We start from the raw sequence: 56,919 nt of genomic DNA, 5'->3' as shown, positions 1-56,919 counted from the left end.
CGAACGCGAGGACCGCCAGCAGCACGGCCATGATGAGCGGGCGGAGGACACCGCTGTCGATGCCGGAGGCGAGATACGCCCCCGTGAGCGAGCCGATGGCGGCGGCCACGCCGATACGGATGGCGATCCGCAGATCCAGGGGCGCCTTACGGGTGTAGGTGACGGCGGCGCCCGTGGTGCCGCAGATGGCGATCGCCTTGTTGGTGCCGAGGATGAACGTCGGCTGGAGATGCGGGAGTCCGACCAGCAGGGCGGGCAGCATCAGCAGGCCCCCGCCTCCCACGACGGCGTCGATCCAGCCGGCCGCCGCCGCGGCCAGACAGAGCAGGAGCAGCGTCGTCAGGGGTATGTCAGGCATGATCAGGAGCCTAGAACGGCCCCGACGGCGGGACGGCGAGGGCCCTGGGCGGCGGGATGGTGAGGGTCCCGGACGGCAGCGGCGAAGGCCCGGCGCGCGGTGCGCGCCGGGCCCGCGGCCGGAGCCCCCACTTCCGGCCGCTATCTCAGCGACGGGCGTCCATGATCTCCCCGGACGGCTTGGCCACCCGCTTCCCGTCCTTGATCACAACAGTGGTGCACACCGTGCCCGGCTTCGCGGGCTTGCCCGGCTTGACGATCTCGATGGGCTTGGCGGGCTTGACGATGATGGGCTTGCCGTCCTTCGCGTCCTTGATGCGCAGCGCACTCTCACCGTGCTTGCCGGGCAGAGCGGGGACCGCCTTGTCCCCGGCCTCCTTGCCCACGACGAGCGTCTCGCAGCCCTTGCCGGGCCCGGGGGCCGTGCCGATACCGGCCCCCTCAGTGACCTTGATGGGCTTGATGCCCTTGATGGCCTCGCTGGCCTCGATGACCTCGATGGCCTTGACCGCCTCACCGCACGCGAGCCGCGCGGGGACGCTCTTCTCGCCGTAGGCCTTGCCAGAAGCGCTGATCTCGCCCCGCGCGTCCGCTTCGACCTTCGTGCCCCGGGCGTCGCAGGTGATCGTGATGCGATCGCCGTGCTTCTTCACCGAGCGGGAGTCGGAGGAGGAAGCCGAGGCGGGCGCCGCGGCGCCCAGGGCCAGGGCGCCCGCGGCCACGGCGAACAGGATGGTGCGGCGCTTCGCGGTGGCGGAGCGGGTCGTCGTCGACATCGTCACATGTCTCCTTCTTGTCGGGACACCGAACTCCGTTTGCTGTCACGGAAGTTCGGCTGCGGTGGACCCCTGTCCACCGGCAGGTCCACGGTGTCGCACCGCCGCTGAGTCCCCGCTGAAGGAGCTGAGTCCCCGCTGAAGGGCCTGCTCCGCGCCGATGGCGCCCGGTCCGTTTCAGCGGGGACTCAGCTCGAGCGTGCCATTCTGAGCCGGTGCGCATACTCGTGGTGGAAGACGACGCCCGGCTCCGGGAACTCCTCCGGGAGGGGCTGGAAGAGGAGGGCTTCACCGTCGAGGAGGCCGGGGACGGGCGGAGCGGTCTGACCATGGCCCTGGCCGCCGCTGACACCGGCAACGCCACCGACACCGAGTACGCCGCCGTCGTGCTCGATGTGATGCTCCCCGGGATGTCCGGCTACCAGGTCTGCTCCCGGCTGCGCGAGGCGGGCGTCTGGACGCCGATCCTGATGCTGACCGCCAAGGACGGCGAGTACGACGAGGCCGACGGGCTCGATGTCGGGGCCGACGACTACCTCACCAAGCCGTTCTCCTACGTCGTCCTGATCGCCCGCGTCCGCGCCCTGGTCCGGCGCGGTGGGCTGGACCGCCCCGAGGTGCTGGAGCTGGGCGACCTCCGGCTGGAACCGGCCGCGCTGGCCTGCTCGCGCGGCGGCGAGAACGTGACGCTCACGGCCAAGGAGTTCGCCGTGCTGGAGTTCCTGGCCCGCCGCGCCGGACAGGTGGTGTCCAAGTCCGAGATCGTGCGGACGGTGTGGGACACCGCCTACGACGGGGGCGCCAACCTGGTCGAGGTGTACATCAGGGCCTTGCGCCGGAAGATCGATGTGCCGTACGGACGGACCGCGATCCGCACCATCCGGGGCGCGGGATATCTGCTGGCCCGCGACGGCGGCTGACGACGGACAGTGGTACGAGCGGAAGCGGAGAGGGTCGGCGCGGTATGAGGATCGCACGCGGGATGAGCGTCCGTGCCAAGGCCGTGGTGGCGGCGGCCGGGACCGTGACGTTCGCCATCGGGCTGTGTGTGCTCGCCCTGGTCCTGGCACTCCAGCAGAACCTGCGCGACAGCGCGCGGACCGATGCCCGGAAAGCCGCCGTCTCCCTCAAGGACCAGCTCACCGTGGCCGATCTGCACTCCGGCGAGCCGGTGGTCATCATGCCCGACCAGGTCTTCATCCAGGACGCGAAGGGGAAGAGGTTCCCCTCGAGGACTGTCGGCGCGGAGCGTCCTGCCCCGCCAGGCAACATCACCGACGGCCGTCCCACCAAGGTCACCCAAGCCACCGAGATCACCTCGCCCTACGAGGTGAAGGTCAACCCCTCGACGACCGCCGTCGACAACGCCAAACGGCTGCTGCTGCATGACGTCGCACCCGCGGCCGCCGGTCTGGTGCTCTTCGTGGCCGGTCTGACCTGGCTGCTCGTCGGACGGGCGCTGCGCCCGGTGGCGGCCATCCAGCGGGAGGTCACGGAGATCACCGAACGCGATCTGCACCGCCGGGTCCCGGTTCCGGGGGCACGGGACGAGATATCCCGGCTCGCACGGACCATGAACGACACCCTGGACCGGCTGCAACAGGCCATGACCCGGCAGCGCCAGTTCGTCGCGGACGCCTCGCACGAGCTGCGCAGCCCCATCGCCGCCGTCCGCGCACAGCTCGAACTCGCCATGGCCCGCCCGCATCGCACCGACTGGCCGTCCGCCGTGCACAAGGCGCTCCGGGACACCGAGCGGCTCCAGGCGGTCGCCTCCGATCTGCTGCTGCTCGCCCGGTTGGACGCGCAGGAGGCGCCGCCCCGGTCGCCGGTGGACCTCGCGGCGCTGACGGCCGAGGAGGCGCGGCGCCACCCCGAGACGGTCACGCTCGCCCCCATCGACCCCATCGACCCCGGCGCCGACAACACCGACCCCGACACCGCGGGCACCGCCGACACCGCCGGCACCGCCGTCGTCCACGGCAGCCGGGTCCAGCTCTCCCGGCTGCTGACCAACCTCACCGACAACGCCCGCCGGCACGCCCGCGCCACCGTCTCCGTCACTGTCGGCATTCACGACGGCATGGTCGAACTGACCGTGGACGACGACGGACCCGGCATTCCCGAGGCCGACCGCGAGCGGGTCTTCGAACGTTTCACCCGGCTGGATCACGCCCGGGCCCGCCAGGACGGCGGCACCGGTCTGGGGCTTGCCATCGCGAATGACATCGCTCACGCCCACGGCGGGACGCTCACCGTCCACAGCAGCCCCGAGGGCGGCGCTCGCCTGCTGTTGCGGCTGCCGCGGGCCTCTTCCCGGTAGCCGCGCGGCGTCAAGGGACGGTTGCCCCCTCCGTCCGTAACGGTGAGAGTTTGGCAACTACCTGACTCTTCTGATCGGTTGGTCAGTAGTATCTGCCCGTTCTTGGCCGTGTCCCGGATGGAGGTGTCATAGGTGCTGTCGGGGGCGGAGGCCGTCGCCGTGGCCGCATCCGCACTGCTGGCGCTGGTGTTGTTGCTGTGCCTGATATGGGTGTCCCGATTGCGCAGGGCCGTCCGCGAGGCACGGGCCGAGACCCACCGGGAACAAGCCGTTTCCGAACGAGAACGCGCCAACTCCGCGGAGCAGAGAGCCCTGGCCGCCGAGCGGGGCGAAGAGATGACGCGCCTGGCGGCCGTACAGGCCGATCGGGACGAGGCAGCGCGCCGGGAGCGGATCCTGCGGGACTCGGTGCAGGCGTCGTTCGAGTCGGTGGCCCGGAACATGCACGCCATGTCGATGGTGCAGCAGCAGGTGCTCGACGGCCTCGGGCAGTACGTCAGTGACGCCCGGCTGATGGCCGAGGTGATGAAGGCCGACCACGCCGCCGCCCAGATGACCCGCAAGGCGCAGACCCTGCTGGTGATGTGCGGGATCTGGCCGGCGCGGCGGGAGACCCGGCCGGTGACCCTCTTCGACTGTGTGCGCGGCGCGCAGTCGCGGATCCTGGAGTTCGGCCGGGTGGAGGTGCATGGCGGGCAGAGCCTCTATGTGGTGGCGCCCGCCGTCGAGGGCCTGATGCACACCGTCGCCGAACTGCTGGAGAACGCCACCGTCTTCTCCCCCTCCCGCACTCAGGTGGCCGTCTCGATCCGGGAGGTGGCCGCGGGCGCCGTCATCGAGATCGACGACGCGGGGCTCGGAATGCCGTCCGATGTCCTGGAACAGGCCCATGGGCAGTTGCGCGAAGGGCTGGATCTGGCACAGCTGGGCGCGGTGCCACGGCTGGGGCTCGCCTGTGTCGGGCGCTGGTCGCGGGAGCTGGGCTTCGGGGTCGAGCTGTCCACGGCCTCGGCGTACGGCGGGACCCGGGTGGTGGTCTTCGTTCCGCACCGGCTGCTGACGGAGTTCACGGTCGGCGCGCCGGTGCCGGAGGCGGAGCCGGTCGTCGTGGAGCCCGTCTCCCTGGCGGTCGATCCGCTCTCCGTGGACAGCGGGGCGGCGGACGCCACCGAGCCCGAAACGGCCAAGGACCCGGACCCGGATCCGGGCGCGGTACGACCAGGGGGCCCGGCCGCCACCGGGCTGCCCCAGCGCCGCAACCGCCGTCGTACGCCACCGCCGCGGACCACCGCACCGACCACCGGCGCACCGGCCGCCACCCCACCGGCCACCGTCACCGCCGCCTCCGCCGGGACCTCCGCGCCGAACGGCGACGGCTGGACGCCCGCGGCCGCCCGCGCCTCCGTCGCCAGTGTGGTCGCGGGCACCCGCCGCGGTCGGCACGAGGTGGCGCAGTCCCTGGGGGATCACGACCCGAGCCGGGACCGAGAAGACCAAGAGGATCGAGAAGGAGGCCGGTAGTGGCCGGAACCATATCCAGGCTGCCCGACGTTGGATGGATGCTGCGTCCCCTGACCCAGATACCCGGGGTGCGGCATGCCGTCGTCGTCTCGGAGGACGGTCTGCGCATGGGGCACGGCTCCGCCGAGGGGCTGACGGGCGAGGTGTCCCGACTCGGCGTCGCCGAGGCCGAGTCGCTGGCCGCCGCCTGTGCCGCGCTGACGGTGACCAGTCAGTCCACGGTGTCGCTGCTGTTCGGCGACGAGGCGGGGGTGCGACAGCTGATGATCGAGTCCGACAGCGGGTTCGTCCTGTTCACCTCGGCCGGTCAGGGCGCCTCCCTGGGGGTGGCCACCGACACCGAGGCGGATGTCGGTCTGGTGGCCCAGCAGATGCAGTTGCTGGTGGCGAAGATCGGCGCCCATCTGAGCAGTCAGCCGCGGGAGCCGATCAGCCCGGCGTCATGACCGGTCCCGCGGAGGAACGGACCACAGCCGCGGTGCGCCCCTATGTGATCACAGGGGGGCGCGCGGGTTCCTCACGGGATGCTCTGCCGCTGGAAACGCTCGTCATGGCTTCCGGAAGCACACTGCCTCCGACACTTCAGCCCGAATACCGGCGGATCGCCCATTTCTGCCGGGGGTTGCTGTCGGTGGCGGAGGTCGCGGCGCACCTGGGTCAGCCACCGGCCGTGGTGCAGGTGCTGCTCGCCGATCTCATCGACTGGGGGCACATCGTGGCGCGCCCGCCGATCAAGGCGGCCGAGCGTGCCGATATGGACTTGCTGAGGAAGGTGCTCAATGGGCTTGAGAGCAAGCTCTGAGATCTCGATGGCCGATACGGACGACACAACGGAGCCGGGCGATATGGACGGCATGGACGACACCCCCGTCATGTATGTGCAGCCCAGCGTGTCCGGCGCGGCCAAGATCCTGGTCGTCGGGCCGATGGGGGTCGGCAAGACCACGCTGATCGGCACGGTGTCGGAGATCACCCCGCTCTCCACCGAGGCGACGATGAGCCGGGCGGGAGCGCGGCTCGACACCGTCGTCCGGCCGTCGAAGACCACCACCACCGTGGCGCTGGACTTCGGACGGATCACGCTGGGCGGCGAGTTGGTGCTGTATCTCTTCGGCACCCCGGGCCAGCAGCGCTTTCTACCCGCGTGGAAGGACCTGGCGCGCGGTGCGCTGGGCGCGCTCGCGCTGGTGGACACCCGTGATCTGGAGGCGTCCTTCGATGCCATCGGCCATCTGGAGGACCTGGATGTGCCGTTCTCGGTGGCGGTCAACGCCTTCCCGGACAGTGCGCTGCACAGCGAGGAGGATCTGCGGTCCGCACTCGATCTGCTGCCGCACACCCCGCTGGTGATCTGTGACGCCCGGGAGCACAAGTCGTCGGTGCAGGCGCTGATCTCGCTGGTGTCCCATCTCATCGAGACCGTCGCGGAGGCGCCATGACGGCCGTGTCCCGCCGGGTGCCGCTGTACGGGGCGGCGCTGGAAGGGCCGATGACCGAGCTGTACGAGCGGATGCGGCGGGAACACGGCGCGGTGGTCCCGGTGGAGATCTCCGCGGGCATCGAGGCATGGCTGGTCATCGGCCACCGCGAACTGCTCCATCTCACCCGCGACGAACAGTACTTCTCCCACGATCCACGCCGCTGGACCCCGCTGCGCGACGGCCGGGTGCCGACCAACTCACCGCTGATGCCCCTGGTCGGCTGGCGTCCGGCGCTGCTGTTCGCCGACGGCCAGCAGCACCGCCGGATGCGTTCGGCGGTGGTCGACGCGCTGGGCCGGGTCAACGGCCATGAGCTGATCCGTACGGTGCGGGCCACGGCGGAGCGGCTGGTGGCCGGGTTCGCCGGGCGCTCCGAAGCCGATCTGGTGGCGGAGTACGCCCGGATCCTGCCGCTCCAGGTGGTCACCGAACTGCTCGGTCTCGACGAGGAGAACGGACCGCGTCTGGTCGAAGCCATCAGGGATGTCGCCAACTCCCCGACCGTGGCCGCCACCAGCGCCAACCGGACCATGGGCCGCATGCTGCTGGAGCTGATCGCGGAGAAGAAGCGGCGGCCGGGCCCGGATCTGACCTCCTGGCTGCTGGCGCACCCCATCGGGCTCGGCGACGAAGAGGTGCTGCACAACCTGGTCGTGATCATCGTCGCGGGGAATCAGACCACCGTGAACTGGATCGCCGAAACCACCCGGGTCCTGCTCACCGATCCGGCGTTCCGCTCCTCCCTCGCCCACGGCCAGATGACCGTGGACGACGCGCTCGACCTGGTGCTGTGGCGCAATCCGCCGACCGCCAACTTCCCCGGCCGCTACGCCACCCGCGATCTGCGCTTCGGCGGCCAGGACATCCGGGCCGGGGACATGCTCATCCTGGGTCTCGCGGGGGCCAACGCCGATCCCGGGGTGCTGCCCGCGGACGGCCGTCCGGTCGTCGGCAACCGCTCGCACCTGGCCTTCGGCGCGGGTCCGCACACCTGCCCGGCGCGGGACCCGGCCCGGCTGATCACCCGCACCGCGGTGGACACCCTCCGCCACCGGCTGCCCGATATGGAGATCGCGGTGCCGGAGGAGCAGTTGCCGTGGATCACCTCGCCCTGGTCCAAGGGGCTGGCCGCGCTGCCGGTGCGGTTCTCCGCGCCCCAGCTGGCCGCCGACGTCCCGGCCGCCCGGAGCACCCCCGAGAACCGTGTGTGACGCCCTCGCAGCCGCAGGAGGAATCCCGATGACCGACGGCCGATGCCCCGTGCCGCACGCCGCACCGCCGCACCGTCTGGACCCCACCGGGGCCGCCCAGCATGCGGTCAACGACCGGCTGCGCGCCCGTGGGGCCGCGGTCCCGATCCTGCTGCCCGGTGAGGTGTCCGCGTACGCCATCACCCGGCACGAGGAGCTGAAGGACTTCGTCACCCACCCCGACGTGGCCAAGAACGCCTGCCACTTCGCCGCCCTCCGGAACGGTGAGATCCCGCCGGGCTGGCCGCTGGCCACCTTCGCCACCGTCCAGGGCATGACCACCGCGGACGGCGCCGACCACCGGCGGCTGCGCTCCCTGGTGACCCGGGCGTTCACTCCGCGCCGGGTGGAGGCGATGCGCCCCGCGATCGAGGAGCTCACGGAAACGCTGCTGGACGGTCTTGAGCGGGCCGCCGCCGAGGCTCCCGACGGCGTGGCCGATCTGCGCCGCCATCTCGCGCTGCCGCTGCCCATGGGGGTGATCTGCCGGATGCTGGGGGTCGACGCGGAGTACCAGGACCGGCTGCACGAGGTGTCCAACGAGATCGTCTCCACCCGGACCGGGCCCGAGCGGGTGCTGGCCGCCAACCGCGAGATGGTCGCCATCCTGGGCCAGGTGGCCGCGGCTCGGCTGGCGTCCCCCGGTGACGACCTGACCAGCGCGCTGATCGCGGCGCGGGAGGAGAACGGCGACCGGCTGAGCGAGAGCGAGCTGATCGGCACCCTGCTGCTGATGGTCGTCGCCGGACACGAGACCACGCTCAGCCTGATCACCAACGCGGTGCGGGCGCTGTGCAACCACCGCGACCAGCTGGAGCTGGTCCGCGCACACGCCGCGGCCGGAGCCGGTGCGGACGGCCCGGCCTGGGCCGACGTGGTCGAGGAGACCCTGCGCTGGGACGCCCCCGTGAGCTACTTCCCGTTCCGCTACCCCACCCGCGACCTCGAGGTCGGCGACACCGTCATCCCGCGCGGGGCGCCCGTACTCGTCTCGTACACCTCCGCCGGGCGCGATCCGCGGGCGCACGGCGCGGACGCGGACCGCTTCGACATCACCCGGGCCGCCGCCACCCGCCATGTGTCCTTCGGCCACGGCGCGCACTACTGCCTGGGCGCCCCGCTGGCCCGGATGGAGGCCGCCATCGCGCTGGAGGCGCTGTTCACCCGCTTCCCCGGTCTGGAGGTGGCGGTGCCGGACGGGGAGCTGGTGCCGCATCCGAGCTTCGTCGGCAACAGCCCGCTGGAGCTGCCGGTCCGGCTGGGCTGACCACGGCGGAGCCCTAGTGCCGCGTCAGCCAGGGTTCGCCCCGCTCGCCGCCCTGGCACGGCCATCCGCGGCGTTGCCGAATCAGCCGAGTAGGCCCTCCCCCAGACTTCGTCCGGGGGTGCCCCCCACGAGGCCGATCCGGCGCCTTGCAGCTGACCGCACCAGGACGCCTCGCTACCGGGCAAACCCTGACTGACGCGGCACTGGCTCACAGCCACGGACCGGGCGCGCTGAGGGCAGCGTTGCCTACGGGAAACGACGGTGATGCCACCGGGTAACAGGCACCCCGCACGCTTCCTGCTATGACGTCGAACAGGGAGCCGGAGCGCCGCCACCACCACCGTGTGGTGATCGTCGGCGGCGGTATGGCGGGCACCCGGCTGGCACAGCAGCTCGCCGCCGCCCCGCCGGTGCGGGGCGCCGAGCCGGTCGAGGTGACGCTGATCGGCGAGGAGCCGCACCCCGCGTACAACCGGGTGCTGCTCGCCGAGGTGCTGGCCGGGCGGTACGCCCCGGAGGTCATCGCGCTCCCGGCCCCGGCCGCCGCGGTCCGCCGACTGAGCGGGGTGCGCGCGGTCCGTATCGACCGCGACACCGCGCGGGTGCTGTGCGACGACGGACGCGGTGTCCCCTACGACACGCTGGTACTGGCCACCGGCTCCAACCCGGTGCTGCCGCCGCTGCGCGGCCTGTTCGCGCCAGACGGCCATGAGCTGCCCGACGGGGTACACGCCTTCCGCACCATGGACGACTGCCTGGCCCTCGGCTCGGCCGTACGCCCGGGGGCGCGGGCCGTGGTCATCGGCGGCGGACTGCTGGGGGTGTCCGCCGCCCGGGCGCTGGCCGAGCGCGGCGCCCAAGTGGTGCTGGCACACCAGGGCGAGCACCTGATGGAACGGCAGCTCGACCCGGGCGCGTCACGGCTGCTGCGGGACCATGTGGCGGCGCTGGGGGTGGAGGTCCACACCGAGTGCCGGGTCCGTGGCCTGCGGACCCGCCCGTCGGCCGGCGGCGGACGCGTGGTGAGCGCCGTCGAACTGGCCGACGGCTATGCGCTGGAGGCCGAACTCACCGTGCTGGCCTGCGGAGTCCGCCCCCGAGTGGGCCTGGCCCGAGCGGCCGGTCTCGAGGTGGCACGCGGCATCGTGGTCGACGACGAGCTGCGGACGAGCGACCCCCGGATCCACGCCATCGGCGACTGCGCCGAACACGACGGAGTGGTCTACGGCCTGGCGCAGGCGGCCCAGGAACAGGCGGACGTGGCGGCGCGACTGCTCGGTCCCGGGGGCTCCGCCCCGGACCCCGCTCCTCAAACGCCGGAGGGGCTGGGTTCCTACACCGGCACCCGCACCCTGACCAGGCTGACCCTCGCCGCTCCCCGCCCCCTGGACCTGGCCTCCTTCGGCGAAACCACCCCGGCCCCCGGTGATGACGTCATCCACCTCACCGATGCCACCCGCAACGCGTACCGCAAGGTCGTCGTCCGGGGCGATCGCCTCGTCGGCGGCATCCTTCTCGGCGATCTCGGCACCGTCGGCGCGCTCGCCCGCACCTGGGAGGGCGATGAGCCGCTCCCCTCCACCCCGCTGCTCCACCTGCTCACCAACGATGGAGGCTCCTGCTCATGACGAAGCCGATGAAGCCGACGATTGTGCTGATCGGCCACGGGATGGTCGGCCAGCGGTTCCTGGAGGCACTCGTCGACCGGAACGTCACCGAGACCGCCCGCGTGGTGGTGTTCTGCGAGGAGCCCCGGGCCGCCTACGACCGCGTCCAGCTGACCTCGTACTTCTCCGGGCGCACCGCCGATGACCTCTCCCTCGTGGAAGACGGGTTCATGGCCCGGCACGGGATCGAACTGCACCTCGGCGACCCGGCCGAGTCCGTGGACCGCGCCGCGCGCACGGTGACCGCCCGCTCCGGGCTCACCGTCGGCTACGACACACTGGTGCTGGCCACCGGCTCGTACCCGTTCGTCCCGCCCGTCCCCGGCAAGGACAGCGAGGGCTGCTTCGTCTACCGCACCGTCGAGGATCTGCTCGCGATCGAGGCGTACGCCAAGAACTGCACCTCGGGCGCGGTGGTCGGCGGCGGGCTGCTCGGCCTGGAGGCGGCCGGGGCGCTCAAGGGGCTCGGACTCACCACCCACATCGTGGAGTTCAACCCGCGGCTGATGGCGATCCAGGTGGACGAGGGCGGTGGCGCCGCGCTGCGCCGCACCGTCGAGGACATGGGCCTGATCGTGCACACCGGTGTCGGCGGCAAGGAGATCACGGCCGACGCCGACGGCGCGGTCACCGGGATGGCGCTGTCCGACGGTTCGGCCATCGACACCGACCTCGTCATCTTCTCGGCCGGGGTGCGCCCCCGCGACCAGCTGGCCCGCGACTGCGGTCTTCAGATGGGCGAGCGCGGCGGGATCACGGTGGACGAGCGCTGCCGCACCAGCGACCCGGCGGTGTACGCGATCGGCGAATGCGCGCTGGCCGCCGACGGCCGGGTGTACGGACTGGTCGCACCCGGCTACGAGATGGCCGAGGTGGCCGCGCACGAAATCGCGGGCAGCGCCCACGACGGTTTCACCGGCGCGGACACCTCCACCAAACTCAAGCTGCTGGGCGTGGATGTGGCCAGCTTCGGCGACGCCCACGGCACCACCGACGGCTGTCTGGACGTGGTGTACTCCGACTCCCGCGCGGGCGTCTACAAGAAGCTGGTGGTCGGCGCGGACGGCACCCTGCTGGGCGGGGTGCTGGTCGGCGACGCCGAGTCGTACGGCATGCTGCGCCCGCTGACCGGCTCGGTGCCGCCGGTCGCCCCCGAGCAGTTGGTGCTCCCGGCGGGGGCCGGTGCGCCCGCCGCCCTCGGCCCGTCCGCGCTGCCGGACGAGGCGGTCATCTGCAACTGCCACAACGTCACCAAGGGCGCGATCCGTTCGGCCGTCACCGACCACCAGTGCACCACCGTCCCGGCGGTGAAGAAGTGCACCAAGGCGGGTACCGGCTGCGGCAGTTGCGTCAAGGCGCTCACCTCGCTGGTCAACGACGAGCTGGAGGCGAGCGGCGTCAGCGTCGACAAGGGGCTGTGCGGCTGCTTCGGCTACACCCGCGCCGAGCTGTACGAGATCGTGCGCACCCTGGGCATCACCACCTACGCACAGCTGCTGGACAGCCACGGCCGCGAGGAGGCCCGGCGCGGCGACGGCTGCGAGGTGTGCAAGCCCGCGGTCGGCTCGATCATCGCCTCGCTCGCCCCGACGCTGGGCGCCAGCGGCTATGTCCTGGACGGCGAGCAGGCCGCGCTCCAGGACACCAACGACCACTTCCTGGCCAACCTCCAGCGCAACGGCTCGTACTCGATCGTGCCGCGGATCCCCGGTGGGGAGATCACCCCCGAGAAGCTGATCGTGATCGGCGAGGTGGCCCGGGACTTCGGTCTCTACACCAAGATCACCGGCGGTCAGCGGATCGATCTGTTCGGCGCCCGGGTGGACCAGCTCCCGGTGATCTGGGCGCGGCTGGTGGACGCCGGGTTCGAGTCGGGCCACGCCTACGGCAAGGCGCTGCGCACCGTGAAGTCGTGTGTGGGGCAGACCTGGTGCCGCTACGGAGTGCAGGACTCGGTGCGGATGGCCATCGACCTGGAGCTGCGCTACCGGGGGCTGCGCTCCCCGCACAAGCTGAAGTCGGCCGTCTCGGGGTGCGCGCGCGAATGCGCGGAGGCGCGCGGCAAGGACTTCGGGGTCATCGCCACCTCCAACGGCTGGAACCTCTACGTCGGAGGCAACGGCGGCGCCGATCCACGCCATGCCGATCTGCTGGCCCAGGACCTGGACGACGAGGAGCTGATCCGGCTCATCGACCGGTTCCTGATGTTCTACATCCGCACCGCCGACCGGCTGGAGCGCACCTCGGCCTGGCTGGAACGGATCGACGGCGGTCTTGACCACGTCCGGGACGTCGTGGTGAACGACTCGCTGGGGCTGTGCGCCGAGCTCGAGGCGCTGATGGCCGACCATGTGGCGGGCTATCGCGACGAGTGGGCCGAAACCCTGGGCGACCCGGAGCGGCTCAGCCGTTTTGTGTCCTTCGTCAACGCGCCCGAGGCACCGGACCCCACCGTGCGGTTCGTTCCCGAGCGCGACCAGATGAAGCCGGATCTGACGATCCTGTCCGGCCCGTCCATCCCCGTCCGTGCACGCACTCTCGAAGGGACCTCCAGCCGATGACCATGGCTCCCGAGCGGACCGATGTCCGTGTGGAACTCCTCGTCGACCAGAAGTGGTTCGCGATCTGCGAGCTGACCGATCTCACCCCGGGGCGCGGGGTGGCGGCCCTGCTGCCGGACGGCACCCAGGTGGCGGTCTTCCTGGACCGCGCGGGACGCGCGTACGCCATCGGCAACCGCGATCCGTTCACCGGCGCCTACGTGCTCTCGCGCGGGCTGCTGGGCACCGCGGGCGGGCGGCCTTTCGTGGCCTCGCCGCTGCTGAAGCAGCGCTTCGACCTGGAGACGGGCCGGTGCCTGGACGACGAGACGGTGTCCGTCACGGCATACGCGACCCGCACCGGGAGCGGAGTGCCGGACCTGGTGTGACGCCCGCCGGCCGACTGCGTCACGTTCGCCGCTGCGGACAGCCGATCCCGGGGCGTAAGCGGTGCGGGCCGCAGGCGATCAGGCATACGGAGAGAAACCGCTGCCCGGTGAGGTACCAGCCTCCGGCGACATCCTCCCCGCCCGCGACCGCCTCGGCCGCGCCCTGAACCTTCGCGGACAGCGTTTCGGGGGCGCGGTCGTGGTCGGAGGCGAAGGAGTCGGCGTGCTCGCGGGCCCGGTTGCCGAACCAGTCGGCGGCCTGGGTGGGGTCGGTCCAGGTTCCCTGGACGAAGGAAGGCGGCTTGAGCAGCCAGTGGGCGAGTTCCAGGGGGACGACTTTGGACGACGCGAACTCCGGGTGGATGGGGCGTCTGGGCCCGTCCTTGAGGAGGTCGTGGCCCGAGCCGAGCCAGGTGTAGCCGTGGTGGTGGTGCACTGTGCCGCCTTCGCTGACCGAGGAGGGCAGCCCCGGCTCGGCCGGGACTGCCCCGCGTACCGGGGTTCTACCGGGGGTTATTGACGGCCGCAGCCGTCGCCGCCACCGCAGCCGCCGCCCGAAGGAGGTGACGGCGCGTCGGTGTCGGGCAGGGTGTCGCCGTCGTCCGGGTCCTGACGTAAGACGGCCTTGTGTCCAGCCAGCCGCATCGGGATGATCCCTTCTGTGCTGTCGGCACGAGGGCTCTCCTCGCGCCGTCGTGCACGTGCACCCGTTCCGGCTGGGCTCGACCTGCCAGGGCTCCGGTCCAGTCGGTACGGGGGTCTCAAGGCACCTACGCGGAGGCGGCCTTCTTCGTCTGCTCCTCCAGCGCAGCCCGCATCAGGACATCCGCGAGCCGGTTCGCACTGTCCAGAGGGATGCGGCCGAGAGCCACCAACGGATAGCCGGACACGGTGAGTTCGCCGCGCACGGTCGGCCAGTACAGCTCCCCGCCTTTGACGCCATGCGGGATGTCCGGATTGAAACCGAGGCGGTGCAGAGCCTGGCGCAGCAGTTCGGCCACGGCCTGGGCCTCGGCTCTGGGCGTTGCGTGGTCATCGGCACCCAGCGCCTCGATGTCTTGTTCGCGGATTCTCATCGCTCACCTCTCCCGCCGTTTCTGCGTGAACGGGACGTTAGGGACAGGAGGTCGGGGGATGCGATGCAATGTTCTCGAATGTTCTCACCCCTGAGGGGGATGTTCTTGATTGATCTCACGCAGGGTCAGCGAAGGCATACCGAGCGCACTCATGGGTACGGCAAGCTCGGGGTGTCCAGATCAACAAGGGAGGACGTGATCATGGCGCGACGACTGCGCTTCAACGGGACGGGCAGCGGCGATAACGGCTGCCCCGCCGTGCACGAGGACCTGGACACCGGGGAGATCGTCATTCACGGCACACCGCTCACCGACCCGGAGGATGTCGGCCAGCTTCAACACCTGGGCGAAGGCGAAGCACCGATCGTGGTGCCGCGCGAACTGCTCGTCGACTTCGGCCCCAAGGAGGTCACCCGCACGCCGCGCATCATCGACCTGGACGACTTCGGCAAGCTCTTCGAGAAGTTCGAGCACACCGCATGGCGACTGGAGACACGACGCAGGTTCGCCTCGGACGAAGCCACGGACACCTACGCGCAGTTCGTCGCGGGCGAGCCGGTGCAGTGGGACTACGACCACCCGTGGTGCACCAACGTCCGGACCCAGACGGAGCAAGGCAAGAGGATCGAGCGCGTCCGCATCGTCGACAACCCACCGACTACCGGGCAGCTCTACCTACTCAACAACGCCAAGCGCAACTGCGACGTGGGCGAGGACATCCGTAACCTGTGGCGCGCGGACGCCGACCGGCTGCGGCTGCCCGCCGAGGACTTCTGGCTCTTCGACTCCAAGTTCGCCGCGCTGCTCAACTTCGATGACGACGACAACTTGCTCAACGTGGAGCTGATCACGGAGCCGGTGGCGGTCAATCGCTATCTCCAGGTTCGTGACGCGGCATGGCACTACGCCGTTCGGTACGACACGTTCGCGGCGGGACTGACTACGTAGGTTGCAAGTAGCGTGTGACCGGTGAGCACTGACTTTCAGCAAGCACGGGTGGCCCTAGGAGCGCGGCTTCGGGAACTGCGTGCGTCATGTCCTGGAGGTCGGCTCACCGGTACACAACTCGCCGAACGCCTGGGCTGGCCGCACTCCAAGATCTACAAGCTGGAGAACGGACGCCAGACAGCGACTGCCGAGGATCTGCGCGCCTGGGCCACGGCAACCGACCAGCCGGAAGCCGCCGAGGAACTACTCTCCCGATTCAACGGACTGGAATCCCACATCCGATCGTGGCGCCGCCAACTGGCCGCCGGGCACAAGCCCGTTCAAGACAAGATCAACGCCGAGCACCAGCGCTCGGCCACACTGCGCGGCTGGGAAAACTGTCTCGTGGTGGGCATGCTCCAGACGGCCGACTACGCACGAGCTGTCTTTACCCGGAACGCAGACCTGCACAAGTCTCCACGTGACACCGAGGCTGCGGTCCGCGGTCGGCTACGGCGCCAGGAAGGGCTGTACGACTCGCGCAAGCGGTACCGGATCATCATGTGGGAAGGAGCACTCCGTGCTCGCGTCTGCCCACCGTCGGTGCTCGCCGCACAGCTCGACCGCCTGATGAGCGTCATCGGCCTGGACACGCTCGAGCTTGGCATCGTGCCCTTCGCCGCGCCTTTGAAGATCCAGCCCGCCAACGGATTCTGGATCCACGATGAGCGGCTGGTGCTCGTCGAGGACTGGCACGCGGAACTCTGGATCAACGACGCCGACAGCATCGCCCTCTACCTGCGCGCCTGGAACACCCTCCGCGAATCCGCCGTCTTCGGCGCCGACGCCCACCGCCTGATCCACGAGGCCCGACGGACGCTGATCGGGTAATGTGGCCGTCACCCGTACGCACCGAGGAGGTGAGACCCATCAACGCCAGTTCAGGCTGGGTGCTCTCGCCTCAGGGATACACGGGATAGCTGACCGCCGGGAGCGCCCTCAGGGATTCCGAAAGGCTTCCAGGCTTCCATGTCGGCTTCACCTTCTTCACCTTCACTCATCAGCTTTTCCGCCGTCGCCGCCACGCTTCGCACCGCCGGGTGTGTGTTCGCCGAGGACGAGGCGCGGCTGATCCTCGCCACCGCCCGTAACCCGGCCGAGATCGACACCATGGTGGACCGGCGCGCCGCCGGGCTTCCGCTGGAACATGTCCTGGGCTGGGCGGAGTTCCGGGGGCTGCGGATATCCGTGGACCCCGGCGTATTCGTACCGCGCCGGCGTACCGAGTTCCTGGTCGAGCGGGCGGCCGCGCTGGCTCGGCCGGGGGCCGTCGTGGTCGATCTGTGCTGCGGCTCGGGCGCCCTGGGCGCGGCGTTGGCGGTGGCGCTGGAGGGGGTCGAGCTGTACGCCACGGATATCGACCCCGCCGCCGTCCGCTGTGCCCGCCGCAATGTGGCGGCGGTCGGCGGACGGGTCCACGAGGGCGATCTGTACGAGCCACTGCCCGCCACGTTGCGCGGGCGCGTCGATGTGCTGCTGGCCAATGTGCCGTACGTACCCACCGAGGAGGTCGGGCTGCTGCCGCCGGAGGCCCGGGTGCATGAGGCGCGGGTGGCGCTGGACGGCGGGGCGGACGGGCTCGATGTGCTGCGCCGGGTGACCGCCGCGGCAGCCGGGTGGCTGGCGCCCGGCGGCTGTCTGCTGTTCGAGACCAGCGAACGGCAGGCACCCGCGGCCGTGGAGATCGTCACCCGGGACGGGCTGCTGCCCACGGTGGCCGAGTGTGAGGAGCGGGAGGCCACGGTCGTGGTCGCCACCCGCCCGGCGCACGGCTGAGCCCCGCGGCCAGACATCCGCGGCCGGTGGCGCGCCTTACGCGCGCAGGTCCTCCGCTGCGGCCGCCACCCGCCCGATCAGCCGCAGCAGCGTCTCGCGCTCGGTCTCGTCCAGCGGGGCGAGGAAGACGCGGTTCATCCGGGCGGTGCGGGTGGCCAGCTTGCGGTGGACGCGCTCCCCCTCGTCCGTCAGCCGCAGCACATTGCGCCGTCCGTCCCGCGGGTCGCGCACCCGCTCCAGCAGTCCGCGCCGGGCCAGCCGGGCCACCAGGTCGGCGACGGTGGAGCGGTCCAGGCTGATCCGCCCGCTCAGCGTGCGCTGGTCGATCCCCGGCTGGTCCACCAGCGCGTTCAGCACGGCGAACTGCGGTGAGGTGGTCTCCTCGGACACCATCGCGCTCCACAGCAGGGAATGCGCCTGCTGGAGCCTGCGGGCCAGATGCCCGGGGTGGGTGCTCAGATCGACCGCGCCCATACCCCGGCCTCCCTCGTTCCATTTGGTCCGTATCCTGAATTAGTCCGTGTACTGAATAATTCTGCCCTGCGGAAGCACCCCTGTCGAGCGGCCGTACCCGACCTAGACTCCTCTTGACGAGCACAGCACCCGATGGCAGCGTACGGGAAGGCGAGAAAATAATCAGTACACTGAGCACCTACGGAACGGTGTGACCATGGCCGACATCCGCAGCCTGCACGACGCCGTGGCGGACCTCGTCCGGGACGGGGACACCGTCGCGATGGAGGGTTTCACCCATCTGATCCCGTACGCGGCCGCGCACGAGGTCATCCGCCAGGGCATCACCGACCTCACCCTCGTCCGGATGACCCCTGATGTGGTCTACGACCAGCTGATCGGCGCCGGGCTGGTACGCAAGCTGGTCTTCTCCTGGGGCGGCAACCCCGGTGTGGGCTCGCTGCACCGCTTCCGCGACGCCGTGGAGAACGGCTGGCCGCGCCCGCTGGAGCTGGACGAGCACAGCCACGCGGGCATGGCCAACCGTTATGTGGCGGGCGCCTCCCGGCTGCCGTTCGCCGTGCTGCGCGGCTATCGCGGCAGCGACATCCCGGCCCGTACGGACACGGTGTCCACCGTCGTGTGCCCGTTCACCGGTGAGGAGCTGGCCGCGGTGGCCGCGCTCAACCCGGATGTGACCGTGATCCACGCCCAGCAGGCCGACCGCGAGGGCAATGTCCAGCTGTGGGGGCTGGCCGGGGTGCAGAAGGAGGCCGCGCTCGCGGCGCGGCGGGTGCTGGTGACCGTGGAGGAGATCGTCGACCGGCTGGAGCCGCGGCCGGGCGGGGTGGTGCTGCCAACCTGGGTGATCGACGCGGTGTGTGTGGTCCCCGGTGGCGCCCACCCCTCGTACGCCGCCGGGTACTCGGTCCGTGACAACGCCTTCTACCAGGCATGGGATCCGATCGCCCGGGACCGCGAGACCTTCACCCGCTGGCTGGACACCCATGTCCGCGGCGTCCCTGACCCCGACGCCGCTGCCCCCGACGACGAGGCCACGGTGCGATGACCGACCACGACGACCCCCACAACAACCCGACCTTCACCTCCGACGAGTTGATGGAGGTCAACGCCGCCCGCGCGCTCGCCGGCGCCACGACCTGCTTCGTCGGCATCGGCCTGCCCAGCACCGCCGCCAACCTCGCCCGCGCCACCGTCAATCCGGACCTGGTGCTGATCTACGAATCGGGCACCATCGGCTCCAAGCCCACCCGGCTGCCGCTGTCCATCGGTGACGGGGAGCTGGCCGAGACCGCCGACGCCGTGGTCTCCGTGCCGGAGATGTTCAACTACTGGCTCCAGGGCGGCCGGATCGACGTCGGCTTCCTCGGCGCCGCCCAGGTCGACCGGTACGCCAACGTCAACACCACCGCCGTGGACCGCGGCCCCGGCCGCCCCGAAGGCCGCCTCCCCGGCGCCGGGGGCGCGCCCGAGATCGCCGCCAACTGCGGCCGGGTGCTGCTGGTGCTGCGCCACTCCCGGCGCAACTTCGTGGAGCGGCTGGACTTCGTCACCACCCTGGGCCACGGCAGCGGCCCGGCGGACCGCGCCCGGCTCGGCCTGCCCGGCGCGGGCCCCGCCGCCGTCATCACCGACCTCGGGGTGCTCCGCCCCGACCCGGCCACCGCGGAGCTGGTGCTGACCGCACTGCACCCGGGAGCCACCGTCGAACGCGTACGGGACGCCACCGGATGGGATGTGACGGTGAGCGACGCGCTCGGCACCACCGCACCGCCGACACCACAGGAGCTGGCCGCGCTACGAGCGCTCAAGGCCGCAGGAAAGGACGACTGATGCCCCTCGACCGTCCGCACGACGTCTATATCGTCGACGCCGTCCGCACCCCCGTCGGCAAGTACGGCGGCGCGCTCGCGGGCGTCCGCCCCGACGATCTGGCCGCCCATGTGCTGCGCGGGCTGCTCGCCCGCACCCCGGACCTGGACCCGGCCCGGATCGACGATGTGTACTTCGGCAACGCCAACGGCGCGGGCGAGGACAACCGCGATGTGGCCCGGATGGCCGTACTGCTGGCCGGACTTCCGGTCACCGTGCCCGGCGCCACCGTCAACCGGCTCTGTGCCTCCGGGCTGGAGGCGGTGCTCCAGGCCGCCCGCGCCATCGCCCTCGGCGACGCGCACATCGCGCTGGCGGGCGGTGTGGAATCCATGAGCCGCGCCCCCTGGGTGCTCCAGAAGCCCGAGCGCGCCTTCCCCGCCGGACACCAGCAGCTGTACTCCACCACCCTCGGCTGGCGGATGACCAACCCGGACATGCCGCCGGAGTGGACCGTCGCCCTCGGCGAAGGCGCCGAGCTGATCGCCGACAAGCACGGCATCACCCGCGAGGCCCAGGACGCGTTCGCGCTCGCCAGCCACGAGAAGGCGGCGCGGGCGTGGCAGGACGGGGCGTACGACGCCGAGGTGCTGCCGTACCCGGACACCGATCTGGTGCGTGACGAGACCATCCGCGACACCACCTCGATGGAGTCCCTGGCGAAGCTCAAGCCCGCCTTCCGCAAACCCGGTGGCACCGTCACCGCCGGGAACTCCTCACCGCTCAACGACGGCGCGGCGGCCCTGCTGCTGGTCGACGAGGAAGGGCTCGCGGCCACCGGCCGGGAGCCGCTCGCCCGTATCGGCGCCTCGGCCGTCACCGGGATCGAGCCGCAGTACTTCGGCCTCGGCCCGGTGGAGGCGGTGCGCCGCGCCCTCGCCAAGGCGGGCCGGGGCTTCGGCGATCTGGCCACCCTGGAGCTCAACGAGGCGTTCGCCGCACAGGTGCTGGGCTGCTTCGCGGAGTGGGCCGAGGACCCCGGCTTCGACCCGGGCGTGGTCAATCCGCGCGGTGGCGCCATCGCCATCGGCCACCCCCTGGGCTGCTCCGGCGCCCGGCTCGCCGGAGCGGTGGCGCACCAGCTCGCGGTCCGCGGTTCGGGCACCGGCCTGGCCACCTTGTGCATCGGCGTCGGACAGGGCCTGGCCCTCGTCCTCGAACGGTGAGGTGGACGCCCGCCATGGCTACCCAGTCCGGTATCACCACACAGGCCGACATCGACCGTGAACTCACCGCGGCGCAGGAGGAGTACGCGGCGGCGCGGGCCGGTGGCGCCCCCGCCGCCCACCACCCGGCGCGCGACTTCCCGCCGTACCGCAGCAGCGCCCTGCGCCATCCGCGGCAGCCGCTGGTGGCGGTCAAGGGCGACCCGGAGACCGTGGAGCTGTCCGCACCCGTCTTCGGCGCCACCGATGTCACCGACACCGACGGCGATCTCACCGTCCAGCACCCGGGCGAACCGCTCGGCGAGCGCATCACCGTCTCCGGGCGACTGCTCGACCGGCAGGGCCGCCCGGTGCGCGGTCAGCTCATCGAGGTGTGGCAGGCCAACGCGGCGGGCCGCTACGCCCATCTGCGCGACTGCCACCCCGCCCCGCTCGACCCCAACTTCACCGGGGTGGGGCGGGTGCTGACCGGGGACGACGGTGCGTACACCCTCACCACCATCAAGCCCGGCGCCTATCCCTGGCGCAACCACAACAACGCCTGGCGCCCGGCCCATATCCACTTCTCCGTCTTCGGGGCGGCGTTCACCCAGCGCCTGGTCACCCAGATGTACTTCCCCGGCGATCCGCTCTTCCGCTACGACCCGATCCTCCAGTCGGTGACGGACGACGCGGCACGGCAGCGGCTGGTGGCGGCGTACGACCCCGCGCTGACGCGGCCGGAGTGGTCGCTGGGCTACCGCTGGGACATCGTGCTGGACGGGCCCTCGGCGACCTGGCGCGAGGAGGACCACGGATGACCGAGCTGCCGCCCACCCCTTCCCACACCGTCGGCCCGTTCTACGGCTACGCCCTCCCCTTCCCCGGCGGTGGCGACCTGGCCCCGCCCGGCCGCCCGGACACCATCACCGTGCACGGGTACGTCTACGACGGCGCGGGCGAGCCCGTACCCGACGCGCTGATCGAGCTGTGGCAGTCCGGACCGGACGGTTCCCGCGCCGGGGCGCCCGGCTCGATGCGGCGCGATCCGGTGACCGGTGGCTTCCTGGGCCGCAACGGTGTGGACTTCACCGGCTTCGGCCGGATCGCCACCGACCCGGACGGCCACTGGACCGCCCGTACGCTGCCGCCGGGCGGGCCCGGCGCCCCGTACATCAGCGTGTGTGTGCACGCCCGCGGGCTGCTGCACCACCTCTTCACCCGCGTGTACTTCCCCGGGAACGCCGCGGCCAACGCCGCCGATCCGCTGCTCGCCTCGCTGGATCCGGTCCGCCGCGAGACGCTGGTGGCGACGGCCGGGCCACAGCCCGGGAGCTACCGCTTCGACATCCGGTTGCAGGGCGACAAGGAGACGGTCTTCCTTGAGTTCACCTGAGGTGTGGGACAGCGGGGCCGATGCGGGCCTGCTGTCCCCGGTGCGGGCCGGGTCGGCGGTCGAGGCCGCCACCGGGGACACCGCGTTCGTCCAGGCCATGCTGGACGCGGAGGCCGCCCTGACCCGTGCGCTGGCGGAGGCCGGGCGGGCCCCGGCGGACGCGGCACGGGCGGTGGTGGCGGCGGCGCGGGCCGAGCGGTACGACATCCGCGGGCTGGCCCTGCGCGCCCGCTCCGGTGGCAATCCGGTCATTCCGCTGGTCGCCGATCTCACCGCGGCGGTGGCCGCCGAGGACGAGGCCGCGGCGGAGTGGGTGCACCGGGGCGCGACCAGTCAGGACATCCTCGACACCGCCACGATGCTGGTGGCCGCCCGCGCCCTGCCGCTGATCGTGGCCGACCTGGACCGTACGGCGGCGGCGCTGGCCCGGCTCGCGGAGGCGCACCGCGACACCCCGCTGCCCGGCCGTACCCTCACCCAGCACGCCGTGCCCACCACCTTCGGGCTCAAGGCGGCGGGGTGGCGGGCCCTGGTCCTGGACGCCCGCGACCGGCTGGCCGCACTGCGGCCGCCCGCCCAACTCGGCGGTGCGGCAGGTACGTTGGCCGCCTTCGAGGACGGGGTGGGGCTGCTGGGCCGGTTCGCGGCGGAAACCGGGCTGGCCGAGCCCGGACTGCCGTGGCACACCCTGCGCACTCCCGTGGCCGACCTGGGCTGTGCGCTGGCGTTCACCGTGGGCGCGCTGGGGAAGGCGGCGGCGGATGTGCTGGTGCTGACGCGGACCGAGATCGGGGAGGTGGCCGAGGGCAGCGGTGGCGGTTCGTCCGCGATGCCGCACAAGAGCAACCCGGTGCGCGCCACGCTGATCGCCGCCGCGGCCCGTCAGGCCCCCGCGCTCGCGGCGACCCTGCTGGGCGCGCTCACCGCGGAGGACGAACGGCCCGCCGGGGCGTGGCACGCCGAGTGGCAGCCACTGCGGGAGCTGCTGCGTCTTGCGGGCGGCGCCGCCCGCGACGCGGTCGAACTCGCCGAGTCCCTGCGGGTGTTCCCCGACCGCATGACCGACCATCTGCAACTCACCGGCGGGCTGATCGTCAGCGAACGCATCACCGCGGCCCTGGCCCCGCGGCTGGGCCGGAGCCGGGCGAAGGAGCTGCTGACGCGGGCTTCGCGGCGGGCCGCGGAGGAGGGGACCGGGCTGGTGGCGGCGCTGGCGCGGGAGCCGGAGGTGGCCAAGGCCCTGCCCGCGGAGGAACTGCGCACCCTCACCGATCCGTCCGCCTATACGGGCGCCGCCCCCGCCCTGGTCGCCCGCGCCCTCCGCCGCACCGCACACCACCACGACGGGTAGCGGCCCAACACCCGTGGTTTCGCAGCACCTTGAACCTCTCGCTCCCAGGAGAACCACCCCATGACCGACGCGCCCCTCCCCCACCACCGGCTCAGCGGACCCGAAGGTGCCCCTCCCCTGATCCTCGGTCCGTCCGTCGGGGTCTCGCTCGCGGTGTGGGAGCCGCAGTTGGCCGGGCTCGCCGCCGGGCACCGGGTGGTGCGGTGGAATCTGCCGGGGCACGGTGATTCACCGGCCGGGCTGTTGCCCGCCGATGGCTCCGCCACCGTGGCGGACCTCGCCGCCCTCGTCCTGCGCCTGGCCGACGCGCAGGGCTGGCGCCGCTTCGCGTACGCGGGGATCTCGATCAGCGGGGCGGTCGGGCTGCATCTGGCCGTCCATCACCCCGACCGGCTCACCTCCCTCTCCGTCGTCTGCTCCTCGGCCTACTTCGCGGAGCCCTCCGTCTGGCACGAGCGTGCCGCGCTGGTACGGGCCGAGGGGACGGAGTCGATGGCGGCGAGCCGGCCGGGGCTGTGGTTCTCGCCCGCGTTCGCCGCCACCCCGCGTGGCCGGGCCCTGCTGGCGGATCTGCGGAACACCGACCCCGCGGGTTACGCCGCGTGCTGTGACGCGCTCGCCGCCTACGATCTGCGGTCCGTGCTGTCGTCGATCACCGTGCCCACCCTGGTGGTGGCGGGCCGGGAGGATCCGGCCACTCCGCCCGCGCACGCCCGCGAGATCGCGGACGCGGTGCCCGGTGCGGATCTGCTGGAGCTGGCGGGGGCGGCGCATCTGGCGGGGGTGGAGCGGCCGGAGGCGGTCACCGCCGCACTGCTCGGCCATCTGGCGCGCCACCCGTGATCCGACGCTCCGTCACCATGCTTCTGTCACAGCTGATATGAGCCCGCAACGCCCCTGTCGTAATCCGCCCCCATCGTTGATCGTTGGGACATACGGTGGCCCGGGACCGGCCACACGAGGAGCGAGGGGGCGCCAGCTGTGTCCATCAGCCGCAGAAGACTGCTCGGTACGTTCGGCGCGGGCGGAGGGCTCGTTCTGACGGGTGGGCTGACCACCGCCTGCGGGTCCAACACCGGGCGGGGGTCGGACGGCGAGGGCGGGAAACCGCTTCTCGAGCACTGGTACCACCAGTACGGCGAGCCCGGCACCGAGCAGGCCGTGAAGCGGTACGCCGAGGACTACGACCAGGCCGATGTCCAGGTGCAGTGGCGGCCGGGCAACTACGACCAGCAGACCGCCGCCGCGCTGCTGACGGCGTCCGGACCGGATGTCTTCGAGGTCAACGGCCCGACGCTGGACCAGATCCGGGGCCGTCAGGTGGTGGATGTCACCGATCTGCTCAGCGAGGCGAAGGACGACATCAACCCCGCGGTGCTGGCGCCCAAGACCTACGACGGCAGGATCTGGGCCATTCCGCAGGTCGTCGACATGCAGTTGCTGTATTGCCGCACCAGCATGCTCAAGGACGCGGGGGTGGAGCCGCCGCGGACGCTCGACGCGCTGGTGGACGCGGCGAAGGAGCTGACCACCAAGGACGTCAAGGGACTCTTCCTCGGCAACGACGGCGGTCCCGGTGTCCTCGGCGGCACCCCGCTGAACGCCGCCGGTCTTGAGCTGATCACCTCCGACGGCGAGGTGGGTTTCGACGACCCGGCCGCCGCCCGCACCCTCGGCAAGCTGCGCCGGCTCTACACCGACAAGTCGCTGCTGTTGGGGGCGCCTTCGGACTGGTCGGACCCGGCCGCGTTCACCCAGGGGCTCACGGCCATGCAGTGGTCGGGGCTGTGGGCGCTGCCGCAGGTGAAGAAGGCGCTGGGGGACGACTTCGGGGTGCTGCCGTTCCCGAAGGACGGGGCGCACGGCAGCCCCGCGGTGCCGGTCGGGGCGTACGGGGCGGCGGTCAGCGCGCGCAGCCGCCACAAGGACGCGGCGAAGGCGTATGTGAAGTGGCTGTGGGTGGAGAAGACCGCGTACCAGGAGGACTTCGCGCTCACCTACGGCTTCCACATCCCGGCCCGCATCTCGCTGGCGAAGAAAGCCGCCAAGCTGCGGGAGGGCGCGGCCGGTGAGGCGGTGGGCTATGCCACCGACCACGGCCACGCCGAGCCGCTGCTGTGGACGCCCGCGAGCAAGGTCGCCTACCAGGACGCGCTGAGCCGGATCATCAAGAGCGGTGCCAGTCCGGAGCGGGAGCTGCGGTCCGTGGTGCGCAAGACCCGGGCGGAGCTGCGGCGCGTCCAGAAGAAGCGCTGATGCGCGGGGCGGCCCTGAAACAGAAGTCGCCGACGCGGAAGACATGGTTCGGCGGGCAGAACCGCACCCTGTGGTTCTGGATCTTCGTGGGTCCGTTTGTGCTCGGGCTGACCCTGTTCACCTATGTACCGCTGGCCTGGAGCGCGTACCTCAGCTTCTTCGACGCACACAACACCGTGTCGCCGACCGACTTCGTCGGCTTCGACAACTACACGGCGATGCTGGGCGACGACGCCTTCACCGACAGCCTGCTGACCTTCCTCGTCTTCACGGCGTTCATCGTCCCGGCCACCTATGTGCTCTCGCTGTCGCTGGCGCTGATGGTCAACCGGCTGCGCTGGGCACAGGCGTTCTTCCGGTCGGTGTTCTTCCTGCCGGTGGCCTGCTCGTATGTGGTGGCGGCGCTGATCTGGAAGATGTCGATCTTCAACGGGGTGCGGTTCGGGCTGGCCAACACCGTGCTCGGCTGGTTCGGCGCCGATCAGATCGCCTGGCTGTCGACGACCGATCCGCCCTGGTACTGGCTGGTCATCGTGACCGTGCGGCTGTGGCTCCAGGCGGGGTTCTACATGGTGCTGTTCCTGGCCGGGCTCCAGCGGATCCCCCCGCGGCTGTACGAGGCGGCGGCGGTGGACGGGGCCCGGCCGGGGTGGCAGGTGTTCCGGCACATCACCTTTCCGCAGCTGCGGGCCACTTCGGTGGCGGTGGTGCTGCTGCTGGTGATCAACGCCTTCCAGGCGTTCGACGAGTTCTACAACCTGCTGTCGGACTCGCGCGGCTATCCGCCGTACGCCCGCCCGCCCCTGGTCTACCTCTACTACACCGCGCTGGGGCAGGGGCAGAACCTGGGCCTGGGCAGTGCGGGCGCGGTGATCCTGGCACTGATCATCGCGCTGGTGACGGTGGTGCAGGCGCGCTGGTTCGGCCTGGGCCGGAAGGAGGACTGAGCCGATGCGGAGAACTCCCCCCGCACACGATCCGCACGACGGCCTGGCGCGGGCGGGCCGCGCGGTGCGGCTGGTGCTGCTGATCGCGCTGGCGCTGCTCTTCCTGCTCCCCTTCTATCTGCTGGTGCGCAACGGCCTGTCGAGCGAGGCGGACATCACCTCGTCCGATTGGACCTTCTTCCCCGGCGAACTGCACTGGGAGAACATACGCGAGCTGTTCGATGACCCCAACGTGCCGATGGCGCACGCGCTCCTCAACTCCTCGCTGATCGCGGTGCTCACCACGCTCGGCACCCTGCTGCTGGCCTCGCTCGCCGGGTACGGTCTGGCCCGTATCCCGTACCGCCACGCCAACGTGGTCTTCTACTGGATCCTGGGCACCCTGATGGTTCCGGCCGCGGTCACCTTCGTGCCCAGCTTTGTGCTGGTCAGCTCGCTGGGCTGGATCTCGACGCTGCGCGGTCTGGTGGTGCCCACGCTCTTCAGCGCGGTGGCCGCCTTCATCTTCCGCCAGTACTTCCTGGGCTTCCCGCGGGAGTTGGAGGACACCGCGCGGGTGGACGGGCTCGGCTACTGGCGTACGTACTGGCAGGTGGTGGTGCCCAACTCACGGCCGGTGTTCGCCGCGGTGGGCACCATCGTCTTCATCGGCGCCTGGAACTCCTTCCTCTGGCCGCTGGTCATAGGTCAGGACCGGGAGGCGTGGACGGTGCAGGTGGCGCTCTCCACGTTCACCACCGCCCAGAGAGTCAACATCCACGAGCTGTTCGTGGCCGCCGCGGTGTCGATCCTGCCGCTGCTGGTGGTCTTCCTGGTGCTCCAGCGCTACATCGTCGCGGGCGTCGAGCGCTCCGGGATCGATGACTGAGCCGTCCCGCGGGTGCGAAACGTTTCGGCCAAGGCGTCATCCGTGGCCCGAGGGCCCCTGCGCCCCGGCCACCGCCGGGAACGCCGCCTGCGCGCCGAAGACCCGCTCCCCCGGCGAGCCGCCGCCGCGCAGCAGGGCCGCGCCCAGCGGGGTCAGCGTGTGCAGCACGGCGCTGCCCTGCCGCAGGGTGTGCACCAGACCGGCCTCCCGCAGCACGGTGGCGTGCTGACTGGCCGAGGCGAGCGATACGCCCACTCTTCGGGCGAGTTCACTGGTGGTACAGCCACCGCCGACCTCCAGCAGCACCGCCGAGCGGGTCTGGCCGACCAGCTTGCCCAGCGAGCGGGCGCAGGCCGGCGCGGTGGCCGGGCGTGGCTGGAGACGGGGCGGTGCGGTGCGCCGGGCGTGCTCGACCGGATAGACCAGCACCGGGGTCAGATCCGGGTTGCGGAAGGTCACCGGGGTGCCGCGGCAGAAGAACGACGGCAGCAGCAACAGACCCCGGCCGCGCAGATGCAGATCCCGGTCGACGGGGTAGTCGACCTCCAGCACCGGTGCCCGCCAGCGCATCGTGGGCGGCAGCGAGGACAGCAGCCCGTCCGCCCCGCCGTCCAGCAGCGCCCGGCCCCGGGCGGCCCGGTCGGCTTCGATCCGGGCCTGGATATGGGGCCAGTAGGGGGCGATGGCGGCGCGGTGGTAGGAACGCAGGGTGGTGATCAAACGATCCAGCGGCCGCGCCTCGCCCTGAGCGAGATCACGTATCCACCCCGGGAGGGCACGGGACGCCGGGAGCCCGGCGATCTCGTCGTGCAAGCGCTGTCCCGGTGTGGCGCGCAGTGCGGCCATGGCACTGTCGCAACCGATTACCCCTTCCGCGGGTGTCAGGAAGTCAGGGAAATAACCGCGTGAGGGAATGAGGGGCGCCAGGAGGCGCGCTTCCCCGTTGAGCCGGTTACGCGCTTCCGAACGCCATTCCCCGTATACGGTCTCGGCCCGGCTCTCCCGCAGGCGATGGAAACTTAAAACGGTTTCCCAGAGCACGTCCGGGCGGATTGCCATCCGCATCCGGGCCAGATCGAGTTCACTGAAATGAACACGTAGCACTAGACCCTCACATGTGACATGCCGACCGTCCCCCCGATCACCGTTGAGTATGCACGCTTACACGTTCAGTCACCACGCCCTTTTGGCCAGATGTGAAACGGGGCGCGCTTCGGGCGCGCGAAGAGGAAAGCTGTTCCTCGTGCAAACGGGAGGCCACCGGGCAAAAAGCCCCGGGGGGCCGTCCGTAATTCAACAGGCGGTGCTCAGAGCCACTCAGCTCGTTCCCGTGGGGGGTGACGAGTGCGTTACGGCGACTGAGCACTTGTGTTGCCGCCCGTAGCCGATGCGCGTGGCAACAGCTCCCGTGGGGGGAGTGAGAGGGGGCGGCACCTCCGCACAAGGTGCCGCCCCCTTTGAGATCCGGGGCCGTTGTCGGGCTGAGGGTTTACCCGGCCATACCCCGGTGGCCCGTCAGCCGCTCACCGCCGCGCGGCCCGCCTCGAGGCGCGCGACCGGAATGCGGAACGGCGAGCAGGAGACGTAGTCCAGACCCACCTGGTGGAAGAAGTGGACGGACTCCGGGTCGCCACCGTGCTCACCGCACACACCCAGCTTGAGGTCGGGGCGGGTTGCCCGGCCGGCCTCCGCGGCGTCCCGGACGAGGGCGCCCACACCATCCTTGTCGATGGTCTCGAACGGGCTGACCCCGAAGATGCCCTTCTCCAGGTAGGCGGTGAAGAAGCTGGCCTCGACGTCGTCGCGGGAGAAGCCCCAGACGGTCTGGGTCAGGTCGTTGGTGCCGAAGGAGAAGAAGTCGGCCGACTCGGCGATCTGAGCGGCCGTCAGCGCGGCGCGCGGCAGCTCGATCATGGTGCCGAGGGTGAGCTTGAGGTCCACGCCCCGGGCCCGCTCGACCTCCTCGATGATCTGCTCGGCCTCCTCGCGGACGATCTCCAGCTCCTGGACCGTGCCGACCAGCGGGATCATGATCTCGGCGCGCGGGTCGCCCTTGGCGCCCAGCCGCTCGGCCGCGGCCTCGGCGATGGCCCGTACCTGCATGGCGAACAGACCGGGGATGACCAGGCCGAGGCGCACGCCGCGCAGACCCAGCATCGGGTTCTGCTCGTGCAGCCGGTGCACGGCCTGGAGCAGCCGCAGGTCGTTCTCGTTGCTGTCCTTGCGGGACTCGGCGAGCGCGACGCGCACCGACAACTCGGTGATGTCGGGCAGGAACTCGTGCAGCGGCGGGTCCAGCAGCCGTACGGTGACCGGCAGTCCGTCCATCGCCTCGAAGAGCTCGACGAAGTCGTCCTTCTGGAGCGGCAGCAGCTCCTCGAGGGCGGTGTCGCGCTCCTCGTCGGTGTGGGCGAGGATCAGCTTCTCGACCATCTCCCGGCGCTCACCGAGGAACATGTGCTCGGTGCGGCACAGGCCGATGCCCTGGGCGCCGAATCGGCGGGCGCGGGAGGCGTCCTCGGCGTTGTCCGCGTTGGCGCGGACCCGCAGCCGCCGCACCCGGTCCGCGTAGGCCATGATCCGGTGCACGGCGCCGACCAGCTCGTCGGCCTCATCGGCACCGGCGTGCATCCGGCCCTCGAAGTACTCCACCACCGGGGAGGGCACGACCGGTACCTCACCGAGGTAGACCTTGCCGGAGGAGCCGTCGATCGAGACGAGGTCGCCCTCCTCGATCACCACCGCGTCCTTGCCGTCCCGGCCGGGGGCCGTCATCCGGCGCCCCTTGGTGTCGACTTCGAGCTCCTCGGCACCGCACACACAGGTCTTGCCCATACCGCGGGCGACCACGGCGGCGTGCGAGGTCTTGCCACCGCGGGAGGTCAGGATGCCCTCGGCCGCGATCATGCCGTCGAGGTCGTCGGGGTTGGTCTCCCGGCGGATGAGGATGACCTTCTCGCCCGAACGCGACCACTTGACGGCGGTGTAGGAGTCGAAGACGGCCTTGCCGACCGCGGCGCCCGGGGAGGCGGCGATACCGCGCCCGATCCGCTGCACGGTGTCGCCGTCGGCGACCTTCAGGTCGAAGCGCGGGAACATCAGCTGGGCGAGCTGCGCGCCGTTCACCCGGCGCAGCGCCTCGGCCTCGTCGATCAGCCCCTGGTCGACCAGCTGGGTGGCGATCCGGAAGGCGGCACCGGCGGTGCGCTTGCCCACGCGGGTCTGGAGCATCCACAGCTTGCCGCGCTCGATGGTGAACTCGATGTCGCACAGGTCCTTGTAGTGCGTCTCGAGGGTTTCCATGATCTGCATCAGCTGGTCGTAGGACCGCTTGTCGATCTGCTCGAGGTCGGCGAGCGGAACGGTGTTGCGGATGCCCGCGACCACGTCCTCGCCCTGCGCGTTCTGGAGGTAGTCGCCGTAGACGCCCTGGTGGCCGCTGGCGGGGTCACGGGTGAAGGCGACACCGGTGCCCGAGTCGGGGCCGAGGTTGCCGAACACCATGGAGCAGATGTTGACCGCGGTGCCCAGGTCGTGCGGGATGCGCTCCTGACGGCGGTACAGCTTGGCGCGGTCGCCGTTCCAGGAGTCGAAGACGGCGCGGACGGCGAGGTCCATCTGCTCCCGCGGCTCCTGCGGGAAGCTGCGGCCGGTCTCCTTGGCGACGATGTCCTTGAACTCGGCCACCAGACGCTTGAGGTCGGCCGCGTCGAGGTCGACGTCCACGACGACGCCCTTGGCCTTCTTGGTCTCGTCGATGGCCTCTTCGAAGAGGTCACCGTCCACGCCGAGTACGGTCTTGCCGAACATCTGGATGAGACGGCGGTAGGAGTCCCAAGCGAACCGCTCGTCGCCCGCCTGCGTGGCCAGACCGACGACGGAGTCGTCGGAGAGCCCGATGTTGAGGACGGTGTCCATCATGCCGGGCATGGAGAACTTGGCGCCGGAGCGTACGGATACCAGCAGCGGGTCGTCCGCCTGGCCCAGCTTCTTGCCCATTTTGGTCTCGAGGGCCTCGAGGTGCGCAGCCACCTCGTCCCGCAGGGCCGGGGGCTCCGAACCGCTGTCGAGGTAGACCTTGCACGCCTCGGTGGTGATGGTGAATCCCGGTGGCACGGGGAGACCGAGATTGGTCATCTCGGCGAGGTTGGCCCCCTTCCCGCCGAGCAGGTCCTTGAGATCCTTGTTGCCCTCGGTGAAGTCGTAAACGAACTTCTGCTGATCTTGTGTTTCCGGCACGGGACTCGATCTCCTCGGCTCGGCTGCCCTGACGGCGGGGAGCGTACCCAGATCGAAGGCACCTGAGCATGTCCACTCCACCGTCATTCGGCTGTAACCACCCGCCTGCCACGCGTTCGAAAGTACGGCGCCAAAGCGGCGTGATTTTGCCAACTGTTCAAGAGTCGAACACATACCCACGCTCCGCATGGGGTCGTTCCGCTCTTCTCACTCTGAGTAATTGTTCGCTGGATGTATCGAACATCAACAGGGTGGCACTCAGTGCCACGTATTGGAGAGGTGAGAGCGGGCTTGACTCAGGGAACCCTCACCAGGAAGCCGCTCATCTGAGCGAAGCCCTGATCAGAGTGGCGAGAATCACGCCCTTGCGGGCGGCTCCGTCTCGCCTTTTGGATACAACGAGAAGGGTATCGCTCAGATGAGCGAAGTGCAGGTGGGCGGGGTCGTAGCGGGGTCGTACACCTCTCGAACGGGACACGGCGCAGCCTTCCGGAACCCGGCTCGCGGGCCCCGGCCTCAGCCGCCGGAGGTGTCCAGCTCCGCGTCCGCGCTCACATGTGCGTGGTCCCAGGGGTCGTTGAGCCAGCCGTCCGGCAGCACCACGCGGTTGCGGCCGGAGGTGCGGCCGCGGGGGCCGTCGGCACCGGGGGGCCACTCCTGGTCCAGGTCGAGTTCGGCGAGCAGGGCGTCCAGCTCGGCCAGCGAGGAGGCGATCGCGAGCCGCTTGCGCATCTCGGAGCCGACCGAGAAGCCCTTGGTGTACCAGGCGACGTGCTTACGGAAGTCGATGACGCCGCGCTCCTCGTCCGCCAGCCACTCGGTCAGCAGCTCGGCATGGCGCAGCATCACGGCCGCCACCTCCTTGAGGGTGGGGCGCGCGGACCCGGCACCGCCGTCCTGCTCGAAGGCGGCCACCAGGTCGCCGAAGAGCCAGGGCCGCCCCAGACAGCCACGGCCGACGACCACGCCGTCGCAGCCGGTCTCGCGCATCATCCGCACCGCGTCGTCGGCGGACCAGATGTCGCCGTTGCCCAGCACCGGGATCTCGGGGACGGCCTCCTTCAGCCGTGCGATGGCGTCCCAGTCGGCGGTGCCGCCGTAGTGCTGGGCCGCCGTGCGCCCGTGCAGCGCGATGGCGGTGACCCCCTCCTCGACGGCGATCCGGCCCGCGTCGAGGTAGGTGATGTGGTCGTTGTCGATGCCCTTGCGCATCTTCATGGTCACCGGGAGCGGGCCCGCGCCGGACACGGCCTCGCACAGGATGGCGCGCAGCAGATGGCGCTTGTACGGCAGCGCGGAACCGCCCCCCTTGCGGGTGACCTTGGGCACCGGGCAGCCGAAGTTGAGGTCGATGTGATCGGCCAGGTCCTCGTCCACGATCATGCGGACCGCCTTGCCGACCGTCACCGGGTCCACCCCGTACAGCTGGATCGAGCGCGGCTTCTCCGTGTCGTCGAAGTGGATCAGCCGCATGGTCTTGGCATCCCGCTCGACCAGCGCCCGGGTAGTGATCATCTCGCTGACGAACAGCCCCTTGCCGCCCGAGAACTCCCGGCACAGCGTGCGGAACGGCGCGTTGGTGATCCCGGCCATCGGTGCGAGCACGACCGGTGGCTGGACCGTGTGCGGTCCGAACTGCAACTGCGGCTGCGTCATGGAGTGAGCTTCCTCGCGGTACGACAATGGAACGGCCGGGCCGGGACCGCCGGCCGGGATCGCCGGGCGGGGCGAGCGGGCCGGAACGACTGGGCCGGACCTCTCATTGTCCCGCACCGGCGAGCCGGGATGTCCCGCGCCCGCGCGCAAGCGCCCGCCGCCGTGCGGAAGGGATCCGCAGAGCGGTTCTGACGGGCACACCGCCCCTATCGATGTAACGTTCAACCATGGGTGAGCTGAGTCATCGGCGACGCATGCTCGTACTGGCCATCTGCTGCATGAGCCTGCTGCTCGTCAGCCTCGACAACACCGTCCTCAATGTCGCGCTGCCCTCGATGCGGGGCGAGCTGCACGCCTCCGTCTCCGGGATGCAGTGGACGATCGACGCCTACACCCTCGTCCTCGCCTCCCTGCTGATGCTCGCGGGCTCCACGGCGGACCGGGTGGGACGGCGGCGCACCTTCCAGGCCGGGCTGGTGATCTTCACGCTCGGCTCGGCGCTGTGCAGTCTCGCCCCCAGTCTGGAGGCGCTGGTCGGTTTCCGGATGGTGCAGGCGGTCGGCGGTTCGATGCTCAACCCGGTCGCGATGTCGATCATCACCAACACCTTCACCGAGCCCCGGGAGCGGGCCCGCGCCATCGGGGTGTGGGGCGGAGTGGTCGGCATCAGCATGGCCGCCGGGCCGATCGTGGGCGGGCTGATGGTGGAGTCGGTCGGCTGGCGTTCCATCTTCTGGATAAACCTTCCGCTCGGGATCGCGGCGCTGGTGCTGACCGCGCGCTATGTGCCGGAGTCCCGCGCCCCGAAGCCGCGCCGGGCCGATCCCGTCGGTCAGTTGCTGGTCATCGCCGTCCTCGGCTTTCTCACCTACGCGATCATCGAGGCACCGGACCGGGGCTGGAGCTCCCCGCTGATCCTGACCTGCGCGGCGATCTCCGCCGCCGCGCTCGCCGGGCTGATCCACTACGAGCGGCGGCGCACCGAGCCGCTGATCGATGTGCGGTTCTTCCACAGCGCTCCGTTCAGCGGCGCCACGGTGGTCGCGGTGAGCGCGTTCGCCGCGTTCGGCGGCTTCCTCTTCATGAACACGCTGTATCTCCAGGACGTGCGCGGGCTCAGCGCGCTGGGCGCCGGACTGTGGATCCTGCCGATGGCGTTCATGTGCTTCGTCTGCGCGCCGCTGTCGGGGCGGCTGGTCGGCACCGTCGGGCCCCGGCTGCCGCTGGTGCTCGCGGGGGTGGCGATGGCGGCCAGCGGGGTGCTCTTCGCGGTCTTCGACGCCGAGGCCACCGATGCGCTGCTGCTGATCGGCTTTGTTCTGTTCGGCATTGGCTTCGGCCTGGTCAACGCCCCGATCACCAATACCGCCGTCTCCGGGATGCCCCGCTCCCAGGCCGGGGTCGCCGCCGCCGTGGCCTCCACCAGCCGCCAGGTCGGCACCTCGCTCGGGGTCGCGGTCATCGGCGCGGTGCTGGCCACGGGGGCCGCTTCGGCGGCGGGTGCGGCGGGGCACACCGTCTCGGCCACGGCCGCCGCGGCGTTCGTGGACGCCGCACGGCCCGCCTGGTGGATCATCGCCGGATGCGGTGCCCTCATCCTGGTGCTGGGGGTGGTGACCACCGGCCGCTGGGCGGAGCGCACCACCCGGCATGCGGCGGCTCTGTTCGAGGAGGGGGCTCCGACGGGGCAGACGTCGGCGGGCGCGAGGAAGTGAGGCGGGGGCGTAACGGGACTCCGTTACGCGACCGGGGCCGACGCCAGCTCCTGGAGCCGCTCCAGACGCTCACGGCTCTCGGCGTCCGCGGGACTGTAGGTGAGCAGCTTGGGCCCCTGGCTGGGGCCGGTCCACAGGCTGGTGCCGGACAGCCGCAACATGCCCACCTGCGACTGCCGGAAGGTCTTGATCTTGTTGGCGGGTCGCAGCACCTCATGCCGTGCCCAGATCTCCCGGAACTCCGGTGAGGTGTCCTCCAGCCGCTTCACCAGTGCCTTCCAGGACGGTTCCGCGACATGCTCGGCCATCGCGGCCCGGAACTTGCCCGCCATCGACCGGACCACCTCGTCCCAGTCGACCATGCTGGTCCGCCAGCCCTCATGGGTGAAGGCCAGCCACAGGCAGTTGCGGTCCTCCAGGGGCACCTGCTCGAGGTCGCACAGCAGCAGCCGGTAGGTGCGGTTGTAGGCGAGCAGATCGAACCGGCTGTTCTGGACGCAGGCCGGGAACGGCTCCAGCTGGTCCAGCATGGCCTGGAGCGCCTGCGGCACCCCGGTGCACTCGCTGGCGGGGGTCGGGTCGACGGCCCCGGCGAGCGCGAAGAGATGGGCGCGCTCACTGCGGTCCATCAGCAGCGCACGGGCGATGGCGTCCAGCACCTGCGTGGAGACATGGATATCGCGGGCCTGCTCCAGCCAGGTGTACCAGGTGACGCCCACCATGGAGAGATGGGCGACCTCCTCGCGGCGCAGTCCGGGGGTGCGCCGGCGGCGCCCGCGCACCAGACCCACCTGCTCGGGGGTGATCCGCTCGCGTCTGCTGCGCAGAAACGCGGCCAGTTCACCACGTCGTATCTCGGCCCCGCTGCCGGTCGCTTCGTCCCGCACCAGTGTGGTCATGGATCCAGAGTGCCGTACCGGCTCAGCCAGTTGCCAGGTACTGGCAGTACCAGGATAAAGACAATCTGGTACCAGTCTGAGCGAACGACGATCGTCGTATCCGTGACCGAAACCGAGATACGCACCCGGACCGCCGCTCCCCTGACCATGGCGCGGGCCACGGCCGAGGGAGGGCCGCTGACCCCGCTGGGGCTGTTCACCGTACTGCTGGGAGCGGCGCTCCCACTGATCGACTTCTTTATCGTCAACGTCGCCCTGCCCGCCATGGACCGCGATCTGCACGCGGGCTCGGCCGTGCTGGAACTCGTCGTCGCCGGATACGGCGTGGCCTACGCCGTGCTGCTGGTCCTCGGCGGACGGCTGGGCGACTCCTTCGGGCGGCGCAGGCTCTTCCTGGCCGGGATGGCGGCCTTCGGGCTGACCTCGCTGGCCTGCGGGCTCGCGCCGAACGCATGGAGTCTGGTGGGCGCGCGGGTGGCGCAGGGCGCCGCGTCCGCGCTGATGCTTCCCCAGGTGCTCGCCACCATCCACTCCTCCACCACCGGCTCGCGCCGCGCCCGCGCGCTCTCCATGTACGGCGCCACGGCGGGCCTTTCGATGGTCGCGGGGCAGATCCTGGGCGGGGTGCTGGTGGCCGCGGACCTCGCGGGCACCGGATGGCGCGCGGTCTTCCTGGTGAACGTGCCGGTCGCGCTGATCGGTCTGGCGCTCGCGCTGCGCACGGTGCCGGAGACCCGCTCGGAGCGGCCCGCGCCGGTGGACGTACCGGGCACCGCGCTGCTGGCGCTCGCTCTGATCGCGCTGATGGTGCCGCTCACCGAGGGGCGCGCGGCCGGGTGGCCGCTGTGGACGTGGCTCCTGCTCGGTGTCTTCCCGTTCGCCGCGGCGGCGTTCTACGTGGTGGAGCGGCGCGCCGACCGGGCCGGGCGGACACCGCTGCTGCCGCCGAGTCTGTTCGCGCTGCGCGGGCTGCGCCGCGGACTGCCCCTGATGGTGCCGTTCTCGATCGGCTTCGGCGGCTTCATGTTCGTCATCGCGGTGGCGTTGCAGCAGGGGCTGCGCTACGGGCCGGTGGCGGCGGGCATGGCGCTGGCGCCCATGGCCACCGCGTTCTTCATGGCCTCGCTGATGGGGCCGCGGCTGGTGGGCCGGTACGGCAGCCGGGTGGTCACCGTCGGCGGCGTGGTGCAGGCGGCGGGGATCGCGCTGCTGATGCTGGCCGTGGGACGCGACTGGCCGGACGTCTCGATCGCGGGGCTGTTGCCGGGTGTCGCGCTCGCGGGGTTCGGGCAGGGGCTCCAACTGCCGGTGCTGTTCCGGATCGTGCTGGCCGATGTGCCGACCGAGCGGGCCGGGGTGGGCAGCGGCGTCATGGTCACCACCCAGCAGTCCGCGCTGGCGCTGGGCGTGGCGACGCTCGGCACGCTCTTCCTCTCCCTGGCGCCGTCGATGGGCATGGGGGACGCGCTGGTGATCACGCTCGCGGCCCAACTGGCGACCATCGCGGTGACGGCGGTGCTGAGCCTGCGGCTGCCGCGGGCGGTGGCGTGACGCGGGTCGATCGAGGAGACCGTCGCCGGAGGGGAGTTCACCACCCCGGGACGCTCACCGCACGCCCAGGAACCGCAGCACCGCGAGCACCCGGCGGTGATCGGCGTCGGCGACGGGCAGATCCAGCTTCACGAAGAGGGAGTTGATGTGCTTGGCCACCGCGCTCTCACTGATCACCAGCTCCCCCGCGATCCCCGCGTTCGACCGGCCCCCCGCCATCAGTTCCAGCACCTCCCGCTCCCGCGGTGTCAACCGGTCCAGCGGATCGCGGTGGCGCCGCACCAGCAGCTGGGCGACGACCTGCGGATCGAGCGCCGTACCGCCGCCCGCCACCCTGCGCAGCGCGTCGATGAACTCCTCCACATCCGCGACCCGCTGCTTGAGCAGATATCCGATCCCACTGGTGTGCTCGGTCAGCAGATCCGCGGCGTACCGCTCCTCCACGTACTGCGACAGCAGCAGCACCGCGGTGTCCGGCCACTGCCGCCGGATCAGCAGGGCGGCCCGTACGCCCTCGTCCTGGAAGCCCGGTGGCATCCGGACGTCCACCACCACGATGTCCGGGCGGTGTTCCGCCACGGCCGTCAGCAGTCCGTCGGCGTCGGCGGTCTCGGCCATGACCTGGAACCCCGCGGTCTCCAGGACCTTGACCAGGCCGATCCGCAGCAGGACGGAATCCTCGGCGATCACAGCACGCACGGCAGCTCCACGGTGATGACGGTCGGGCCCCCGTGGGGACTGCGGATGTCGAACGTACCGTCCACCGAGCCCGCCCGCTTCGCCAGCCCGGTCAGACCGCTCCCCCGGGCGGCGTCGGCGCCACCGTCGCCGTTGTCGGAGATGACGACCCGCAGCGAGTCCCCGGTCCGTACGACCGTGACATCGGCGCGCGTCGCTTGAGCGTGCTTGGCGACGTTGGCGAGGGCTTCGGAGACCACGAAGTAGGCGACCGCCTCGACGGTCGGGGCGGCCCGTTCGGGCACGTGTACATGCAGCCGGACCGGCAGCGGCGCACGGGCCGCGATGCCGGACAGCGCGGCGTCGAGGCCCAGTTCGTCGAGGACGGCCGGGTGCAGCCCGCGGACCAGGTTGCTCAGCTCCTCGATGGCGCCCTTGGCCTCGCGGTGCGCCTCCTCGATGACCTGGCGCGCATCGTCGGGCAGATCCTTGAGGGTCGCCTTGGCCAGGCCCAGGTTGACCGCCATGGAGACCAGCCGCTGCTGTGCGCCGTCATGCAGATCGCGCTCGATGCGGCGGCGTTCGGCGTCGGCCGCGTCGACCGCCCCCGCGCGGCTCTCGGTGAGGTCCTCGACCCGGCGCTCCAACTCCTGGGCGGGGACGGGCCCGAGCAGCGCGGTCGCGGCGAAGGTGTCGAGGCGGACGAGGGCGCGGGTGAGCCAGCAGGCGAGGGCCAGCGCGACCAGACCACCGACCGTGACATACGCGGCCTGGGTCGAGTAGCCCCTGTGCGCCACCCGCCAGGACAGCGGCAGCAGCGACACCCAGAGGTAGACGGTGGTGGCCGCCAGACCGACGAGCGCCAGGGTGCCGGCCAGCACCCCGCCCCAGCCGACGGCCGGTCCGGCCAGCAGGTGGTACCACAACTGCCGCCACGCCGCCCGGGGCCCGGGGATCCCGACGCCGAGCAGCGCATCGAAGCGGCGGCGCTGGACCCGGGTCAGCAACGGTGTGGCCACGGCCGGGACGACCAGCGGCACGGTGAGGGCGAGGACGACCGCCAGCAGGGACGAGGAGTCGTCGTACAGCAGCCACGGCACGGTCATCGGCACTGCCCAGGCCACGAACTGCACCGCCATGCCCGCGACACCGAACACGGTGTCGCGCCGCAACCGCTCGGCCCCGGGCCGCAGTTGCCGGCGCAGGCGACGCGACCCGACGATGATCTTCATGGCGGTGACCCTAGTGACCTGAAGGCGGCCCGCGCTCTGGAGCTCAGGCCCGGAAACGGGGTGAAGCCAGTACCACCCCAGGACGGCAACTGCCGTGACCGACAACGGCGATGCCGCCGACAAGGCTGGTGGGCAGGCCCGATGAGCGGGCCCCGGAAGGAGATCCACCCATGGCCGCCCTGTACGCCATCACCCTGGCCGCCCGCCCCACACGAAGGGCGCGGCTCAGCCGCGCGGCCCGGATCCGGCCGGAGTCGGTGCTGTTCGCCGCGGGGGCGGCGCTGGTGCCCTGGCTGTATGTGCTGGGGACCACGCTGCCCTCGACGGCCCGGGTCACGCACTGGAACGCCGCGTGGGTGGGCCTGGACGCCCTCCAGGCGCTCGGGCTGCTCACCACCGCGGCGCTGCGCGGACGCCGCGACGAGCGTCACCGGCTCACCGCCGCCGCCACCGCCGCGCTGCTCGTGGTGGACGCCTGGTTCGACACGGTGACGGCGGCCCCGGGCGGTGAGCTGGCCGTGGCCGTCACGATGGCGGTCTGCGCGGAGCTGCCGCTGGCCGGGATGTGCGCGGCGCTGGCGCTCGGCGGGCAGCGGCGGTCCGCCGAGGTCATCCCTGGGACGCCGCCCACCACACCACCACCGCGGCCACGGCACAACACGCCAGCATGATCAGTGCGGTCTGACGGCGGGCGGCGGGGTCGGCGGCCATCCGGGGGGAGCCCAGGGCTCCGTGGGCCTGGGCGAGATGGTCCAGGCCCTTGTGGCGGGCGCCGCCATGAGTGATGCGCTCCTGCCAGTCGCAGTGACGGCAGCCGAGCAGGCGTCTGCGGCCCCGGCCGTAGCCATAGCGCACCTCGAAGACGGTGCCGTCCTCGCGGGTGGCGGTGATGCGGTGCGTCACGCCTCGCACGGTGTGTGAACCCCCCGTTCCTGCCTACCGTTCCTGCCGAGCCGACGGGCTCCGGCCCCGCGGCAGTTCGCCCGCGGTGCCGGAGCCCGTCGTGGTGTTCGGTGTCCGCCGCCCGAAGGCGCCGGTCAGCAGCCGATGAGGCGGCCGCCCAGGTAGGACTGGATCTGGTCGAGGGAGACCCGCTCCTGCTTCATGGTGTCGCGCTCACGCACGGTCACCGCGTTGTCGTCGAGGGTGTCGAAGTCGACGGTGACGCAGAAGGGCGTGCCGATCTCGTCCTGACGGCGGTAGCGGCGGCCGATGGCGCCCGCGTCGTCGAACTCGATGTTCCAGTGCTTGCGCAGGTCCGCCGCGAGCCCCTTGGCCTTCGGGGAGAGCTGCGGGTTGCGGGACAGCGGCAGCACCGCGACCTTGACCGGCGCCAGCCGCGGGTCGAGCCGCATCACGGTGCGCTTCTCCATCTTGCCCTTGGCGTTGGGCGCCTCGTCCTCGACATACGCGTCGAGCAGGAAGGCCAGCATGGCGCGGCCCACGCCCGCCGCGGGCTCGATGACGTACGGGGTCCAGCGCTCACCGGCCTCCTGGTCGAAGTACGACAGGTCCTGGCCGGACGCCTTGGAGTGCGCCTTCAGGTCGTAGTCGGTGCGGTTGGCCACACCCTCCAGCTCGCCCCACTCCGAGCCGCCGAAGCTGAAGCGGTACTCGATGTCGGCGGTGCGCTTGGAGTAGTGGGAGAGCTTCTCCTTCGGGTGCTCGAACCAGCGAATATTTGCCTCCTGGATGCCGAGGTCGCGGTACCAGTTCCAGCGCTGGTCCATCCAGTACTCGTGCCAGGTCTCGTCCTCGCCCGGCTTGACGAAGAACTCCATCTCCATCTGCTCGAACTCACGGGTGCGGAAGATGAAGTTGCCCGGCGTGATCTCGTTCCGGAACGACTTGCCGAGCTGCGCGATACCGAACGGCGGCTTCTTGCGCGAGGTCTGCTGCACCGCGAGGAAGTTGGTGAAGATGCCCTGCGCGGTCTCGGGGCGCAGATACGCCACCGAACCGGAGTCCTGGGTCGGGCCGAGGTGGGTGGAGAGCAGCCCGGAGAACTGCTTGGGCTCGGTGAAGCTGCCCTTGTTGCCGCAGTGGGGGCAGTTCACGTCCGCGAGGCCGTTCTCGGGGAGCTTCCCGTGCTTGGCCTCGTACGCCTCCTCCAGGTGGTCGGCGCGGAACCGCTTGTGGCAGGAGGTGCACTCGGTGAGCGGGTCGGTGAAGGTGGCGACGTGGCCGGACGCCTCCCAGACCTCACGGGCCAGGATCACGGACGAGTCGAGTCCGACGACGTCGTCGCGCGAGGTGACCATGGCACGCCACCACTGGCGCTTGATGTTCTCCTTCAGCTCCACACCGAGCGGTCCGTAGTCCCAGGCGGCGCGCTGGCCGCCGTAGATCTCGCTGCACGGGTACACGAAGCCACGGCGCTTGCTCAGGCTGACGATGGTGTCGATCTTGTCGGCGGCCACGGTGCTCTCTTCATTGTGACGACATTGAGGACGACGAAGCGAATGCTTCAGGTTACCGGCGGCGGCACCCCTTGGATCAAATCGGTTGGCGAAGTGATCGACAGGAACCACTTTGTTGACAATCATTTCCAACTTTGTTGAAAATGGGAGTCATGAACATACGCCGCTCGAGCCCTGCTACAGCCCTGATCGGGGCTGCGGCACTGGGCCTGACCACGCTGACAGCCTGCTCCTTCAGCGCCGGAGACGGAAGGACGCACGGCAAGCTGGATGTGGTGGCGTCGTTCTATCCCCTGCAATTCCTCGCCGAGCGAATCGGCGGAAACAAGATCAATGTGTCGACCCTGACCAAGCCGGGCGTGGAACCGCACGACCTGGACATCAGCCCGCAGCAGATGGCGAAGCTCAGCAAGTCCGGGCTCGTGGTCTACCTCAAGGGGCTCCAGCCCGCCGTGGACCGGGCCATCGGCCAGGCCGAGCCCAAGCACACCGCCGACGCCGCGTCGTACACCACGCTGGAGGACCACGGTGCGGAGGTCGACGGCCACGACCACGGCGGCGGCGAGGAGCACGAGGGCGAGGCGGGCCACGAGGAGCACGGGGACCACGGGGGTGACGAAGGCCACGGCGGTCACGAGAGCCATGAGGCGCACGCCGGCGACGCCGCCGCCGACCCCCACATCTGGCTGGATCCCGTCCGGTACGCCGAGGTTGCCGAGGGCGTCGGCAAGGCCCTGGAGAAGGCCGACCCCGACCACGCCGCCCTCTACAAGAAGAACACCGCGGCCCTGGTCAAGGAGCTCAACACCCTCGACAAGGACTTCCGCGCCGGGCTCAAGGGCCGCACCACCGACACCTTCATCACCACCCACGCCGCCTTCGGCTATCTCTCCGAACGCTACGGGCTGCGCCAGGAGGCCATCACCGGCCTCGACCCCGAGTCCGAGCCCAGCCCGGCCCGGATGCGCGAGCTGCACTCGATCGCCAAGAAGGACAAGGTCCGCACGGTCTTCTTCGAGACCCTCGTCAGCGACCGGACGGCCAGGACCTTCGCGGGCGATCTCCATCTGAGGACCGATGTACTCGATCCTCTCGAGGGCATCGGGAAGTCGTCCAGGGGCGACGACTATCTCGAGGTCATGCGATCGAACCTGGCGGCCCTGCGGAAGGCCCTGGGTGCCCGATGAGCCATGTGACGGAGGAATCCATGCCCGAGGAACCCCGACCCCGCACCGAGGAATCCCGCGTCCCGGACCCGTCCCGCGCCGCGGATCCCGCCTCGGGGCCCGACACGGGGCCCGACACGGAGAGTCCCCGGCCCGAGGCATCGGCGGTGCGCTCGGATCCGGTCATATCCCTGCGCGGGGCCACCGCCTCCCTCGGCGGGCGCCCCGTACTGCGCGGTGTCGACCTGTCCGTGCACCGCGGTGAGGTCGTGGCCCTGCTCGGCGCCAACGGCTCGGGCAAGTCCACCGCGGTCCGTTCCGTCGTCGGACAGGTGCCGCTCAGCGGCGGGGAGCTGACCCTGTTCGGCACCCCCGGCCGCCGCTTCCGCGACTGGGCCCGGATCGGCTACGTACCGCAGCGCACCACCGCCGCCAGCGGGGTCCCCGCGACCGTCCGCGAGGTCGTCTCCGCGGGGCGGCTGGCCCGCCGCAGGCTCGCCCCGCCGCGCAAGGCCGACCGCGCGGCCGTCCAGCGGGCCCTGGAGCTGGTGGGCATGGCCGACCGCGCCAAGGACCCGGTGGGCGCGCTCTCCGGCGGCCAGCACCAGCGGGTACTGATCGCCCGCGCCCTCGCCGGTGAACCCGAACTTCTGATCATGGACGAGCCGATGGCCGGGGTCGACCTCGCCAGCCAGGAGGTCCTCGCCGGGACCCTGCGCGAGCAGGTGGCGAGCGGCACCACGGTCCTGCTGGTCCTGCATGAGCTCGGTCCGCTGGAGCCGCTGATCGACCGCGCGGTAGTCCTCCGCGACGGCTGCGTCGTCCACGACGGCCCGCCGCCCAAGGCCGTCGGCCAGCATGCGCTGCCCGGCCATGACCACGTCCACCCCCATGCGGCGCCCGACGCCGAACCGATCCGGACAGGGTTGCTGACCTGAGATGCTCGAGCTCCTGACCTACCCCTTCATGCAGCGGGCGCTGCTCGCCGCCGTCCTGGTCGGCATCACCGCGCCCGCCGTCGGCATCTACCTCGTCCAGCGCCGCCAGGCGATCATGGGCGACGGTATCGGCCATGTCGCGCTCACCGGTGTCGCCCTCGGCTTTCTGACCGGCACCAACCCGGTGTGGACCGCCGTGGTGGTCTCCGCCCTCGGCGCCGTCCTCATGGAGCTGATCCGCTGGTACGGCAAGACCCGCGGCGATCTCGCGCTCGCGATGCTCTTCTATGGCGGTATGGCCGGTGGCGTTCTGCTGATCAACCTCGCGCCCAACGGCTCCAACGCCAACCTGACCACGTACCTCTTCGGTTCGATCACCACGGTCTCGCGGCAGGATGTGGTGGCGATCAGCCTGCTGGCCGGTTTTGTCATGCTGATCACCCTCGGTCTGCGCCGCCAGCTGTTCGCCGTCTGCCAGGACGAGGAGTTCGCCCGGGTCACCGGGCTGCCGGTGCGCACCCTCAATCTGCTGCTGGCCGTCACCGCGGCCGTCACCGTCACCGTCGCCATGCGCGTCGTGGGGCTGCTGCTGGTCAGTGCCCTGATGGTGGTCCCGGTCGCGGCGGCCCAGCAGGCCACCCGCGGCTTCGCCATGACGCTGGCGCTCGCGGTCTCGATCGGGGTAGTGGTCACGCTGTCCGGCACCGTGTTCTCCTTCTACAAGAACGTGCCCCCCGGCGCGAGCATCGTGGTCCTCGCCATCGGCGTCTTCGCCGTGATCACGGCCTTGGCCGCGCCCTTGGCGAAATCGCGCGCCCGGCGGGCCGCGGCGGCCGAGGAGAGGTGCACCCTGAGAGACGATGTACTCGTCTAGTCCTTTGCCACGGTGTTAGCTGGCACAATGGCCGGGCGAAGGCGACGGAGCACGCGAGGTTGAGGAGGCAGCTGTGGCGACCGCGGGTCCCCCAGTACGCGGCCGGTCCACCAGGCAGCGCGCCGCGGTGGCGGCGGCGCTGGATGAGGTGGACGAGTTCCGCAGTGCGCAGGAGCTGCACGACATGCTCAAGCACCGCGGCGACTCGGTCGGCCTGACCACCGTCTACCGCACCCTCCAGTCCCTCGCCGACGCCGGCGAGGTCGACGTGCTGCGCACGACGGAGGGCGAGGCGGTCTACCGCCGTTGCAGCAGCGATGAGCACCACCACCACCTGGTCTGCCGCTCCTGCGGCAAGGCGGTCGAGGTGGAGGGCCCGGCCGTGGAGAAGTGGGCCGACGCCATCGCGGCCGAGCACGGCTTCGTGGACGTCGCCCACACCATCGAGATCTTCGGCACGTGTGGGGACTGCGCGGCGGCGTCCTCCAACACCTGACGCGCCGGGCGGCCGTCCTCAGCGCACGGCCGCCCGGAACTCCCGCAACGAGGCGAGGCAATCGGCCCGCCCCGCGCCCCGGTCGTCAAGACCGCCCAGATGCGACTCCGTCATCTCGTCGGCGGCCCGCAGCACGGCTTCCGCGAGTGCGCGTCCATCGACGCGGGCGATCACTCCGTTGCCCGCACTGATGGAGATGCCCCTTTTCCCGCGCCGGAAGACAAGCCGGAAGGACGTGTCGATGCCGTGGTACGACTGCGTCTTCGCGGAGCCGTCGAGGAACACGCGCAACTGGTCCAGGAGCAGCGATACCGAGAGGTAGATCATCATCCCCTGGTCAGGGACGTGCCCCTGGGAGTCGATACGCCCGAAGTCGCCGACCCACTCCATGTCCCCGAGATCGAAACCGCTCGGCTCGCCCTGGTCGGGCCGTACGGAGAAGGTCAGGCGGATCATCCGAAACATTCCTCCCACCGCCGACGACCGGTCGGCACGATCTGTTCTTCGGCGAAGGTGTGGACGCGGTCGACCCCGTCGAGCATGACGCCGTAGTGCGGGGACACCACCGGATCGACCGGCTCCATCAACCGAGGCTCACACTCCACACGGCCCCGTGTCCAGGACAGCACGCACAGCCCTCCTCCTGATCATCGACGACCAGGACGGAGACCTTGGTCCCAGCGGCCCGGTATTCCAGGTGGCCGCCCTGGCGGAGGAGTTCGAGCCCGGGCGGCTCCGGAAGGGATCCGAGCTCTTCCCGCAGCGCCTCCCAGGTACAGGAGCCGGGGAAGATCACACCGGTGTGCCGCGCCCATTCCTCCACCATGCCGTGGGTATCCCCCATCAGCCGATGCAGTTCCACCGCCCCGCCGGTCATGGTCCACTCCCCCGGTGTCCCGGAGAAGTACAACTCCACGAAGCCGTAGTCCCGTCGGAGCGTCCCGTACTCCTCATCGATCACATTGATGCAGTCCATGCTCAACGCCCGATCGGCATCAGCGAGGCTCGCCCCGATACCCAGACCATGGATACGCCCGGTGGCCACGACACCGGCCATGAACTCAACGCCGTTCACGGCACCGTGAACCAGCAGATGTCCCCGGAATCCGGCAGCCCCGCGAGCTTCGCCATCTGCGACCGGATCCTGTCGAGGGTTTCACCCTTGGTAGTGTCCCAGGGCGCGAACGGATGCGCATCCGAGGATGTGAGGTCTCCGGCACGGACGCCCCGGTCATACAGATCGCTGATGAGGCGTAGCGCTGCCTCCCTCAACTGCGACTGACTCGCTCCCTTGCCGAGATCGCTCGCGGCGGCGCCACTGATGACGGAGAGGCCCAGCCAGTCGTCGCGGGCGTACTCCAGCAGGTACCTCAACTCTTCATGATCCATCCATAGTCATGGTAGTCACCGTAAAGGCAGGGACCCACCTGGGCATCTGGCAATGGCCCAGCCATCTGGGGCTGCGACGCGCAGTACCATCGCCGCCTGGAGCGCGAACTAGTTACTGCTGATTTTTCGGGTCGAGTAGGCCATGGAGCGCGTAGATTGCTCGACGCTGTTCTTCCACGGTGCCTACCTCTGCGTAGGGAGCTGGATCGAGAACATAGACCTCGGTTTGACTCACGGTGCGATTCCTGGGGTCGAACGTGTAAGCGTACAGTCCGTCTGACATCTGGGCCTGCATACCGCTCAACGTAATATCCAGCCTTGCACCTTGACAGCAGAGAAGAAGCCCTTCCTCCTCCAATTCTTCCCTGAAGAGCAAGAGGCATCGAAAGAAATTACCTGCCTCGAATTCCCTTCTGGTTCCACTCTTTCTCGTGCAGGCAATCCTATGCGGATGCGTTTGGAGCAGTTCGACCTGAACCGACTCAGCTTCCCCGGACTTGCTTTGCGCTACGAGTGTAGTTACAGATGTCACTCGGGCCCCTTATAGTTGGGGTTTGGGACCCAGTTGTGATACCTGTCCCAAGCTCCAATAATATCGGAAGAATCAATTTTTCGCGGGAAAGCAATCTCGTGTTCATGAGCGCTAGGATTACCAGGAAGCGCCTTGTTCACATTGACTCCGTCATCGACGGTGTCAACCAAGTAAACATAGCCATCTCTGTTCGACCCGAAGCGACTGAATGCGTGAGATTTCGATGTAGTAGTGCCCACGTATCCTGATTCAGGCGTGTGCACGCCAGAGATTCCGTAAACGTGCTCCTCCAGGCTCATGTTGTCGCCTTTCGGGGAGAAGCCACTTTCGAATATCTCTTCCACTCCTCGCGAATCTTTTCGGTATCGGTGGTTCTTATTTTCTTTGGGGCACTCTGGTGCGAGCCCAAGCGGGTCAGCCACCGCACTTGGATTGTAAACGTACGTTCCAGGGTTGGGGGCTGGCTGCAGCCCCAAGGGATCGGGACTTGCATAGCGCGCGGTTTCCGGGTCGTAGTGGCGGAAGTAGTTGTAGTACAGGCCCGTTTCCGGGTCCGCGTACTGGCCTGGGAAGCGGAGGGGGCAGTCGACGGGTTCCGGGCCGAGCGGGGAGGGGAGATCCGTGCCCCAGAGGGTGGTGCGGTGTTGCCACGCCAGTTCGCCGTCGAGGGAAACCAATTCTGTTGGGGTGCCGACGAGGTCGGTGACAATCGCGTGGAAGCGCGTATGGAGTTCGACGTCGTCCACGCCCGTGAACTTCTCGACCAGCGACGCACCGGGTTCGCGGGAGAGGGCCGTGTGGTCGGTCTGGGTCAGGGGGCGGTGGGTGCCCGGGGCGTAGTCCCAGGTGGTGATCTGGTCGGCACTCGTGCGCTGCTCGGCCAGCCGGGTGTCGTCCCAGGTGAAGTCCACCGATTCAGCCACCGTGCCGTCCTCGGCCAGGCGTTGTTTGGATATGCGGCGGCCGAGGGGGTCGTAGGTGTAGTGCCAGTGGTCGCCGTCCGGGGTTGTCGCGTCCGTCAGGCGGTCTTCGGCGTTCCAGGTGTAGGTCCAGGTCCGCGTCTGGCCGTTCAGCAGTTTTCGGGTGCGGCGCGTCAGGCGGCCCTGGGTGTCGTGTTCGTATGTTGTACGGCCCGCGCGGTGGATGATCGTGCCCGAGAACTCCCGGTCGCCGGGCGACTCGTGGGCCGGAGCGGTGGCGTGGGTGAGGTTGCCGAGGGTGTCGTAGGCGTAGGTCTCGGTCCAGCCATGGGCGTGGACCGCCGTCACGCGGCCGACCGGGTCGAGGTCGAAGCGGCGGGTGCCGGAGGTGAGTTCGCGGATCTCCGTCAGGTAGCCGTCCGCGCGGTACGCGTAGGAGCGGTGCTGGAGGATGCGGTCCGCTTCGGTGCCGGGACCCGTGGCGAGGGTCTGCGTGGTGAGGCGGTCTGCTTCGTCCCAGATCTGGGTCAGCCGCACGGCCTCGTCCAGACGGCGTTCCACCTCGCGCCCCGCCGCGTCGTACGCGAAGGCCAGCGACCCGGCGTCGCCGCTCAGACCCGTCGGGCGGCCCGCCGGGTCGTAGGACCACGTGGAGGTGAGGCCGGAGGGCGTGGTGCGCTCGGTGCGGCGGCCCAGGGCGTTGTACGCGTATGTCGTCGTGCGGCCGTTGACCGTTTCGGACAGGACCCGGCCCAGCGGGTCGAGTTCGATGGTCAGCTCCGCGTCCGGGTTGGTCGCCGCGACCAGGCGGCCTCGTACGTCATAGGTGAAGGTCGTGGCGTGGTCGGCGTCGTCCCGCTGCTCGATGGCACGGCCCAGCGCGTCGCGGGTGAAGCGCAGGGTCTCACCCGCGCCGTTGGTACGGGTGAGCAGGTCTCCCGCCGCGTCGTGGGTGTAGCTGAGGGTGCGGCCGTTGAAGTCGGTCTCGGTGGTGAGGCGGCCCGCCGGGTCGTAGGTGTAGGTCCAGGTCAGTCCCTGGGGGTTGGTGACCTCGGTGAGCCGCAGTTCGGTGTCGTACGCGAAAGCGTAGGTCGCCCCGTCGGGGTCGGTACGGGTCGCGGGGACGTCGAAGTGGGTGGAGGTCTGACAGGTGGTGTTGCCCGCCGCGTCCGTGTGGGCGAGGAGGTTGCCCTCGCCGTCCCAGGTCCAGGTCTCCCTCCCGCCGTCCGGCTCCTCCCGCCAGGCCGGTTTGCCCTCGGTCGTCCAGCCCATCCGCGTGGTGTGGCCCAGCGGATCGATCGCCTCGACCACCCGGCCGAAGAGGTCCCGGCGGACCGAGGTGGTGTGGCCCAGGGGATCGGTGACCTCGACCGGCAGTCCCGCGGGGTCACAGGTGACGCGGCGGACGTGGCCCAGGGCGTCGGTCACCGCCGTGAGGTGGCCGGTGTCGTCGTACGCGTACTGAGTCGTCGCCCCCACGGGATCCGTGGTTGCGGTGAGGTTTCCGGCGGCGTCGTAGGTGTGCCGCCACGACCCGCCACCCGGCTCGATGACCTCCACCGGCCGGCACAGCTCGGTGTATGTGGCGCGGGCTTCGCCGCCGTCGGCAAGGGTGACGGTGGTGAGGTTGCCGTCCTCGTCGTGGCCGTAGCGGGTGGCTCGGCCCAGCGGGTCGGTGACGGCCAGCTTGCGGTGGCCCCGAGCATCCCATTCCGTCCGCGTGGTGTGGCCCAGCGGGTCGGTCTCCTCGATCACCTGGCCGCCGTCGTTGCACCGGAAGGTGGTGCGGTGGCCCATCGAGTCGGTGTAGACGGTCGTGCGCGACGCGTCGTCGTACGCGAGGGAGCCGTTGAAGACACCGTCGCTGCCCTCGGTGCGCACCACGCGCCCGGCCGGGTCGTAGACGTAGGCGAACGAGGTGCCGTTGCGGTCGGTCCAGGAGGTGACACGACCCTCGTCGTCGTACGTGAAGCGCAGCGGCTCACCGCTGGAGTTGATGACCTCGGTGAGGTTGCCGGCGTCGTCGTAGCCGTAACGCATCACGACCGTGCCGGCCTCGGACGCGCCGCCGCTGGGTTCGTAGATCGAGGGCGCGTGATCCAGCAGCCGCAGCGCGGTGACCCGCTCGCCCTCGGTGTCGACGGCCACGTAGTAGCCACCGGAGTGCCGGACCGCCGAGGGCACTCCGTTCGCGGCGCGCTCGATGTCGATCCGGGCGCCGTTGCGGTCCTCGATGCTCTCCAGCGGCAGATACACCGCCCCGGGCTCCTCGGTGGGGGCCGCCCGGGTGAAGGTGCGCACCACACCGGATTCCGGGTCGGTGACGGTCATGACACCGTCGGGCTCACCGTCCCACTCCAGCGGCCAGCGGGCGCCCTTCTTCGGCAGCACCGGTGCTCCGGCCTCGGGCACGGGGTACACCAGCCGCATTCCGTCCGCCGCGGCGAAGACCACGCCCTCCGCGTCGAGTTGCACCCGCTCGTCCAGCAGGCTCACCCACGTCGGGCCGAAGCACACGCCACCGCGGTACGAGGACACATGGGTGCGCTCGAAGACCAGTGGCAGGGAACCGGGAAGCGTCAGATCGGTCTGCTCCATCAGCATCGCGCCGGTGGCGACGTCGATCGGCTCACCCACCCGCGGACATGCCTTGGACCCGCGGCACGCGGCGCCCTCTTCGATCAGGTTGGGGCGGATCGAGGGGACCTTCGGGGGCCGCAGCGCGAACGGCACCCGGCTCTTCGGGAGCACACCGGGCTTGAGCACCCCGAACCCGGCGCCGAAGATCCCTCCGTCGATCATGCCCTGCTTGGCGGCCTCGTTGACCTCCTCCAGGCTGAAGCCCTTCTGCTGCCCCAGGGCGATCTTCACGGGCTGGACCACCGCCGCGTCGATGGTCACCGACAGCACGCTGGTGAAGACCGCGCCCGCCAGCATCTCCGCGGCGATGACGGCGACCGCTTCCTCCACCGCGATGCCCAGGCCGGCGGCCATGGCGATGATCTCCGCCGCCACCGCGTCGGAGGCGCCCCCGGTGAAGACGGTCAGCAGCCCACCGCCGACGAGTGCGACGGCATCGATGCCGATCTGAATCCACAGCTTCTCGATCGCGTCGTCGACCGTGTCGGCGAACTTGTCCAGTGCCTTGGCCATGCTCCGGGCGGACTTGGCGAGATCGGTCAGCCAGCCGTCGTCCTTGCCCTTGGCGTAACGCCCCCAGAAGATCTCGAAGGCGTCGATCGCCTCACCCTCGTTGTGGTGGATGAGCGTCGTGGCCGCCTTGTTGGTCGCGACCCGCACATCGTCCACAGTGCCGGCGAACGTCCGCCAGGCATCAGCGGCGTTGCGCAAGGTGTCGGAATCGGCATCCGGCCACCACATGCCGAGCTTGATGAGGAGAGCCTTGGCCTTCTCCTCGAGCTCACTGCCGAAGCTCACTGGTGACCGCCCTTGCCGTGGTCACCGTCGTGGCCGGAGCCGTGCCGCTTGACCTTGGTGAACATGCCCTCGATGAGCTCGTCGTTGTCGACATGACCATCCGCCATGTCATTCATGGCCTCGTGGATGCTGGTCAGTCCCAGGACGAGGATTCCGGCCGCTCTCTCGATGTGTTTCTGGTTCGGCGTGTACTTCTTCCCGAAGTCCTTGCCCGGCTTGTCGTCCCCCCAGGGCTCCCCGTAGCCGTCCAGCGCGGTGATCAGCTTGGTCAGCGCCTCGCTCAGCTTGATCGCCTGATGGTGGAAGGTCGGTGCGACCGCCTTGATGTCCGCCACCTTGATGTCCAGGACCTTGCCCTTGGCGTGCCCGCCGCTCACGCGACGCCCCCCTTGTGTTTCTTGGCGCAAAGTCTCCAGATTAGGTCTGGATGATCAGGCCCAGGTCAATCCCCAACCTGTGACGGGTAAAGACTTCGTCGACACATTGCATAGGAGAATTGACGCACTGTCAGCACAGGGGTGCGGTGGCCCGCGCCGGGCGATCGGCGCGGACCACCGTCACGCTGTGCGACCCGGACGAGGCAAGGAGAGGCGAGAGCGACCATGGCCGCATGTGAACAGGCATTCGACCCCGTAACCGTCGGGCCGCGGCCGGTGAGAACCGCGGCGGGCTGGATGGTGGTGCGCTGATGGCCGCCACCACGGAGCTGGCCCGCGATCTCGCGGCCATCGTCGGCGACACCCATGTCCGCGTGGACGACGGCGCGTTGGCCGCATACGCCCGCGACGCCACCCCGCTCTTCCACGCCCGCCCGCAGGCGGTGGTGCTCCCCGGCAGCACCGAGGAGGTGGCCGCCGTCCTCCGGTACGCCACCGACCGGGGCGTACCCGTCGTCCCCCGGGGCGCGGGGTCAAACCTGTGCGCCGGGACCGTTCCGCTCAGCGGCGGCATCGTGCTGGTGCTGACCCGGCTGGACCGTGTCCTGGAGGTCAGCGCCGAGGAACTGCTCGCGCGGGTGCAGACCGGGGTCACCACCCAGCGGCTCGCCGACGCGGCAGCGCGCGAAGGGCTGTTGTACGCGCCCGACCCCGGCAGCCGCACCGTCTCCACGATCGGCGGCAATGTGGCGACCTGCGCGGGCGGACTGCGCGGCCTCAAGTACGGCGTCACCCGCAACTACGTCCTCGGGCTCGAGGCGGTCCTGCCCACCGGCGAGATCATCCGCACCGGCGGCAGGCTCTGGAAGGATGTGGCGGGCTATGACCTGACCCGGCTGCTGACCGGCTCCGAGGGCACCCTCGCGGTGATCACCGAGGCGACGATGGCGCTGCTGCCCGCGCCCGAGGACAGCGGCACCGGGGTGGCCTACTTCGACTCGCTCGCGGACGCGTCCCGGGCGGTGGCGGCCGTCATCGCCGCCGGGATCGTCCCGGCCACGCTGGAGTTCCTGGATCACAAGTGCATCGCGGCGGTCGAGGAGTTCGCCGGGCTCGGCCTGCGGACGGACGCGGGCGCGCTGCTGATGTTCGGCGACGACGGCGCCTCCCGGACCGTGGCGAGCACCCTGGCCCGGATCGCGGAGGTGTGCACCGGGGCCGGGGCGCTGGAGGTCACCCTCGCCGAGGACATCGCCCGCGCCGAGGCGCTGCTCGCCGCCCGCCGCTGCGCACTTCCCGCGCTCTCCCGGCTCGGTTCGCTGACCATCCTGGAGGACGCCACCGTGCCCCGGCACCGGCTCGCCGAGATGGTGGACCGCATCGACGCCATCGCCGCCCGGTACGACCTGCGGATCGCCACCTTCGGCCACGCCGGTGACGGCAATCTCCACCCCACCTGTGTGCTGGACCCCGACGACGCCGCGGCCGTGGACCGTGCGCACCACGCCTTCAGGGAGATCTTCGCCGCGGCCATCGCGCTGGACGGCACCATCACCGGCGAACACGGTGTGGGCGCGGCCAAGTTGCCGTATCTGGCCGACCGGATCGGCGCCGATCAGATCGCCCTGGCACGCCGTCTCAAGCTGGCCTTCGACCCGGCCGGAATCCTCAACCCCGGAAAGCTGGGATCATGACCGAACCCACGGAGAACACCCCCCGTCCCGGCACCCGTCCCACCCCCGGCCGGAACCTCGGCATCTTCGACAAGCAGCAGCTCGGCCGCTGCATCTCCTGCGGCTTCTGTCTGCCCGCCTGCCCCACCTACGCCCTCACCGGCGAGGAGCCCTCCTCCCCACGCGGCCGGATCACCCTGATGCGCGCGCTGGAGACCGGACAACTCCCCGAGGACGACCCGACGCTGGCCGAGGAGTCCTCGTACTGCCTGGGCTGCCGGGCCTGTGAAACGGTGTGCCCGGCGGGGGTGGAGTACGGCTCGCTGCTGGAGCAGTGGCGCGACCACCAGTGGCAGGGCCGCAACCGGCCCTGGATCGCCCGGCTCCTGATGGCGCTGGTCTCCCGCCCCGCGCTGCTGCGGCTCCAGGGCCTGGTCCGCCGCCACGCGCGCGGCGGCGGCGCCGATACGAGTGCGAACGCGCCGCACCCCGCCCTGATGCTGGGCTGTGTCGAACGGGGTCTGTACCCGAAGGTCTCCCGCGCCGCGGTCGCGCTCCGCCCCGAACTCACCGTCCCCGCCCGCCAGGGCTGCTGCGGTGCGCTGCACGCCCACAACGGTGACTCCACCACCGGCGCGGCGATGGCCCACGCCCTCGGCGCACGGCTGCCCGGCACCCTCGTCACCACGGCCGGCGGCTGCGCCGCCCACCTCGCCCACCATCTGGGCCGGGACCGGGTACGGGAACTGAGCCAGTACCTCGACGAAACCGGTCACCGCCCCACGGGCCAGGTCACCGTCGACGGCCGCCGGGCCAGGGCCGCCCTCCAGGACTCCTGCCATCTGCGCAACGGCCTCGGCGTCACCCGCCAGCCCCGGGACCTCATCGCCGCCGTCGCCGACTACGTCGAACTCCCCGGCGCGGGCGACTGCTGCGGAGCCGCCGGAACCTACGCGATGCTCCGCCCCTCCGACAGCCGCGCCGTCCTGGACCCGAAACTCGAGGCCCTGGCCCGGCTGGAGGTGGACTACATCGTCACGGTCAACCCCGGCTGTCAGCGCCAGCTCCACCAGGGCCTGCGCCGCCACGGGTCCCGTGTCCGGGCGGTCCACCTCGCGGAGTTCCTGGCCATGGCGGCCGGCTCCCCGCCGACCGGCTGAGCGGTGGACACCAACCTCGACCCGGTCTACGGCGGCGAGTGGCACGGCACGGGCACCGGCGATCCGGGCGGTGCTGCCCGGTGCTCAGGCGGGCTGGGTGCCGTCCTGCTTCGGCTCCTGCACGTTCGGGATGGCGCCGCCGAAGCGGCGGTCGCGGGAGGCGTACTCCACACAGGCGCGCCACAGGTCGCGGCGGTCGAAGTCCGGCCACAGCACGTCCTGGTAGACCATCTCGGCGTAGGCGCTCTGCCAGATCAGGTAGTTGGAGGTGCGCTGTTCGCCGGAGGGGCGGAGGAAGAGGTCCACATCCGGCATGTCCGGGTAGTAGAGGTACTTGGCGAAGGTCTTCTCGTTCACCTTCGAGGGGTCCAGCCTGCCCGCCCGGATGTCCTCCGCCAGCGCCTTCGCCGCGTCGGCGATCTCGGCGCGGCCGCCGTAGTTCATGCAGAAGTACATCGTCATGGCGTCGTTGTCCTTGGTCTGCTCCTGGGCGACCTGGAGCTCCTGGGCAACGGACTTCCACAGCTTCGGCATCCGGCCCGCCCAGCGGATGCGGATGCCCATCTCGTCCATCTCGTCGCGGCGGCGGCGGATGACATCGCGGTTGAAGTTCATCAGAAAGCGGACCTCGTCGGGGGAGCGCTTCCAGTTCTCGGTGGAGAAGGCGTAGAGGGAGAGGTTCTTGATCCCCATCTCCAGGCAGCCCTTGAGCACGTCGAGCACCACGGCCTCGCCGACCTTGTGGCCCTCGGTCCGGGGCAGGCCGCGCTCCTTGGCCCAGCGGCCGTTCCCGTCCATGACCACGGCCACATGGCCCGGCACCAGCTCACCGGGGAGCTTGGGCGGCCGGGCGCCGGAGGGGTGGGGGTCCGGGGCCCGGTACTCGCGTCGCTGTCGGCCCAGAATCCCGCGTCGTGCCATGCCTGCCACGTCTCCTCGTCCGTCGTTCCTGTAGGTCCTGTACTTCTTCTGTCGTCCGTGACGACGTGCCGCCGCGGCGGCTACTTCTCCACGTACCGCAGCGACCGGAGCCCGCGCTCCAGATGCCAGTGCAGATACGCCGCCACCAGCCCGCTGCCCTCCCGGGCGTGCCGGAGCTCACACGCGTCCGCCGTCTCCCAGTCCCCCGTCAGCAGCGCGCCCAGCAGCGCCAGCGACTCCGCCGAGGGTACGACGCTTCCGGGCACCCGGCACTCCCCGCAGATGACACCGCCCGCGCCGACCGAGAAGAACCGGTTGGGGCCGGGCATCCCGCACTGCGCACAGTTGTCGAAACTGGGCGCGTAGCCGTTGACGGCGAGCGAGCGCAGCAGAAAGGCGTCGAGGACAAGATGCGGTTCGTGCTCGCCGGAGGCGAGGGTGCGCAGGGCGCCGACGAGCAGCAGATACTGCTGGACGGCGGGCTCGCCCTCGTGATCGGTGAACCGCTCGGCGGTCTCCAGCATCGCGGTACCGGCGGTGTAGCGGGCGTAGTCGGTGACGATCGAGCCACCATACGGAGCGATGGTCTCACTCTGTGTGCACAGTGGTAGTCCGCGGCCGATCAGCTCACCGCCGCGTGCGAAGAACTGCACATCGACATGGGAGAACGGCTCCAGCCGGGCCCCGAACTTCGACTTCGTCCGCCGCACCCCGCGCGCCACGGCGCGCACCCGGCCGTGGTGGCGGGTGAGCAGGGTGATGATCCGGTCCGCCTCGCCCAGCTTCTGGGTGCGCAGCACGATGCCGTCGTCGCGGAACAGACTCATGGCGCACATTCTCCCTCAGCGGGACACATGATCGAACCGCCCCGGGGCGCTTTCGATGGGATCAGGCGCGGACCAGCACGATCGCCTCGGAGGGGGTGA

Annotated in this window: 55 protein-coding genes (2 of these 55 running past the window's edge); 33 read left to right on the top strand and 22 right to left on the bottom strand. The window is 70.5% G+C overall.

All coding sequences use genetic code 11. The features are described 5' to 3' along the window. On the bottom strand, positions 1–358 hold the start of the coding sequence (locus JK363_RS16700) for a sulfite exporter TauE/SafE family protein (RefSeq protein ID WP_201875685.1). The gene continues 425 nt to the left of window position 1, outside the view; 358 of the gene's 783 nt are visible here — the first part of the coding sequence; the start codon lies at positions 356–358; its stop codon lies beyond the left edge, outside the window. Between the two features lie 145 nt (positions 359–503). Then, positions 504–1,133, bottom strand: coding sequence for a hypothetical protein (locus tag JK363_RS16695; protein ID WP_201875684.1), 630 nt, complete (start codon positions 1,131–1,133; stop codon positions 504–506). A 215-nt stretch (positions 1,134–1,348) separates the two neighbouring features. Here JK363_RS16695 and JK363_RS16690 point away from each other — a divergent pair, with 215 nt between their 5' ends. From JK363_RS16690 to nirD, 11 genes are all read left to right on the top strand, one after another. Then, positions 1,349–2,053, top strand: coding sequence for a response regulator transcription factor (locus tag JK363_RS16690; RefSeq protein ID WP_201875683.1), 705 nt, complete (start codon positions 1,349–1,351; stop codon positions 2,051–2,053). Between the two features lie 62 nt (positions 2,054–2,115). Further along, positions 2,116–3,456 (top strand): sensor histidine kinase, encoded by a 1,341-nt coding sequence (locus JK363_RS16685; protein WP_236075832.1) that lies wholly within the window; start codon positions 2,116–2,118, stop codon positions 3,454–3,456. A 159-nt stretch (positions 3,457–3,615) separates the two neighbouring features. Further along, complete coding sequence (locus JK363_RS16680) at positions 3,616–4,977, top strand: ATP-binding protein (protein ID WP_307821743.1); 1,362 nt, start codon at positions 3,616–3,618, stop codon at positions 4,975–4,977. Then, on the top strand, positions 4,977–5,423 hold the full coding sequence (locus tag JK363_RS16675) for a roadblock/LC7 domain-containing protein (RefSeq protein WP_201875680.1): 447 nt from the start codon (positions 4,977–4,979) through the stop codon (positions 5,421–5,423). The genes JK363_RS16680 and JK363_RS16675 overlap by 1 nt, the downstream gene beginning before the upstream one ends. Continuing rightward, positions 5,420–5,779 (top strand): DUF742 domain-containing protein, encoded by a 360-nt coding sequence (locus JK363_RS16670; RefSeq protein ID WP_201875679.1) that lies wholly within the window; start codon positions 5,420–5,422, stop codon positions 5,777–5,779. Before JK363_RS16675 ends, JK363_RS16670 begins: the two co-directional genes overlap by 4 nt. Before the next feature lie 43 nt (positions 5,780–5,822). Next, positions 5,823–6,416: a GTP-binding protein gene (locus JK363_RS16665; protein ID WP_372444794.1), complete on the top strand. Its 594-nt coding sequence runs from the start codon at positions 5,823–5,825 to the stop codon at positions 6,414–6,416. After that, positions 6,413–7,669, top strand: a complete 1,257-nt coding sequence (locus JK363_RS16660; protein ID WP_201875678.1) for a cytochrome P450 — start codon at positions 6,413–6,415, stop codon at positions 7,667–7,669. The genes JK363_RS16665 and JK363_RS16660 overlap by 4 nt, the downstream gene beginning before the upstream one ends. Positions 7,670–7,697: 28 nt before the next feature. Next, positions 7,698–8,975 carry a cytochrome P450 family protein gene (locus tag JK363_RS16655; protein WP_201875677.1) on the top strand — a complete coding sequence of 426 codons (1,278 nt, stop codon included), beginning with the start codon at positions 7,698–7,700 and terminating at the stop codon, positions 8,973–8,975. Between the two features lie 302 nt (positions 8,976–9,277). Continuing rightward, complete coding sequence (locus JK363_RS16650) at positions 9,278–10,603, top strand: NAD(P)/FAD-dependent oxidoreductase (RefSeq protein WP_201875676.1); 1,326 nt, start codon at positions 9,278–9,280, stop codon at positions 10,601–10,603. Continuing rightward, positions 10,600–13,203, top strand: a complete 2,604-nt coding sequence (nirB, locus tag JK363_RS16645) for a nitrite reductase large subunit NirB (RefSeq protein WP_236075831.1) — start codon at positions 10,600–10,602, stop codon at positions 13,201–13,203. Before JK363_RS16650 ends, nirB begins: the two co-directional genes overlap by 4 nt. After that, a complete protein-coding gene (gene nirD / locus JK363_RS16640; RefSeq protein WP_201875675.1) occupies positions 13,200–13,571 on the top strand; it encodes a nitrite reductase small subunit NirD in 372 nt (123 codons plus the stop codon). Before nirB ends, nirD begins: the two co-directional genes overlap by 4 nt. A 19-nt stretch (positions 13,572–13,590) precedes the next feature. Here nirD and JK363_RS16635 read toward each other — a convergent pair whose 3' ends face one another. Both JK363_RS16635 and JK363_RS16630 read right to left on the bottom strand, forming a co-directional pair. Beyond that, positions 13,591–14,007 (bottom strand): hypothetical protein, encoded by a 417-nt coding sequence (locus JK363_RS16635; protein ID WP_201875674.1) that lies wholly within the window; start codon positions 14,005–14,007, stop codon positions 13,591–13,593. A gap of 334 nt (positions 14,008–14,341) precedes the next feature. After that, positions 14,342–14,647, bottom strand: coding sequence for a hypothetical protein (locus JK363_RS16630; RefSeq protein WP_201875673.1), 306 nt, complete (start codon positions 14,645–14,647; stop codon positions 14,342–14,344). Between the two features lie 201 nt (positions 14,648–14,848). Between JK363_RS16630 and JK363_RS16625 the strand changes: the two genes are divergently transcribed. From JK363_RS16625 to JK363_RS16615, 3 genes are all read left to right on the top strand, one after another. Beyond that, a complete protein-coding gene (locus JK363_RS16625; RefSeq protein WP_201875672.1) occupies positions 14,849–15,595 on the top strand; it encodes a DUF6879 family protein in 747 nt (248 codons plus the stop codon). Between the two features lie 21 nt (positions 15,596–15,616). Next, the gene (locus tag JK363_RS16620; RefSeq protein WP_201875671.1) at positions 15,617–16,465 is read left to right on the top strand and encodes a helix-turn-helix domain-containing protein; all 849 of its coding nucleotides are present in this window, start codon (positions 15,617–15,619) and stop codon (positions 16,463–16,465) included. A gap of 138 nt (positions 16,466–16,603) precedes the next feature. Further along, the gene (locus JK363_RS16615) at positions 16,604–17,410 is read left to right on the top strand and encodes a putative protein N(5)-glutamine methyltransferase (RefSeq protein ID WP_201875670.1); all 807 of its coding nucleotides are present in this window, start codon (positions 16,604–16,606) and stop codon (positions 17,408–17,410) included. 36 nt (positions 17,411–17,446) lie between these two features. Here the strand turns inward: JK363_RS16615 and JK363_RS16610 are convergent, their stop codons facing one another. Beyond that, entirely contained in the window at positions 17,447–17,884 is a 438-nt protein-coding gene (locus JK363_RS16610; RefSeq protein ID WP_201875669.1) for a MarR family winged helix-turn-helix transcriptional regulator, read from the bottom strand. A gap of 196 nt (positions 17,885–18,080) precedes the next feature. On the opposite strand from JK363_RS16610, the gene JK363_RS16605 reads away from it, so the two are divergent. The 10 genes from JK363_RS16605 (at position 18,081) to JK363_RS16560 (ending at position 27,719) form a co-directional block, all read left to right on the top strand. Then, a complete protein-coding gene (locus tag JK363_RS16605; protein WP_201875668.1) occupies positions 18,081–18,932 on the top strand; it encodes a CoA transferase subunit A in 852 nt (283 codons plus the stop codon). Next, positions 18,929–19,717 carry a CoA-transferase subunit beta gene (locus JK363_RS16600; protein ID WP_201875667.1) on the top strand — a complete coding sequence of 263 codons (789 nt, stop codon included), beginning with the start codon at positions 18,929–18,931 and terminating at the stop codon, positions 19,715–19,717. The genes JK363_RS16605 and JK363_RS16600 overlap by 4 nt, the downstream gene beginning before the upstream one ends. Further along, positions 19,717–20,922 (top strand): thiolase family protein, encoded by a 1,206-nt coding sequence (locus JK363_RS16595; protein WP_201875666.1) that lies wholly within the window; start codon positions 19,717–19,719, stop codon positions 20,920–20,922. Before JK363_RS16600 ends, JK363_RS16595 begins: the two co-directional genes overlap by 1 nt. Before the next feature lie 14 nt (positions 20,923–20,936). Beyond that, on the top strand, positions 20,937–21,722 hold the full coding sequence (pcaH, locus tag JK363_RS16590) for a protocatechuate 3,4-dioxygenase subunit beta (RefSeq protein ID WP_201875665.1): 786 nt from the start codon (positions 20,937–20,939) through the stop codon (positions 21,720–21,722). Continuing rightward, the gene (pcaG, locus tag JK363_RS16585; protein ID WP_201875664.1) at positions 21,719–22,297 is read left to right on the top strand and encodes a protocatechuate 3,4-dioxygenase subunit alpha; all 579 of its coding nucleotides are present in this window, start codon (positions 21,719–21,721) and stop codon (positions 22,295–22,297) included. Before pcaH ends, pcaG begins: the two co-directional genes overlap by 4 nt. Continuing rightward, positions 22,284–23,648 (top strand): 3-carboxy-cis,cis-muconate cycloisomerase, encoded by a 1,365-nt coding sequence (gene pcaB, locus JK363_RS16580; protein ID WP_215910956.1) that lies wholly within the window; start codon positions 22,284–22,286, stop codon positions 23,646–23,648. The genes pcaG and pcaB overlap by 14 nt, the downstream gene beginning before the upstream one ends. A gap of 60 nt (positions 23,649–23,708) precedes the next feature. Beyond that, positions 23,709–24,491 (top strand): alpha/beta fold hydrolase, encoded by a 783-nt coding sequence (locus JK363_RS16575; protein ID WP_201875663.1) that lies wholly within the window; start codon positions 23,709–23,711, stop codon positions 24,489–24,491. 138 nt (positions 24,492–24,629) lie between these two features. Further along, on the top strand, positions 24,630–25,904 hold the full coding sequence (locus JK363_RS16570) for an ABC transporter substrate-binding protein (protein ID WP_201875662.1): 1,275 nt from the start codon (positions 24,630–24,632) through the stop codon (positions 25,902–25,904). Further along, positions 25,904–26,851, top strand: coding sequence for a carbohydrate ABC transporter permease (locus JK363_RS16565; RefSeq protein WP_201875661.1), 948 nt, complete (start codon positions 25,904–25,906; stop codon positions 26,849–26,851). The genes JK363_RS16570 and JK363_RS16565 overlap by 1 nt, the downstream gene beginning before the upstream one ends. A 4-nt stretch (positions 26,852–26,855) precedes the next feature. Next, positions 26,856–27,719 (top strand): carbohydrate ABC transporter permease, encoded by an 864-nt coding sequence (locus JK363_RS16560; protein ID WP_201875660.1) that lies wholly within the window; start codon positions 26,856–26,858, stop codon positions 27,717–27,719. A 36-nt stretch (positions 27,720–27,755) separates the two neighbouring features. Here JK363_RS16560 and JK363_RS16555 read toward each other — a convergent pair whose 3' ends face one another. From JK363_RS16555 to dusB, 3 genes are all read right to left on the bottom strand, one after another. After that, on the bottom strand, positions 27,756–28,823 hold the full coding sequence (locus JK363_RS16555) for an ArsR/SmtB family transcription factor (protein WP_201875659.1): 1,068 nt from the start codon (positions 28,821–28,823) through the stop codon (positions 27,756–27,758). A gap of 411 nt (positions 28,824–29,234) precedes the next feature. Continuing rightward, the gene (ppdK, locus tag JK363_RS16550; RefSeq protein ID WP_201875658.1) at positions 29,235–31,958 is read right to left on the bottom strand and encodes a pyruvate, phosphate dikinase; all 2,724 of its coding nucleotides are present in this window, start codon (positions 31,956–31,958) and stop codon (positions 29,235–29,237) included. A gap of 516 nt (positions 31,959–32,474) precedes the next feature. After that, on the bottom strand, positions 32,475–33,614 hold the full coding sequence (dusB, locus tag JK363_RS16545) for a tRNA dihydrouridine synthase DusB (protein WP_201875657.1): 1,140 nt from the start codon (positions 33,612–33,614) through the stop codon (positions 32,475–32,477). A gap of 227 nt (positions 33,615–33,841) precedes the next feature. On the opposite strand from dusB, the gene JK363_RS16540 reads away from it, so the two are divergent. Continuing rightward, the gene (locus JK363_RS16540) at positions 33,842–35,329 is read left to right on the top strand and encodes an MFS transporter (RefSeq protein ID WP_201875656.1); all 1,488 of its coding nucleotides are present in this window, start codon (positions 33,842–33,844) and stop codon (positions 35,327–35,329) included. A 23-nt stretch (positions 35,330–35,352) separates the two neighbouring features. Here JK363_RS16540 and JK363_RS16535 read toward each other — a convergent pair whose 3' ends face one another. Then, entirely contained in the window at positions 35,353–36,228 is an 876-nt protein-coding gene (locus JK363_RS16535) for a helix-turn-helix transcriptional regulator (protein WP_201875655.1), read from the bottom strand. Positions 36,229–36,375: 147 nt separating this feature from the next. On the opposite strand from JK363_RS16535, the gene JK363_RS16530 reads away from it, so the two are divergent. Next, positions 36,376–37,779 (top strand): MFS transporter, encoded by a 1,404-nt coding sequence (locus JK363_RS16530; RefSeq protein WP_201875731.1) that lies wholly within the window; start codon positions 36,376–36,378, stop codon positions 37,777–37,779. Positions 37,780–37,833: 54 nt separating this feature from the next. Here JK363_RS16530 and JK363_RS16525 read toward each other — a convergent pair whose 3' ends face one another. Continuing rightward, a complete protein-coding gene (locus JK363_RS16525) occupies positions 37,834–38,478 on the bottom strand; it encodes a response regulator transcription factor (protein WP_201875654.1) in 645 nt (214 codons plus the stop codon). Continuing rightward, positions 38,466–39,689, bottom strand: coding sequence for a sensor histidine kinase (locus tag JK363_RS16520; RefSeq protein WP_201875653.1), 1,224 nt, complete (start codon positions 39,687–39,689; stop codon positions 38,466–38,468). Before JK363_RS16520 ends, JK363_RS16525 begins: the two co-directional genes overlap by 13 nt. A 170-nt stretch (positions 39,690–39,859) precedes the next feature. Between JK363_RS16520 and JK363_RS16515 the strand changes: the two genes are divergently transcribed. Next, positions 39,860–40,360, top strand: a complete 501-nt coding sequence (locus tag JK363_RS16515) for a hypothetical protein (RefSeq protein ID WP_236075829.1) — start codon at positions 39,860–39,862, stop codon at positions 40,358–40,360. Here JK363_RS16515 and JK363_RS16510 read toward each other — a convergent pair. Both JK363_RS16510 and JK363_RS16505 read right to left on the bottom strand, forming a co-directional pair. Continuing rightward, on the bottom strand, positions 40,299–40,592 hold the full coding sequence (locus JK363_RS16510; protein ID WP_236075828.1) for a hypothetical protein: 294 nt from the start codon (positions 40,590–40,592) through the stop codon (positions 40,299–40,301). The two genes, JK363_RS16515 and JK363_RS16510, sit on opposite strands and share 62 nt — an antisense overlap. 134 nt (positions 40,593–40,726) lie before the next feature. Next, positions 40,727–42,109 (bottom strand): glycine--tRNA ligase, encoded by a 1,383-nt coding sequence (locus JK363_RS16505; protein WP_201875651.1) that lies wholly within the window; start codon positions 42,107–42,109, stop codon positions 40,727–40,729. Between the two features lie 152 nt (positions 42,110–42,261). Between JK363_RS16505 and JK363_RS16500 the strand changes: the two genes are divergently transcribed. The 4 genes from JK363_RS16500 to JK363_RS16485 all read left to right on the top strand — a co-directional run bounded on the left by JK363_RS16500 (position 42,262) and on the right by JK363_RS16485 (position 45,583). After that, a complete protein-coding gene (locus JK363_RS16500) occupies positions 42,262–43,296 on the top strand; it encodes a metal ABC transporter substrate-binding protein (protein WP_201875650.1) in 1,035 nt (344 codons plus the stop codon). A 20-nt stretch (positions 43,297–43,316) separates the two neighbouring features. Further along, on the top strand, positions 43,317–44,213 hold the full coding sequence (locus tag JK363_RS16495; RefSeq protein ID WP_236075827.1) for a metal ABC transporter ATP-binding protein: 897 nt from the start codon (positions 43,317–43,319) through the stop codon (positions 44,211–44,213). Position 44,214: 1 nt separating this feature from the next. After that, complete coding sequence (locus tag JK363_RS16490; protein WP_201875649.1) at positions 44,215–45,087, top strand: metal ABC transporter permease; 873 nt, start codon at positions 44,215–44,217, stop codon at positions 45,085–45,087. A gap of 73 nt (positions 45,088–45,160) precedes the next feature. Next, complete coding sequence (locus JK363_RS16485; protein WP_201875648.1) at positions 45,161–45,583, top strand: Fur family transcriptional regulator; 423 nt, start codon at positions 45,161–45,163, stop codon at positions 45,581–45,583. 18 nt (positions 45,584–45,601) lie between these two features. Here JK363_RS16485 and JK363_RS16480 read toward each other — a convergent pair whose 3' ends face one another. The 6 genes from JK363_RS16480 to JK363_RS16460 all read right to left on the bottom strand — a co-directional run bounded on the left by JK363_RS16480 (position 45,602) and on the right by JK363_RS16460 (position 52,239). Continuing rightward, entirely contained in the window at positions 45,602–46,039 is a 438-nt protein-coding gene (locus JK363_RS16480) for a hypothetical protein (RefSeq protein WP_201875647.1), read from the bottom strand. After that, a complete protein-coding gene (locus JK363_RS43810; protein WP_268981047.1) occupies positions 46,036–46,167 on the bottom strand; it encodes a hypothetical protein in 132 nt (43 codons plus the stop codon). The genes JK363_RS16480 and JK363_RS43810 overlap by 4 nt, the downstream gene beginning before the upstream one ends. After that, a complete protein-coding gene (locus JK363_RS16475; protein ID WP_201875646.1) occupies positions 46,167–46,658 on the bottom strand; it encodes a hypothetical protein in 492 nt (163 codons plus the stop codon). The genes JK363_RS43810 and JK363_RS16475 overlap by 1 nt, the downstream gene beginning before the upstream one ends. Continuing rightward, positions 46,655–46,972 (bottom strand): hypothetical protein, encoded by a 318-nt coding sequence (locus JK363_RS16470; RefSeq protein WP_201875645.1) that lies wholly within the window; start codon positions 46,970–46,972, stop codon positions 46,655–46,657. Before JK363_RS16470 ends, JK363_RS16475 begins: the two co-directional genes overlap by 4 nt. Before the next feature lie 528 nt (positions 46,973–47,500). Further along, positions 47,501–51,862, bottom strand: a complete 4,362-nt coding sequence (locus JK363_RS16465) for a DUF6531 domain-containing protein (protein WP_201875644.1) — start codon at positions 51,860–51,862, stop codon at positions 47,501–47,503. Next, positions 51,859–52,239, bottom strand: a complete 381-nt coding sequence (locus tag JK363_RS16460) for a hypothetical protein (RefSeq protein WP_201875643.1) — start codon at positions 52,237–52,239, stop codon at positions 51,859–51,861. The genes JK363_RS16465 and JK363_RS16460 overlap by 4 nt, the downstream gene beginning before the upstream one ends. 311 nt (positions 52,240–52,550) lie before the next feature. Between JK363_RS16460 and JK363_RS16455 the strand changes: the two genes are divergently transcribed. After that, positions 52,551–53,933, top strand: coding sequence for an FAD-binding oxidoreductase (locus tag JK363_RS16455; protein ID WP_201875642.1), 1,383 nt, complete (start codon positions 52,551–52,553; stop codon positions 53,931–53,933). Beyond that, positions 53,930–55,072, top strand: a complete 1,143-nt coding sequence (locus tag JK363_RS16450) for a (Fe-S)-binding protein (protein ID WP_201875641.1) — start codon at positions 53,930–53,932, stop codon at positions 55,070–55,072. Before JK363_RS16455 ends, JK363_RS16450 begins: the two co-directional genes overlap by 4 nt. Before the next feature lie 84 nt (positions 55,073–55,156). On the opposite strand, the gene JK363_RS16445 is transcribed toward JK363_RS16450, so the two are convergent. From JK363_RS16445 to JK363_RS16435, 3 genes are all read right to left on the bottom strand, one after another. Next, positions 55,157–55,993, bottom strand: coding sequence for an isoprenyl transferase (locus JK363_RS16445; RefSeq protein ID WP_201875640.1), 837 nt, complete (start codon positions 55,991–55,993; stop codon positions 55,157–55,159). Between the two features lie 80 nt (positions 55,994–56,073). Then, positions 56,074–56,820: a DNA repair protein RecO gene (gene recO, locus JK363_RS16440; protein WP_201875639.1), complete on the bottom strand. Its 747-nt coding sequence runs from the start codon at positions 56,818–56,820 to the stop codon at positions 56,074–56,076. Between the two features lie 61 nt (positions 56,821–56,881). Next, positions 56,882–56,919 carry the 3' end of an NACHT domain-containing protein gene (locus tag JK363_RS16435; protein WP_201875638.1) on the bottom strand. The gene runs 2,908 nt beyond the window's last position, so 38 of the gene's 2,946 nt are visible here — the last part of the coding sequence; its start codon lies off the right edge, out of view; it ends in the stop codon at positions 56,882–56,884.

Origin of the sequence: Streptomyces coffeae (genome assembly GCF_016741875.1) — a bacterium.
GTDB classification, from domain to species: domain Bacteria; phylum Actinomycetota; class Actinomycetes; order Streptomycetales; family Streptomycetaceae; genus Streptomyces; species Streptomyces coffeae.
Note: the sequence above shows the minus strand (reverse complement) of the source record. Positions and strands in the feature narration are given on the sequence as shown.

Coding starts and splice junctions, on each gene's coding strand:
- JK363_RS16665 (WP_372444794.1), top strand. CDS start 5,823: ATGGACGGCATGGACGACACCCCCGTCATGTATGTGCAGCCCAGCGTG.
- JK363_RS16535 (WP_201875655.1), bottom strand. CDS start 36,228: ATGACCACACTGGTGCGGGACGAAGCGACCGGCAGCGGGGCCGAGATA.
- JK363_RS16575 (WP_201875663.1), top strand. CDS start 23,709: ATGACCGACGCGCCCCTCCCCCACCACCGGCTCAGCGGACCCGAAGGT.
- JK363_RS16515 (WP_236075829.1), top strand. CDS start 39,860: ATGGCCGCCCTGTACGCCATCACCCTGGCCGCCCGCCCCACACGAAGG.
- JK363_RS43810 (WP_268981047.1), bottom strand. CDS start 46,167: ATGGAGCCGGTCGATCCGGTGGTGTCCCCGCACTACGGCGTCATGCTC.
- JK363_RS16670 (WP_201875679.1), top strand. CDS start 5,420: ATGACCGGTCCCGCGGAGGAACGGACCACAGCCGCGGTGCGCCCCTAT.
- pcaG (WP_201875664.1), top strand. CDS start 21,719: ATGACCGAGCTGCCGCCCACCCCTTCCCACACCGTCGGCCCGTTCTAC.
- JK363_RS16655 (WP_201875677.1), top strand. CDS start 7,698: ATGACCGACGGCCGATGCCCCGTGCCGCACGCCGCACCGCCGCACCGT.
- JK363_RS16605 (WP_201875668.1), top strand. CDS start 18,081: ATGGCCGACATCCGCAGCCTGCACGACGCCGTGGCGGACCTCGTCCGG.
- dusB (WP_201875657.1), bottom strand. CDS start 33,614: ATGACGCAGCCGCAGTTGCAGTTCGGACCGCACACGGTCCAGCCACCG.
- JK363_RS16470 (WP_201875645.1), bottom strand. CDS start 46,972: ATGGATCATGAAGAGTTGAGGTACCTGCTGGAGTACGCCCGCGACGAC.
- JK363_RS16695 (WP_201875684.1), bottom strand. CDS start 1,133: ATGTCGACGACGACCCGCTCCGCCACCGCGAAGCGCCGCACCATCCTG.
- JK363_RS16625 (WP_201875672.1), top strand. CDS start 14,849: ATGGCGCGACGACTGCGCTTCAACGGGACGGGCAGCGGCGATAACGGC.
- JK363_RS16495 (WP_236075827.1), top strand. CDS start 43,317: ATGCCCGAGGAACCCCGACCCCGCACCGAGGAATCCCGCGTCCCGGAC.
- JK363_RS16600 (WP_201875667.1), top strand. CDS start 18,929: ATGACCGACCACGACGACCCCCACAACAACCCGACCTTCACCTCCGAC.
- JK363_RS16445 (WP_201875640.1), bottom strand. CDS start 55,993: ATGGCACGACGCGGGATTCTGGGCCGACAGCGACGCGAGTACCGGGCC.
- nirB (WP_236075831.1), top strand. CDS start 10,600: ATGACGAAGCCGATGAAGCCGACGATTGTGCTGATCGGCCACGGGATG.
- recO (WP_201875639.1), bottom strand. CDS start 56,820: ATGAGTCTGTTCCGCGACGACGGCATCGTGCTGCGCACCCAGAAGCTG.
- nirD (WP_201875675.1), top strand. CDS start 13,200: ATGACCATGGCTCCCGAGCGGACCGATGTCCGTGTGGAACTCCTCGTC.
- JK363_RS16565 (WP_201875661.1), top strand. CDS start 25,904: ATGCGCGGGGCGGCCCTGAAACAGAAGTCGCCGACGCGGAAGACATGG.
- JK363_RS16540 (WP_201875656.1), top strand. CDS start 33,842: ATGGGTGAGCTGAGTCATCGGCGACGCATGCTCGTACTGGCCATCTGC.
- JK363_RS16660 (WP_201875678.1), top strand. CDS start 6,413: ATGACGGCCGTGTCCCGCCGGGTGCCGCTGTACGGGGCGGCGCTGGAA.
- JK363_RS16685 (WP_236075832.1), top strand. CDS start 2,116: ATGAGCGTCCGTGCCAAGGCCGTGGTGGCGGCGGCCGGGACCGTGACG.
- JK363_RS16610 (WP_201875669.1), bottom strand. CDS start 17,884: ATGGGCGCGGTCGATCTGAGCACCCACCCCGGGCATCTGGCCCGCAGG.
- pcaH (WP_201875665.1), top strand. CDS start 20,937: ATGGCTACCCAGTCCGGTATCACCACACAGGCCGACATCGACCGTGAA.
- JK363_RS16490 (WP_201875649.1), top strand. CDS start 44,215: ATGCTCGAGCTCCTGACCTACCCCTTCATGCAGCGGGCGCTGCTCGCC.
- JK363_RS16560 (WP_201875660.1), top strand. CDS start 26,856: ATGCGGAGAACTCCCCCCGCACACGATCCGCACGACGGCCTGGCGCGG.
- JK363_RS16500 (WP_201875650.1), top strand. CDS start 42,262: ATGAACATACGCCGCTCGAGCCCTGCTACAGCCCTGATCGGGGCTGCG.
- JK363_RS16450 (WP_201875641.1), top strand. CDS start 53,930: ATGACCGAACCCACGGAGAACACCCCCCGTCCCGGCACCCGTCCCACC.
- JK363_RS16530 (WP_201875731.1), top strand. CDS start 36,376: ATGGCGCGGGCCACGGCCGAGGGAGGGCCGCTGACCCCGCTGGGGCTG.
- JK363_RS16615 (WP_201875670.1), top strand. CDS start 16,604: ATGTCGGCTTCACCTTCTTCACCTTCACTCATCAGCTTTTCCGCCGTC.
- JK363_RS16520 (WP_201875653.1), bottom strand. CDS start 39,689: ATGAAGATCATCGTCGGGTCGCGTCGCCTGCGCCGGCAACTGCGGCCC.
- JK363_RS16480 (WP_201875647.1), bottom strand. CDS start 46,039: ATGATCCGCCTGACCTTCTCCGTACGGCCCGACCAGGGCGAGCCGAGC.
- JK363_RS16595 (WP_201875666.1), top strand. CDS start 19,717: ATGCCCCTCGACCGTCCGCACGACGTCTATATCGTCGACGCCGTCCGC.
- JK363_RS16455 (WP_201875642.1), top strand. CDS start 52,551: ATGGCCGCCACCACGGAGCTGGCCCGCGATCTCGCGGCCATCGTCGGC.
- JK363_RS16630 (WP_201875673.1), bottom strand. CDS start 14,647: ATGAGAATCCGCGAACAAGACATCGAGGCGCTGGGTGCCGATGACCAC.
- JK363_RS16650 (WP_201875676.1), top strand. CDS start 9,278: ATGACGTCGAACAGGGAGCCGGAGCGCCGCCACCACCACCGTGTGGTG.